The sequence below is a fragment of the Paracidovorax wautersii genome, assembly GCF_900113035.1.
Lineage (GTDB): Bacteria > Pseudomonadota > Gammaproteobacteria > Burkholderiales > Burkholderiaceae_C > Paracidovorax > Paracidovorax wautersii.
Genome location: NZ_FONX01000001.1, coordinates 539,068 through 595,545, shown reverse-complemented (window position 1 = coordinate 595,545; position 56,478 = coordinate 539,068). Strand labels below are relative to the sequence as shown.

General features: G+C 68.5%; 50 protein-coding genes and 1 tRNA gene (2 of these 51 cut by a window edge). 24 read left to right on the top strand and 27 right to left on the bottom strand.

The features are described from left to right. From BM070_RS02540 to BM070_RS02525, 4 genes are all read right to left on the bottom strand, one after another. A protein-coding gene (locus BM070_RS02540) for a sulfurtransferase (protein ID WP_092937230.1) crosses the window boundary here: on the bottom strand, positions 1-75 show its 5' portion. The gene continues 831 nt to the left of window position 1, outside the view; 75 of the gene's 906 nt are visible here — the first part of the coding sequence; its start codon is at positions 73-75; its stop codon lies off the left edge, out of view. 122 nt (positions 76-197) lie between these two features. Beyond that, complete coding sequence (locus BM070_RS02535; RefSeq protein WP_092937229.1) at positions 198-2,432, bottom strand: TonB-dependent siderophore receptor; 2,235 nt, start codon at positions 2,430-2,432, stop codon at positions 198-200. A 440-nt stretch (positions 2,433-2,872) separates the two neighbouring features. Continuing rightward, a complete protein-coding gene (locus tag BM070_RS02530; protein WP_092937228.1) occupies positions 2,873-3,784 on the bottom strand; it encodes a DMT family transporter in 912 nt (303 codons plus the stop codon). Positions 3,785-3,900: 116 nt separating this feature from the next. Continuing rightward, positions 3,901-5,040: an aromatic ring-hydroxylating oxygenase subunit alpha gene (locus BM070_RS02525; protein ID WP_092937227.1), complete on the bottom strand. Its 1,140-nt coding sequence runs from the start codon at positions 5,038-5,040 to the stop codon at positions 3,901-3,903. 279 nt (positions 5,041-5,319) lie between these two features. Between BM070_RS02525 and xseB the strand changes: the two genes are divergently transcribed. The 4 genes from xseB (at position 5,320) to BM070_RS02505 (ending at position 9,892) form a co-directional block, all read left to right on the top strand. After that, on the top strand, positions 5,320-5,565 hold the full coding sequence (gene xseB, locus BM070_RS02520) for an exodeoxyribonuclease VII small subunit (protein ID WP_092937226.1): 246 nt from the start codon (positions 5,320-5,322) through the stop codon (positions 5,563-5,565). Between the two features lie 2 nt (positions 5,566-5,567). Beyond that, complete coding sequence (locus tag BM070_RS02515; protein ID WP_245785072.1) at positions 5,568-6,467, top strand: polyprenyl synthetase family protein; 900 nt, start codon at positions 5,568-5,570, stop codon at positions 6,465-6,467. Positions 6,468-6,580: 113 nt separating this feature from the next. Continuing rightward, on the top strand, positions 6,581-8,458 hold the full coding sequence (gene dxs / locus BM070_RS02510) for a 1-deoxy-D-xylulose-5-phosphate synthase (protein WP_092937224.1): 1,878 nt from the start codon (positions 6,581-6,583) through the stop codon (positions 8,456-8,458). A gap of 354 nt (positions 8,459-8,812) precedes the next feature. Then, entirely contained in the window at positions 8,813-9,892 is a 1,080-nt protein-coding gene (locus BM070_RS02505) for a TRAP transporter substrate-binding protein (RefSeq protein WP_092937223.1), read from the top strand. Positions 9,893-10,001: 109 nt separating this feature from the next. Here the strand turns inward: BM070_RS02505 and BM070_RS02500 are convergent, their stop codons facing one another. The 4 genes from BM070_RS02500 to BM070_RS02485 all read right to left on the bottom strand — a co-directional run bounded on the left by BM070_RS02500 (position 10,002) and on the right by BM070_RS02485 (position 14,034). Beyond that, positions 10,002-10,520 carry a hypothetical protein gene (locus BM070_RS02500; RefSeq protein ID WP_092937222.1) on the bottom strand — a complete coding sequence of 173 codons (519 nt, stop codon included), beginning with the start codon at positions 10,518-10,520 and terminating at the stop codon, positions 10,002-10,004. 8 nt (positions 10,521-10,528) lie between these two features. Beyond that, positions 10,529-12,070 carry a TRAP transporter large permease gene (locus BM070_RS02495; protein ID WP_092937221.1) on the bottom strand — a complete coding sequence of 514 codons (1,542 nt, stop codon included), beginning with the start codon at positions 12,068-12,070 and terminating at the stop codon, positions 10,529-10,531. Positions 12,071-12,124: 54 nt separating this feature from the next. Further along, positions 12,125-12,664 (bottom strand): TRAP transporter small permease subunit, encoded by a 540-nt coding sequence (locus BM070_RS02490; RefSeq protein ID WP_092937220.1) that lies wholly within the window; start codon positions 12,662-12,664, stop codon positions 12,125-12,127. A gap of 215 nt (positions 12,665-12,879) precedes the next feature. Further along, positions 12,880-14,034 (bottom strand): substrate-binding domain-containing protein, encoded by a 1,155-nt coding sequence (locus tag BM070_RS02485; protein ID WP_092937219.1) that lies wholly within the window; start codon positions 14,032-14,034, stop codon positions 12,880-12,882. Between the two features lie 52 nt (positions 14,035-14,086). Between BM070_RS02485 and BM070_RS02480 the strand changes: the two genes are divergently transcribed. The 3 genes from BM070_RS02480 to BM070_RS02470 are packed head-to-tail and all read left to right on the top strand — an operon-like array spanning position 14,087 to position 16,400. Beyond that, positions 14,087-14,824: an ABC transporter permease gene (locus BM070_RS02480; RefSeq protein WP_092937218.1), complete on the top strand. Its 738-nt coding sequence runs from the start codon at positions 14,087-14,089 to the stop codon at positions 14,822-14,824. After that, the gene (locus tag BM070_RS02475; RefSeq protein WP_092937217.1) at positions 14,821-15,564 is read left to right on the top strand and encodes an ABC transporter ATP-binding protein; all 744 of its coding nucleotides are present in this window, start codon (positions 14,821-14,823) and stop codon (positions 15,562-15,564) included. Before BM070_RS02480 ends, BM070_RS02475 begins: the two co-directional genes overlap by 4 nt. Next, a complete protein-coding gene (locus BM070_RS02470; protein ID WP_092937216.1) occupies positions 15,561-16,400 on the top strand; it encodes an ABC transporter substrate-binding protein in 840 nt (279 codons plus the stop codon). The genes BM070_RS02475 and BM070_RS02470 overlap by 4 nt, the downstream gene beginning before the upstream one ends. Here the strand turns inward: BM070_RS02470 and BM070_RS02465 are convergent. The 7 genes from BM070_RS02465 to modA form a co-directional block, all read right to left on the bottom strand. After that, positions 16,323-18,059 carry an EAL domain-containing protein gene (locus BM070_RS02465; RefSeq protein ID WP_092937215.1) on the bottom strand — a complete coding sequence of 579 codons (1,737 nt, stop codon included), beginning with the start codon at positions 18,057-18,059 and terminating at the stop codon, positions 16,323-16,325. The genes BM070_RS02470 and BM070_RS02465 overlap by 78 nt on opposite strands. Before the next feature lie 122 nt (positions 18,060-18,181). Next, positions 18,182-19,960 carry a methyl-accepting chemotaxis protein gene (locus BM070_RS02460; protein ID WP_092937214.1) on the bottom strand — a complete coding sequence of 593 codons (1,779 nt, stop codon included), beginning with the start codon at positions 19,958-19,960 and terminating at the stop codon, positions 18,182-18,184. Between the two features lie 523 nt (positions 19,961-20,483). Continuing rightward, the gene (gene nirD, locus BM070_RS02455) at positions 20,484-20,840 is read right to left on the bottom strand and encodes a nitrite reductase small subunit NirD (protein WP_092937213.1); all 357 of its coding nucleotides are present in this window, start codon (positions 20,838-20,840) and stop codon (positions 20,484-20,486) included. A 47-nt stretch (positions 20,841-20,887) separates the two neighbouring features. Next, positions 20,888-23,419 carry a nitrite reductase large subunit NirB gene (gene nirB / locus BM070_RS02450; RefSeq protein WP_092937212.1) on the bottom strand — a complete coding sequence of 844 codons (2,532 nt, stop codon included), beginning with the start codon at positions 23,417-23,419 and terminating at the stop codon, positions 20,888-20,890. Positions 23,420-23,814: 395 nt separating this feature from the next. Further along, positions 23,815-24,930 (bottom strand): molybdenum ABC transporter ATP-binding protein, encoded by a 1,116-nt coding sequence (gene modC / locus BM070_RS02445; RefSeq protein WP_092937323.1) that lies wholly within the window; start codon positions 24,928-24,930, stop codon positions 23,815-23,817. Next, positions 24,927-25,604: a molybdate ABC transporter permease subunit gene (gene modB / locus BM070_RS02440; RefSeq protein WP_092937211.1), complete on the bottom strand. Its 678-nt coding sequence runs from the start codon at positions 25,602-25,604 to the stop codon at positions 24,927-24,929. Before modB ends, modC begins: the two co-directional genes overlap by 4 nt. Positions 25,605-25,901: 297 nt before the next feature. After that, positions 25,902-26,702: a molybdate ABC transporter substrate-binding protein gene (gene modA, locus BM070_RS02430; RefSeq protein WP_092937208.1), complete on the bottom strand. Its 801-nt coding sequence runs from the start codon at positions 26,700-26,702 to the stop codon at positions 25,902-25,904. An 80-nt stretch (positions 26,703-26,782) separates the two neighbouring features. On the opposite strand from modA, the gene BM070_RS02425 reads away from it, so the two are divergent. The 7 genes from BM070_RS02425 (at position 26,783) to BM070_RS02395 (ending at position 33,889) form a co-directional block, all read left to right on the top strand. After that, positions 26,783-27,604, top strand: a complete 822-nt coding sequence (locus tag BM070_RS02425; RefSeq protein ID WP_245785071.1) for a TOBE domain-containing protein — start codon at positions 26,783-26,785, stop codon at positions 27,602-27,604. A gap of 138 nt (positions 27,605-27,742) precedes the next feature. Then, the gene (locus tag BM070_RS02420; protein WP_092937204.1) at positions 27,743-28,513 is read left to right on the top strand and encodes an ABC transporter ATP-binding protein; all 771 of its coding nucleotides are present in this window, start codon (positions 27,743-27,745) and stop codon (positions 28,511-28,513) included. Continuing rightward, complete coding sequence (locus BM070_RS02415) at positions 28,513-29,226, top strand: ABC transporter ATP-binding protein (RefSeq protein ID WP_092937202.1); 714 nt, start codon at positions 28,513-28,515, stop codon at positions 29,224-29,226. The genes BM070_RS02420 and BM070_RS02415 overlap by 1 nt, the downstream gene beginning before the upstream one ends. A 68-nt stretch (positions 29,227-29,294) precedes the next feature. Next, on the top strand, positions 29,295-30,506 hold the full coding sequence (locus tag BM070_RS02410; protein WP_092937200.1) for an ABC transporter substrate-binding protein: 1,212 nt from the start codon (positions 29,295-29,297) through the stop codon (positions 30,504-30,506). Positions 30,507-30,679: 173 nt separating this feature from the next. Continuing rightward, complete coding sequence (locus tag BM070_RS02405; RefSeq protein ID WP_245785084.1) at positions 30,680-31,849, top strand: ABC transporter substrate-binding protein; 1,170 nt, start codon at positions 30,680-30,682, stop codon at positions 31,847-31,849. 89 nt (positions 31,850-31,938) lie between these two features. Further along, positions 31,939-32,823: a branched-chain amino acid ABC transporter permease gene (locus BM070_RS02400; RefSeq protein ID WP_092937196.1), complete on the top strand. Its 885-nt coding sequence runs from the start codon at positions 31,939-31,941 to the stop codon at positions 32,821-32,823. 55 nt (positions 32,824-32,878) lie between these two features. Further along, positions 32,879-33,889, top strand: a complete 1,011-nt coding sequence (locus BM070_RS02395; RefSeq protein ID WP_092937194.1) for a branched-chain amino acid ABC transporter permease — start codon at positions 32,879-32,881, stop codon at positions 33,887-33,889. A gap of 154 nt (positions 33,890-34,043) precedes the next feature. Here BM070_RS02395 and BM070_RS02390 read toward each other — a convergent pair whose 3' ends face one another. The 11 genes from BM070_RS02390 to BM070_RS02350 all read right to left on the bottom strand — a co-directional run bounded on the left by BM070_RS02390 (position 34,044) and on the right by BM070_RS02350 (position 47,529). Beyond that, on the bottom strand, positions 34,044-35,216 hold the full coding sequence (locus tag BM070_RS02390) for a lipocalin-like domain-containing protein (protein ID WP_092937192.1): 1,173 nt from the start codon (positions 35,214-35,216) through the stop codon (positions 34,044-34,046). Positions 35,217-35,246: 30 nt separating this feature from the next. After that, on the bottom strand, positions 35,247-36,314 hold the full coding sequence (locus tag BM070_RS02385) for a PLP-dependent cysteine synthase family protein (protein WP_092937190.1): 1,068 nt from the start codon (positions 36,312-36,314) through the stop codon (positions 35,247-35,249). A gap of 177 nt (positions 36,315-36,491) precedes the next feature. Beyond that, positions 36,492-37,325: a DUF3825 domain-containing protein gene (locus BM070_RS02380; protein ID WP_092937188.1), complete on the bottom strand. Its 834-nt coding sequence runs from the start codon at positions 37,323-37,325 to the stop codon at positions 36,492-36,494. 228 nt (positions 37,326-37,553) lie between these two features. Further along, positions 37,554-38,393, bottom strand: coding sequence for a hypothetical protein (locus BM070_RS24010; RefSeq protein ID WP_139222756.1), 840 nt, complete (start codon positions 38,391-38,393; stop codon positions 37,554-37,556). Positions 38,394-38,486: 93 nt separating this feature from the next. Continuing rightward, positions 38,487-39,203 (bottom strand): hypothetical protein, encoded by a 717-nt coding sequence (locus BM070_RS24005; RefSeq protein ID WP_139222755.1) that lies wholly within the window; start codon positions 39,201-39,203, stop codon positions 38,487-38,489. Between the two features lie 500 nt (positions 39,204-39,703). Further along, a complete protein-coding gene (locus tag BM070_RS02375) occupies positions 39,704-42,514 on the bottom strand; it encodes an ABC transporter permease (RefSeq protein WP_092937186.1) in 2,811 nt (936 codons plus the stop codon). Positions 42,515-42,576: 62 nt separating this feature from the next. Then, positions 42,577-43,548, bottom strand: a complete 972-nt coding sequence (locus tag BM070_RS02370; protein ID WP_092937184.1) for a helix-turn-helix transcriptional regulator — start codon at positions 43,546-43,548, stop codon at positions 42,577-42,579. Between the two features lie 81 nt (positions 43,549-43,629). After that, positions 43,630-44,334, bottom strand: a complete 705-nt coding sequence (locus BM070_RS02365) for an ABC transporter ATP-binding protein (protein ID WP_092937182.1) — start codon at positions 44,332-44,334, stop codon at positions 43,630-43,632. Next, positions 44,331-45,323 (bottom strand): tRNA (adenosine(37)-N6)-dimethylallyltransferase MiaA, encoded by a 993-nt coding sequence (gene miaA, locus BM070_RS02360; RefSeq protein WP_092937180.1) that lies wholly within the window; start codon positions 45,321-45,323, stop codon positions 44,331-44,333. Before miaA ends, BM070_RS02365 begins: the two co-directional genes overlap by 4 nt. Then, on the bottom strand, positions 45,310-46,563 hold the full coding sequence (locus tag BM070_RS02355; RefSeq protein WP_092937178.1) for an MFS transporter: 1,254 nt from the start codon (positions 46,561-46,563) through the stop codon (positions 45,310-45,312). The genes miaA and BM070_RS02355 overlap by 14 nt, the downstream gene beginning before the upstream one ends. Before the next feature lie 57 nt (positions 46,564-46,620). Further along, positions 46,621-47,529, bottom strand: coding sequence for an alpha/beta hydrolase (locus tag BM070_RS02350; protein ID WP_092937176.1), 909 nt, complete (start codon positions 47,527-47,529; stop codon positions 46,621-46,623). A gap of 298 nt (positions 47,530-47,827) precedes the next feature. On the opposite strand from BM070_RS02350, the gene BM070_RS02345 reads away from it, so the two are divergent. Next, a complete protein-coding gene (locus BM070_RS02345) occupies positions 47,828-48,772 on the top strand; it encodes a 2-hydroxyacid dehydrogenase (RefSeq protein WP_175518393.1) in 945 nt (314 codons plus the stop codon). Between the two features lie 45 nt (positions 48,773-48,817). Here the strand turns inward: BM070_RS02345 and BM070_RS02340 are convergent, their stop codons facing one another. Then, positions 48,818-49,192 (bottom strand): hypothetical protein, encoded by a 375-nt coding sequence (locus BM070_RS02340; RefSeq protein WP_245785070.1) that lies wholly within the window; start codon positions 49,190-49,192, stop codon positions 48,818-48,820. Positions 49,193-49,290: 98 nt separating this feature from the next. Here BM070_RS02340 and BM070_RS02335 point away from each other — a divergent pair, with 98 nt between their 5' ends. The 9 genes from BM070_RS02335 to BM070_RS02295 form a co-directional block, all read left to right on the top strand. Next, positions 49,291-50,448, top strand: coding sequence for a pyridoxal phosphate-dependent aminotransferase (locus tag BM070_RS02335; protein WP_092937172.1), 1,158 nt, complete (start codon positions 49,291-49,293; stop codon positions 50,446-50,448). A gap of 147 nt (positions 50,449-50,595) precedes the next feature. Further along, positions 50,596-50,862, top strand: a complete 267-nt coding sequence (gene rpsO / locus BM070_RS02330; RefSeq protein WP_092937170.1) for a 30S ribosomal protein S15 — start codon at positions 50,596-50,598, stop codon at positions 50,860-50,862. A gap of 214 nt (positions 50,863-51,076) precedes the next feature. After that, positions 51,077-53,341, top strand: coding sequence for a polyribonucleotide nucleotidyltransferase (gene pnp, locus BM070_RS02325; protein WP_092937168.1), 2,265 nt, complete (start codon positions 51,077-51,079; stop codon positions 53,339-53,341). Positions 53,342-53,431: 90 nt separating this feature from the next. Continuing rightward, entirely contained in the window at positions 53,432-54,424 is a 993-nt protein-coding gene (locus BM070_RS02320; protein WP_245785069.1) for an NAD(P)H-quinone oxidoreductase, read from the top strand. Then, a complete protein-coding gene (tpiA, locus tag BM070_RS02315; RefSeq protein WP_092937319.1) occupies positions 54,421-55,170 on the top strand; it encodes a triose-phosphate isomerase in 750 nt (249 codons plus the stop codon). Before BM070_RS02320 ends, tpiA begins: the two co-directional genes overlap by 4 nt. Positions 55,171-55,215: 45 nt before the next feature. Further along, positions 55,216-55,599 carry a preprotein translocase subunit SecG gene (gene secG, locus BM070_RS02310; RefSeq protein ID WP_092937164.1) on the top strand — a complete coding sequence of 128 codons (384 nt, stop codon included), beginning with the start codon at positions 55,216-55,218 and terminating at the stop codon, positions 55,597-55,599. 113 nt (positions 55,600-55,712) lie between these two features. Then, positions 55,713-55,797 (top strand) — tRNA-Leu (locus BM070_RS02305). A gap of 77 nt (positions 55,798-55,874) precedes the next feature. Next, on the top strand, positions 55,875-56,234 hold the full coding sequence (locus BM070_RS02300; protein WP_092937317.1) for an NADH-quinone oxidoreductase subunit A: 360 nt from the start codon (positions 55,875-55,877) through the stop codon (positions 56,232-56,234). 24 nt (positions 56,235-56,258) lie between these two features. Continuing rightward, positions 56,259-56,478, top strand: the 5' end (the start) of a protein-coding gene (locus BM070_RS02295) for a NuoB/complex I 20 kDa subunit family protein (RefSeq protein ID WP_007849129.1). The gene runs 260 nt beyond the window's last position; the window shows 220 of its 480 coding nt (coding positions 1-220); the start codon lies at positions 56,259-56,261; its stop codon lies beyond the right edge, outside the window.

Below are 56,478 nucleotides of genomic sequence, written 5' to 3'. Positions count from 1 at the left end.
CATGTGCGGCTGGCCGCTGTCGATCAGGGCCTGCAGCTGGGGGACGGAGATCAGCGTGGTGTAGGTGGCGGGCATGGCGATGGCGAACGGAGGTGACGGGATCGGGCCATTGTGGCACCGCCCCCGGCCTGCGTGGCGTCCGCCGGGCGTGTGCCGGGCGCGTTCCGGCCGTGCGCCGGGGCTTGCAGGCCGCTGCGTCAGAAGCGGTAGGTGGAGGTCAGCAGGAAGGTGCGGCGCTGGCCGTAGAAGCAGTCGCCCCGGTCCAGGCACTGCGTGATCTGCACCTTGTCCGTGAGGTTCACGACGTTGAAGGCGAGCCGCCAGTCGCCCGCGTCGTAGGCCAGCAGCGCGTCGGCGATGGTCGAGGCCGGCGTGGAGATGGAGACACCTTTCTGCGTGCCCGTGTAGCGCAGGCCGCCGCCGACCGTCCACTGGCCGCTACCGCCGGTGCTGAAACGGTGCGACAGCCAGGCGGAGGCCGTGTGCCTGGGCACACCGGCCACGGGCTGGCCCTCGTCGCCGGCGTTGCTGCGGGAGATCTTGGCGTCGGTATAGGCGTAGGCGAGGGTGGCGTCCCAGCTGCGCGCGAGGCTGGCCGTGAGCTCGGCTTCGAGGCCGCGGGAGCGGGTCTCGCCGATCTGCAGGTTGTTGCGCGGGTTGGCCGGGTCGGTGGTCTTGCGGTTCTTCTCGCGCAGCTCGTAGATGGCGGCATAGCCCGAGAGGCCCCGGCCTTCGGGCAGCCACTTCACGCCGGCTTCCCACTGCTGGCCGCGCTGGGGTTTGTAGGGCGTTCCGTAGAAGTCCACGCCGCCCAGCGGCTGGAACGACTCCGAATAGCTCAGGTAGGGGGCCCAGCCTCCGTCGGCCTGGTAGGTGGCGCCCAGGCGCTTGGTCCAGGCGGTGTCGTCCACGGCGGCGGCGGGGCGGCCTTCGGTGTTCGTCTTGGCGCGGTCGTGGCGCAGGCCGAGCGTGGCCGTCCAGCGGTTCCAGCGGATCTGGTCCTGCGCGTAGAAGCCGATCTGGCGCTGCCGCACGTCGGGCTGGCGCACCAGCGCCGATGCGGCCGGCGGCGTGAAGTTGCCATAGACGGGCGCGTAGGCGTCGATGCCGGCGATCGTCTGGCTCCAGGTGGCCTGGCTGGTGGTGTTGCGCTGCGCGTCCACGCCCGCCAGCAGCGTGTGTTCTGTGGCGCCGGCGCGCAGCTTGCCTTCGAGCTGGGTGTCCAGCAGCAGCAGGCGGCTGGCGTTGCGCTGCCAGCCGGCGTCGCGGATGAGCGTGCGGCCATCGGCCTCGAACACCGGGCGCGCCGGCCGGCCGGTGGCGCGGTTGGCTGCGAAGCTGGTGTAGATCGTGCGGTAGTCCACGTCGCTCACGGTGCGGCGCAGGTTCTGGCGCACGGTCCAGCCGCTGTTCAGCTGGTGGCTGAAGAGGTAGCCCCAGGAGTTGTTCTCGCTGTTGTAGGCGTCCCAGCCGGGCTCGCTGATGAAGGTGGAGGTCGGGATCTGGCCGTAGGCGCTGGGCAGCAGCGTGCCCTGCCACGGGAAGAATCCGATCAGCGAGCCGCTCTTGTCCTTCTGGTGCGTGAACTGCAGCGTGAGCGAGGTGGCGGCGCTGGGCTTCCAGGTGAGCGATGGCGCGAACACCTGGCGGTCGTCGCGCACGTGATCGACCTGGCTGTCGCTGTCGCGGCCCACGGCCACCAAGCGGTAGAGCCACTGGCCGTCGGCGGTGAGCGGGCCGGTGAGGTCGGCCGCGATCTGCTTGCGGGCATGGCTGCCCAGCTGCACCTGCACTTCGCGCAGCGGCTCCGCCTGCGGGCGCTTGCTGGTCAGGTTGAGCACGCCGCCCACGCTGCCCTGGCCGTAGAGCACGGACGAGGGGCCGTGCAGGAATTCGACGCGTTCCAGCAGATAGGGCTCGGCCTTGATGTTGTTGTAGGTGCCGTAGATGCGCAGCAGCCCGTCCAGGTACTGCGTCACGTCGCCGCCGCGGGCCTTGAAGCTGTCCACGCGGCTGTCGAAGTAGTTGGAGACGATGCCTGCGGTGTAGGCGGTGGTCTGGCGCAGGGTCTGCGCGCCCTGGGCTTCCATGCGGTCGCGCGTGATGACGCTGATGGCCTGGGGCGTCTCGATCAGCGGCGTGTCGGTCTTGGTGGCCGAGAGCGCCCGGCGCGCGACGAAGCCGGTGACGGGGCCAGTGGGGTTCTCCTGTGCGGCACCGGCGTTCACCGTCACGGGCGCGAGCGTGGCTTCCGCCGTGGCGGCAGGGGCGCTGCCCGCAGCCGGCTGGGCCAGCGCGCCGCTGCCGGCACCCAGCGCGCAGAGCGCGGCCACCGCCGTGGCGAGGGCGTGGATCAGCGCCGGAGGGCGAGATGAATAGGCTGCGGCGGCGTAGGCGGGATGGCTGAGGGGTGTCGGAATGGACTGCGGCATGGCGATGGAATGAAGGCGCCATCACTCGGCGGGTACCGGGTGGCTGGCTCAAAGGGGCGGGGAGGGCGAAGGCGTTGGCTGGGGCCTGAAGCGGAGCCGCCCCGGGCGGGCGGGGCGGTCGGCTGTGGGAGGCATCCCTGGCTGCGGACGAAAGCGGCTGCGGCGCAGCGCGTTCCATAGGAAAAATTATAGTCATGAGATGCATTCGCATTATCGATTTTGATGAGGGATTCCACGTACGCGCAGCCAGGCCGTGCGTCGTGCCGCAACCGTGGATGGGCGCGGGTGGATCGTGCGGGGTGAGGGGGCCGAGCCCGCCGGCAGCGGGCGCGGTTTCGTGCCGGAGCGGCCGGGCGCCGCCCCTCAGATCGTGAGCACTTTCTCAGGACCGCGTCATGCGCGGCAGCGAGCTCCGGGGCGCCGCAGCGCGGAACCTTCGATCAGTGCTCTTCGGCCGGCGTGCCGGGCGCGGCCTGCGTGCGCAGCACCGTCGCGGCGATGCCGCTGGCGATGATGAGCGCCATGCCTAGCCAGCCGATCAGCGGGATGGCGTCGCCGAACAGCACCACGCTGTAGATGGCGGCGAAGACGATGCCCGAATACTGCAGGTTGGCCACCACCAGCGTGCCGCGGTGCGAGCCTGCGCGGGAATAGGCGCGCGTCATGCACAGCTGGCCGCCGGCCGCCAGCAGGCCGATGGGCAGCAGCCACAGCGAGTGCCAGCCCGGCCAGTCGGACATGCCCGCGAAGGGAATGGCCAGCGCGCCCGCCACCGCCGAGCCGACGGCGAAATAGAAGACGGTGCGGGTTTCGGGCTCGTTCAGGCGCGAGAGGGCCACCACCTGCATGTAGGCGAAGGCGGCGCTCATGCCCGAGATCAGCCCCACCATGCCGGCGAAGCCCTGGTTGTCGCCGATGCTGGGTCGCAGCATCATGATCACGCCCGCGAAGCCGGCCAGCACGGTCAGCAGCACCGGCGCCTGCAGCGGCGGCCGGGGCTGCGCGCCCGAGGGGCGCCAGGTCAGCAGCGTGCCGCCGATCAGGAAGGCGGCGACCCACACGCTGCTCATGTAGTTGAGCGTCATGGCCGTGGCCAGCGGCAGGTGGGCGATGGCGTAGAACCACGAGCCCAGCGACACCACGCCGATGGTGCTGCGCCAGGCGTGCATGCCCGGGTAGCGCGTGGCGAGCGAGATGCCCTGCGAGCGCGCCAGCGCCCAGAGGATGACCATGCCGATCACGCCCCGGTAGCAGACCAGCTCGGCCGGGTTGAAGTAGGCCGATGCGACCTTGATGCACACGCCCATGCTGGCGAAGAGGAAGGCGGCCAGAACCATCCAGAGGGCTTGCATGCGGGGTGTCCTGAAACGGTGTGTTGTCTGTCTGGAAATGAAAAAGGCTGCCAGCGCCCCGGTGGGAGCGCTGGCAGCCTGGCTTGCCTTACGTGGAGCGGTGGCTCATCGGCGCGTCATCGCTGCTCGACGGCGTCGCCCATCTGGGCCCGGTACCACTCGTGGAAGTGCTGCATGCCATCTTCCATCGGGCTCTGGTAGGGGCCGACCTCGTTGTCGCCGCGCTCGTAGAGGGCGCGCCGGCCGGCGTCCATGCGCTCGCCGATCTCGTCGTCCTCGATGCAGGTTTCCATGTAGGCGGCCTGCTGGGCCTCGACGAACTCGCGCTCGAAGGCGGTGATTTCCTCGGGGTAGTAGAACTCCACCATGTTCAGCGTCTTCGTCGGGCTGACCGGGTGCAGCGTGGAGACGGTGAGCACGTGCGGATACCACTCCACCATGATGTGCGGGTAGTAGGTGAGCCAGATCGCGCCGCGCTCGGGCAGCTTGCCCTCGCGGTAGTTGAGCAGCACGTCGTGCCACTTCTTGTACACGTCGGAGCCGGGCCGCGCGAAGGTCGAGGCCACGCCCACGGTCTGCACCGAATAGTGCTTGCCGAATTCCCAGCGCAGGTCGTCGCAGGTGACGAAGTTGCCCAGGCCCGGGTGGAAGGGGCCGACGTGGTAGTCCTCCAGATAGACCTCGATGAAGGTCTTCCAGTTGTAGTTGCACTCGTGCAGTTCCACGCGGTCGAGCGAGAAGCCCTCGAACGAGAGCTGCGCCAGCGGGCCCATGCCGGCCAGTTCGGCGTGGATGTCGCGGCCGTTGTCCTCGAACAGCAGGCCGTTCCATTCGCGCAGGCCGTAGTTGTTCAGGTTCAGGCACGGGTCGTGCGCGAAGTGCGGCGCGCCCAGCAGCTCGCCGCTGGGGGCATAGGTCCAGCGGTGCAGCGGGCAGACGATGTTGCCGCCGGCATGGCCCTTGCCCTGGCCCTGCAGCGTGCCGCGGCCCTTGAGCATCACGGCCTGGCGGTGCCGGCACACGTTGGAGATCAGTTCGACCCCGCCCTGCGCATTGCGTATCAGGGCGCGGCCTTCCTTTTCGTGCGGCAACGCGTAGTAATCGCCCGCATGGGGCACGGAGAGTTGGTGCCCCACATAGCGGGGCCCGCGCTGGAAGATGGTCTCCAGCTCGCGCTGGAACAGCGCCTCATCGAAATAGCTTGAAACTGGTAGTTGGCTTGCGGCCTGCTGCAGTTGAAGACTTAAATCAGACATGGGTGACCTGACCTAAAGACTCCCCACAGGGAGGGTGCGCTTGACGCACGGGACTTGGAAAAAACGAAACCGGCCGAGCAAAATACCCACAGCCGGTTCGTCGAGAGGAATGGGATTGTAGCCGGTGGGGTTATTTCCGGCCGTCCGGTGCGTGTATTGCAGGCCTGCCGCCCCTCCCGCCAGCAGCGGCGCGCCAGGGGCGGCATGGTTCGGCCGGCGCAGGCTCAAGCCCTAGAATCAGCGGTTTTGACAGCGCGCTCCCTCCGCCGCACCCCACCCATGCCCAAGGCCGCCGCCGCTTCCGCCAAGACCCCCTCCGATCCCGTCAGCTACGAAGCCGCTCTGGAAGAGCTGGAGCAGCTCGTGGGCCGCATCGAATCGGGCCAGCTGCCGCTCGACCAGATGCTGGCGGGCTACCAGCGTGGCGCGGCGCTGCTCGAATTCTGCCGGGGCCGCCTGCAGGCCGTGCAGGACCAGATCAAGGTGCTGGACGAAGGCACGCTGCAGACATGGACGCAGGAATGACGATGGCCCACGCCACAGCTTTCGACCTGAACGGCTGGAGCCGCGAGCAGCTCGCCCGCGTCGAAGAGGCCCTCTCGGGCTGGGTCAGGGCCGACGCGCCCGCCGGGCTGGGCGAAGCCATGCGCTACGCCGTGCTGGACGGCGGCAAGCGCCTGCGCCCGCTGCTGGTGCTGGCCGCGAGCGATGCCGTGGGCGGCCAGCCCCAAGCCGCGCTGCGTGCCGCCTGCGCCATCGAACTCATCCACGCCTATTCGCTGGTGCATGACGACATGCCCTGCATGGACAACGACGTGCTGCGCCGGGGCAAGCCCACGGTGCATGTGCAGTTCGGCCAAGCCCAGGCGCTGCTGGCCGGCGACGCGCTGCAGGCGCTGGCCTTCGAGCTGCTCACGCCCGAGGGCGACGAGGTGCCGCCCGCCGTGCAGGCGCAGCTGTGCCGCCTGCTGGCCCGTGCCGCGGGCTACGAAGGCATGGCCGGCGGCCAGGCCATCGACCTGGCCAGCGTCGGCGTGGATCTGGACGAAACCCGGCTGCGCCGCATGCACCGCCTGAAGACCGGCGCGCTGCTGCAGGCCAGCGTGGCCATGGGCGCCGCCTGCGCGAGCGCTCCCGCCCCCGTGCTGGAGGCGCTGATGCGCTACGGCGCGGCGCTGGGGCTGGCCTTCCAGGTGGTGGACGACATCCTCGACGTGACGGCCGACTCCGCCACGCTGGGCAAGACGGCCGGCAAGGACGCTGCGAGCGACAAGCCCACCTACGTCTCGCTCATGGGCCTGGAGCGCGCCCGCACCCTCGCCGCCGAGCTGCTGGCCGAAGCACGCGGCGCACTGCAAGATAGCGGCCTGCCCGACACCCGCGCGCTGACGGCCCTGGCCGACATGGTGGTCCACCGCTCGCACTGACGGGCCGCGTGCGCCCCGGGCCCCGAGCCTGGGGCGCCGGTCCGGCGAATTTGAATCGAATCGGCTGCCAGCGCAGACAGTCACTGCGCTGATAGCTATAGAAAAAGTAGCATATGTCCACGAACTCCTATCCCCTGCTGCAGACGGTGAACGACCCCGCGGACCTGCGCCGCCTGTCGCGTGCGGAGCTCAAGGACCTGGCGGCCGAGCTGCGCGACTTCGTGCTGCACAGCGTCTCGCAGACCGGCGGGCACCTCAGCTCCAACCTGGGCACGGTGGAGCTGACCATCGCGCTGCACACGGTGTTCGACACGCCGCGCGACCGCCTGGTGTGGGACGTGGGCCACCAGACCTATCCGCACAAGATCCTCACCGGCCGGCGCGACCGCATGGGCACGCTGCGCCAGATGGGCGGCCTCTCGGGCTTTCCGCAGCGCGCCGAAAGCGAATACGACACCTTCGGCACCGCGCATTCCAGCACCAGCATCTCGGCCGCGCTGGGCATGGCGCTGGCCGCCCGCCAGCGCGGCGAGGACCGCCACGCGATCGCCATCATCGGCGACGGCGCCATGACCGCCGGCATGGCCTTCGAGGCGCTCAACAACGCCGGCGTGGCCGACGCCAACCTGCTGGTGGTGCTCAACGACAACGACATGAGCATCAGCCCGCCAGTGGGCGCGCTCAACCGCTACCTGGCCCAGCTCATGAGCGGGCAGTTCTACGCCAAGGCCCGCGACGTGGGCAAGACCGTGCTGAAGAACGCGCCGCCGCTGCTGGAGCTGGCCAAGCGCCTGGAGCAGCAGGCCAAGGGCATGGTCGTGCCGGCCACGCTGTTCGAGAAGTTCGGCTTCAACTACATCGGCCCCATCGACGGGCACGACCTCGACTCGCTCATCCCCACGCTCGAGAACATCAAGGGCCTGAAGGGCCCGCAGTTCCTGCACGTGGTCACCAAGAAGGGCCAGGGCTACAAGCTGGCCGAGGCCGACCCCGTGGCCTACCACGGCCCCGGCAAGTTCGACCCCAGCGTGGGCATCGTCAAGCCCGCCACGCCACCCAAGCAGACCTTCACCCACGTCTTCGGCCAGTGGCTGTGCGACATGGCCGAGCGCGACGAGCGCCTGGTGGGCATCACGCCCGCGATGCGCGAAGGCTCCGGCATGGTGGAGTTCGAGCGCCGCTTTCCCGGCCGCTACTACGACGTGGGCATCGCCGAGCAGCATGCCGTCACCTTCGCCGCCGGCATGGCCTGCGAGGGCGTCAAGCCCGTGGTCGCCATCTATTCCACCTTCCTGCAGCGCGGCTACGACCAGCTCATCCACGACGTGGCGCTGCAGAACCTGCCGGTGGTCTTCGCGCTCGACCGCGCGGGCCTGGTCGGCGCCGACGGCGCCACGCATGCGGGCGCCTACGACATTCCCTTCGTGCGCTGCATCCCCAACATGAGCATGGCCTGCCCGGCCGACGAGCGCGAATGCCGCCAGCTGCTCACCACCGCCTTCGAGCAGGACCACCCCGTCGCCGTGCGCTACCCGCGCGGCAGCGGCGCGGGCGTGGCACCGCTCGCCAGCCTGGAGGGCCTGCCCTTCGGCAAGGGCGAGGTGCGCCGCACGGCGGGCGGCAGCGCGCCGCGCCGCATCGCCATCCTGGCCTTCGGCACGCTGCTCTATCCCGCGCTGCAGGCGGGCGATGCGCTGGACGCCACCGTGGCCAACATGCGCTGGGCCAAGCCGCTGGACACGGCCCTGCTGCAGGAACTGGCCGCCAGCCACGATGCGCTGGTGACGGTGGAAGAGGGCGCCATCATGGGCGGCGCCGGCAGCGCCGTGGGCGAGGCGCTGGCCGCTGCCGGCATCACGCTGCCGCTGCTGCATCTGGGCCTGCCCGACGTGTTCATCGAGCATGGCGACCCGGCCCGCCTGCTGGCCCTGCAGGGGCTGGACGCGGCTGGCATCGAAGCCTCCATCCGCGCGCGCTTCCTGGCCGGCTGAACGCGCGGCCGACGCGGCCATTGCCGGCGCCGGCTTGGGCTTGTTCGCTCGCTGCGCCGCTGCGCCGCTGCGCCGTAGGGCATCTTTTCTCCCGCGCATCCTGAGTGTGTCCTGGATCGCCCCCGCTCCGGCGGCGGGCGCGCGCACGGGCGCGGGCGGCTGTGCGGCCGCAAGGCTTGCAAAAGCCTGAAACCAGGCGCCTGGCGCGCCGCCGTCGCGGGAAAACCCCCAACGGGCCGCGCAAAGGCGCTTCCTACAATCGTTTCCGGCTGAAACAAACAGCCAACGGGCTCGCAGCGCACACCATGCGCCGGCTGCGCCCGCGGTTTCGCACAATCAGATCGGAGATCATCCATGGACCGTCGTTCCATCCTCAAGCACGCGGGCGTTGCCGGCGTGCTCGCCGCCGGGGCTGCCCCCGCCGTGCATGCGCAGGCCACCATCCGCTGGCGCCTGGCATCGAGCTTTCCCAAGTCGCTGGACACCATCTACGGCACGGCCGAAGTGTTCTCCAAGAAGGTCAGCGAAGCCACGGGCGGCAAGTTCCAGATCTCAGTGCATGCCGGCGGCGAGCTGATGCCCGCCTTCGGCGTGGTGGACGGCGTGCAGAGCGCCTCGGTCGAGATGGCGCACACCGCGCCCTACTACTTCTACGGCAAGGACCCGACCTTCTGCCTGGGCTGCGCCGTGCCCTTCGGCCTCAACGCCCGGCAGATGAACGCATGGATGTACGAAGGCAACGGCCTGAAGCTCATGCGCGAGTTCTACGCCAAGTACAACATCATCAACTTCCCCGGTGGCAACACCGGCGCGCAGATGGGCGGCTGGTTCCGCAAGGAGATCAAGTCCGTCGCCGATCTGAAGGGCCTGAAGTTCCGCACCAACCCCTTCGCGGGCAAGGTGCTGGAGCCCTTCGGCGTGATCCCGCAGTCCATCCCCGGCGCCGACCTGTACCCCGCGCTGGAAAAGGGCACCATCGACGCGCTGGAGTGGGTCGGCCCCTACGATGACCAGAAGCTGGGCTTCAACAAGGTCGCGCCGTTCTACTACTACCCCGGCTGGTGGGAAGGCGGCCCGCAGCTGGACTTCTACATCAACACCAAGGCCTGGGAAGGCCTGCCGGCCGAATACAAGGCCGTGGTGGAGGCCTCGGCTTCGCATGCCCACGTGACCATGCTGGCCAAGTACGACGCGCGCAATCCCGTGGCCATCAAGCAGCTCGTGGGCTCCGGCACCAAGCTACGCCCCTTCACGCAGGACGTGATGAACGCCGCGTTCAAGTCGGCCCAGCAGATCTATGCGGACCTGAACAACAGCAACCCGGAGTGGAAGAAGATCTACCCCGACTACGCGAAATTCCTGGCCGACGAGAACGCCTGGTTCCGCTTCACCGAAGGCACCTTCGACCGCTTCATGCAGGCGCAGAAGCTGTAGCAACCGGGCCAGATGCCGAAGGCGCCTTCACGGCGCCCCTCGGCTTCCATCGGCCGAAACAGAAAACCCCGCCAAGGCGGGGTTTTTTCATGGCCGGCGCTGTCTCGCTTCAGTCCGCAGCGGGCGGCGGAACGGGCTGAGCCATGCCCTGGCGGATGACGGCCTGGCCGAAGGCCACCAGCAGCGCCGGATCGGCCGCATGCACCCAGGTGATGCCGCCGCCGCGCCGCCGCACCAGCATGCGCGGCGCCACGATGGCCTGCAGCCAGGGCCAGTGCACGATCTTGAAGGTGGCCACGTCCTGCACGCGCACGCGCTTGTCCCAGAGCCAGGTCTGCACCACCGCGTCGCCGCAGAAGCGCGTGCGGCTGAACACCATCCACCAGCCCACCCAGCCGATAAGCACGGCCGCGAGCGCGAAGGTGGAGAGGGCGGTGAAGTTCCATTCGGCCCCGCGCAGCGCCGGCAGCGACCAGAGCGCGAAGGCCGCGAGGCCCGCGACGATCAGCACCGCCAGGGCGCGCACCAGCGGCGGAAAGGCGGCGCTCTCGATATCGACGGGGGCCGCCTCGCCGCCATCGCTGCGGCCATCGCCTGGCGTGCCCCGGTCGGCAGGCCTGGCTGCCATTGCCGCCGTCATTGCGCGCTGCTGGCTGCCGCGCCCTGCGGCTCGGGGGCCGCGGCGGGGGCTGGCGCGTCAGCGGCGGGCGCGTTGCCGAAGGGGTTCTCCATGTCCACCGGGTTGTCCTGGGGCTGCTGCATGTCGGCGGGCATTTCCAGCTTCACCTTGTCCAGGTCCACCGCCACCTCCTTGTCGAGGAAGACGGTCACCGTCTGCGGGAAGACGATCACGATGGCCACCAGGATCACCTGCATCACCACCCAGGGGATGGAGCCCAGGTAGATGTCGCTGGACTTGACGGGCCGGTCGATGCGTTTTTCCTTGAACAGCGTGTCCGAGATGCCGCGCAGGTAGAAGAGCGCGAAGCCGAAGGGCGGGTGCATGAAGCTGGTCTGCATGTTCACGCACAGCAGCACGCCGAACCACACCAGGTCGATGCCCAGCTTGTGCGCCACCGGGCCCAGCAGCGGCAGGATGATGAAGGCGATCTCGAAGAAGTCGAGGAAGAACGCCAGGAAGAAGATGAACACGTTCACCACGATCAGGAAGCCGATCTGGCCGCCCGGCAGGTCGCTGAGCAGGTGCTCGATCCAGATGGCGCCATCGACGCCCTGGAACACCAGCGAGAAGACGCGCGAGCCGATCAGGATGAACACCACCATGGCCGTCAGGCGCATGGTGCCGTCCATGGCTTCCTTGATGAGCTGCCAGGTCAGCCGCTTGTGGATGGCCGCGAGGATCAGCGAGCCCACGGCGCCCATGGCGCCGGCCTCGGTCGGCGTGGCGATGGCGTGGTCCATGAACGGCAGGCCGCCCATGGAGCCCAGCACCGCGAAGATCAGGATGGCCGAGGGGATGATGCCGCGCAGGCACTTGCCCCAGAGCGCCCAGCCGTGCAGCGTGCGCGCCGTGCGCGGCAGGCCGGGCACGTATTCGGGGCGGAAGCGGCCCAGGATGAAGGTGTAGATCGCGAAGATCAGCACCTGCAGGATGGCCGGGCCCCAGGCGCCCTTGTACATGTCGCCCACCGAGCGGCCGAGCTGGTCGGCCATGACGATCAGCACCAGCGAGGGTGGCACGAGCTGCGTGATGGTGCCCGAGGCGGCCAGCACGCCCGTGGCATAGCGCATGTTGTAGCCGTAGCGCATCATCACCGGCAGCGAGATCATCGCCATGGCGATCACCTGGCCGGCCACGGTGCCGGTGATGGCGCCGAGGATGAAGCCCACGATGATGACCGAGTAGCCCAGGCCGCCGCGCACCGGGCCGAAGAGCTGGCCCATGGAGTCGAGCATGTCTTCGGCGAGGCCGCATTTCTCCAGCACCGCGCCCATCAGCGTGAAGAACGGGATGGCCAGCAGCAGGTCGTTCGACAGGATGCCGAACATGTTGATCGGCAGGTTGGCCATGAAGTTGGCCGGGAACCAGCCCATCTCGATGGCGAAGAAGCCGCTGAACAGGCCCAGCGCCGCGAGCGAGAACGCCACGGGGAAGCCGATCAGCATGATCGCGATGAGGCCCGCGAACATGATCGGGGCGAAGTTTTCCATGTGCATGCTAGGTGTTCCTTGCGCTGAGGAATCGGGTGGGCGTCTTCGTGCGGGCCGCGCTCATTGCAGCGGCTTCTCGTAGTGGGTGTTCATCGTCAGGTGGCCGGTGAGCACCGCCACGCGCTTGATGATCTCCGCCACGCCCTGCAGGAACATGGCGCCGAAGCCCAGCGGCAGCAGCAGCCCGGCGGGCCAGCGGATCAGGCCGCCGATGTTGCCGGACATCTCCTGCGTGACGTACATGTTCCAGAAGAAGGGCACGGTCAGCCAGGTCAGCAGGCCCATCACCGGCAGCAGGAAGAAGAGCAGGCCGAACAGGTCGATGAGCACCTGGCCGCGCGCCTTGAGCCGGCCGTAGATGATGTCCACGCGCACGTGTTCGTTGAGCTTGAGCACCACGGGCGCGCCCAGCATCACGGTGGTGCCGAAGAGGTACCACTGGATCTCCAGCCACGCGTTGGAGCTCATGTCGAGGCCGTAGCGCACCAGCGCATTGCCCGCGGAAATGAGGGCGGCGGCCAGCACCGCCCAACCGGCGACCTTGCTGAGCTTGGTGGAAATCCAGTCCATGCCCATGGCCAGCCTGAGGAGTCCTGACATGGCTTGTCTCCTGTCTTGTAATCAGAGTGAACGCAGAGTGACACGGGCCCGCGCATGGGGCCCGTGAATCGGGGTCGGGCGATTACAGCGCATCCTAGGCCCGCCCGCTGAGAAAAGACTGACGCGCAGGATTGGGGTTTTCCTTGAAGCGGCACCCCGGTCGGGGCTTGCCCAGGGCCTGCGGCGGCGCGGCGCTGCGGCCGGCCGCGCCCGATTCACTCGCCCGTGGCCGGCGGGCTGCGGCGCCGGCGCGCCGCCGGAAAGCTCCACCAGGGCAGCACGCGGCTCATGGCCAGCACCTCGCCGCAGCGCATGGGCGCGTAACCGGGCATGGCCGCCATGCGTTGCTGCCAGGCGGCGGTCTGCAGCAGATCGCGCAGCGCCCGCGTGGCGGGCTGCTCCAGCGAGGACTTGAGGCAGGCCAGGTGGTAGCGCTCTTGCGCCAGGGGCACGAAGTCCAGCCCGCGCGCGCGCGCGGCCAGCTCGATGCCCATGCCCACATCGGCCGCGCCCGAGGCGATGGCCTGCGCCAGCGCGCCGTGCGAGGGCTCCACATGCAGCTCGCCGTCCGGGGCATCCGCACCGATGTCGCCCGGCTGCAGGCCGGCCTGGGCCAGCAGGTCGCCCAGCAGCACGCGGGTGCCCGAGCCCAGCGGCCGGTGGATGAAGCGCGCCCCGGTGCGCGCCACGTCGGCCAGCGACTGCAGGCCCAGCGGGTTGCCGCGCGCCACGATCAGGCCCTGCGTGCGCCGCGCGAAGCCGATGATCTTGTGCAGGCCGGGCTGCAGCAGCGGCTGGTAGGTGCGCGCGGCGAGCGAATCGGGCGAAGGCTGCTCCAGCGTGTGGAAGCCGGCGATGGTGCAGCGGCCCTCGTTGAGCGCGCGGATGGCGTCCACGCTGCCGGTGAAGCGGATGTCCAGGTGCAGTGCGCCGCCGGCCGTGCCGGCCGCGTTCGATGCGGCATGGGCGCGCAGCACCGACAGCGCGTCGTCGTGGCTGGCGTAGAGCGTCAGCACGTGGCTGCGGTCGTCGAAGGCGACGGCGAAGGCGCGTTCCAGGTCGGCGCGCAGCGCCTCGATCTGCGGTGCCAGGCGCGCCTGGGCCTGGCGTTCGGCCCACAGCAGCTTGGTGCCGAATTCGCTCAGCTGCGCGGACTGGCCCTTGCCCCAGACGATGAGTTCGCCGCCCAGCTCGTCTTCCCATCGCTTGAGAGCACCCCAGACATGGCGGTAGGAGAGATCCAGCGCGCGCGCCGCCGCCGAGATGGAACCTTGATGCGCGACGGCCTGCAGGGTGTCGAGCAGGGGATTGCGGATGAGTGCGTCGCCCGCGTCGCGGCTGAGCGTGTAGTGAAGCTGGACCCTATGCACGGAATTTCATATCGCTGGACATTGCTGAGCTTCATACGATAGCCCACAACCCATGTCCACGATGACCCAAAGCGCGGCCACTGCGCTCGACCTGCTCACCTCCCTCGATGCCGCGCTGTGGACCATCGTCGGCCGCTCGCTGTCCGTCAGCGCCACCGCCTGCCTGCTGGCCTGCGGCATGGGCCTGGTGCTGGGCGCCTGGCTGGGCGTGGCGCGCTTCCCCGGGCGCGGCGCGGTGCTCGCGGTGCTCAACACGCTGCTGGCCGTGCCCTCGGTGGTGGTGGGCCTGGGCGTCTATCTGCTGCTCTCGCGCAGCGGCCCGCTGGGTGCCTGGGGCTGGCTCTTTTCCTTCAAGGCCATGGTGCTGGCGCAGACCCTGCTGGTGCTGCCCGTGGTCACCGCGCTGACCCGCCAGGTGGTCGATGACGCCGACCGCGCCCATGGCGAGCAACTGCAGTCGCTGGGCGCCGGGCCGCTGCTGCGCAGCCTGCTGCTGGCCTGGGACGAGCGCTACGCGCTGCTCACCGTGCTCATCGCCGCGTTCGGCCGCGCCATCTCCGAAGTGGGGGCGGTGATGATCGTGGGCGGCAACATCGACGGCTTCACCCGCGTGATGACCACCGCCATCGCGCTGGAGACCAGCAAGGGCGATTTGCCCCTGGCGCTGGCGCTGGGCCTGGTGCTGCTGGCCGTGGTGCTGGCGCTGAACGTGTGCATCGCAGGGCTGCGCCGCTGGCGCGAGCGCACCGATGGCGCCGCCGTCGCCGGCGCTGCGGCGGTGGCGGCATGAGCGCCGTGCCGGCCGCAGCGGGGGCGCCGCTTTTCGATTTGCAGGGCGTGGGCCTGCGCCACGGCCGGGTGCAGGCGCTGGCCGGCATCGACCTGCGCGTGTGGCCGGGCGAGCGCCTGGCCCTGGTTGGCGCCAACGGCAGCGGCAAGAGCAGCCTGCTGCGCGTGCTGCACGGCCTGGTGCGGCCCACCTCCGGGCAGCTGCTGCACGATGCCGGCTGCCGCCAGGCCATGCTGTTCCAGCGCCCCTTCATGCTGCGCACCAGTGCGCTGCACAACGTGGCCCTGGGGCTGTGGCTGGGCGGCGCGCGCTGGGCCGAGGCGCGGAGCCTCGCGCTGCAGGCCCTGGGCCGCGCGGGCCTGGCCGATGCCGCCGCGCAGAGCGCGCGCACGCTCTCGGGCGGGCAGCAGCAGCGCCTGGCGCTGGCCCGCGCCTGGGCCCGCCGGCCCGATCTGCTGCTGCTGGACGAGCCCACCGCCAGCCTGGACCCGCATGCCAAGCGCGAGGTCGAGGCGCTGATGGCCGAGTTCGCCGCCGGCCACGCCGGCACGGGCATTGGTGCCGCGCAGCCGGTCACCATGGTGTTCAGCAGCCACAACCTGGGCCAGGTCAAGCGCCTGGCCAGCCGCGTGGTGTACCTGGAGCACGGCCGCATCATGGCCGACCTGCCGGTGCACGATTTCTTCCACGGGCCGCTGCCTGAAGCGGCCCGCCTGTTCGTCAAAGGAGAGATGGTATGAAGTGTTGGAACGGTTTCAAGGGTTTCGGGCCGCTGGCGCCCTGGGGCAAAGCGCTGGCTGCTACGGTTTTGGTAGCAACCGTGGGCGTGGCGTCGGCGCAGTCGATCACCATGGCATCCACCACGTCCACCGAGCAGTCGGGGCTGTTCAGCCACTTGCTGCCGGCCTTCAAGCAGGCCAGCGGCCTGGACGTGAAGGTGGTGGCCGTGGGCACCGGGCAGGCGCTGGACATGGCGCGCCGCGGCGACGCCGACGTGCTCTTCGTGCACGACCAGGCGGCCGAGGAGAAGTTCGTCGCCGACGGCTGGGCGGTCAAGCGCTACCCGGTCATGTACAACGACTTCGTGCTGATCGGCCCGCCCGCGGACCCCGCCGGCGTGCGCGGCCAGGACATCGTCGCTGCACTGGGCAAGATCGCCGCCGCCAACGCCGAGTTCATCTCGCGCGGCGACAAGAGCGGCACGCATGCGGCCGAGCTGCGCTACTGGAAGCTGGCGGTAGGCGATGGCAGCAAGGGCCGCGGCTACAAGGAATGCGGCTGCGGCATGGGCCCGGCGCTGAACATCGCCGCCTCCAGCGGCGCCTACGTGCTGGCCGACCGGGGCACCTGGCTGAACTTCAAGAACCGCGCCGCGCTGGCGGTGCTGGTGCAGGGCGACCGCCGGCTCTTCAACCAGTACGGCGTGATGGTGGTGAACCCTGCGCGCCATCCGCACGTGAAGGCGGCGGATGCGCAGAAGTTCGTGGACTGGGTGATCTCACCCGCCGGCCAGGCTTCGATTGCCGATTACAAGGTGGGGAACGAGCAGCTGTTCTTCCCGAACGCCCAGCCTTGAGGGCGAGGCGGCGCTGGCCGCCGGCGTGCCCGCGGCCAGCAGGGCGTTCATTTCCTGCAGCCGCAGCGGCGCCTGCTCGCGCAGCCAGGCCGGCACATCGCAGGCCGGCACCGGCCGCGCGAACAGGTAGCCCTGGATGTTGTCGATGCCGCTGCCCACGACGAGGCACAGCTCCTCGGCCGTTTCCACCCCTTCCACGATCACCGGCACGCCCAGCTCGCGGGCCATGGCTGCCACATGGCGCAGCAGCGCCTGGCGGCGCAGGTCCTGCGCGATCCTGCGCAGGAAGAGCCGGTCGCACTTGATGCCCGCGATGGGCAAGTCGGCCAGCGTGCCCAGCGACGAATAGCCGACGCCGAAATCGTCCATCACCACGTGCACGCCGACGGACTGCAGCTGGTCCATGGCCTGCGTCATGCCCGGGCCGCTGGCGATGATGGCGTGCTCCGTGAGCTCCAGCTTCAGCGCCTGGTCGGGCAGGCCGCGCCGGGCCAGCTCCGCCGCGAGCCAGCCGGAAAAATCCGGGTCTAGCAAGGTGATCGGGGCCACGTTCACGCTGATGGCGACCTGCTGCCCGCAGGCCTGCTGCCAGTGGCGTACGTGGTCCATCGCATTGCGCAGGATGAGCCGGTCCACCCGCCGCGTGATGCCGTGCAGGTCGCACACCAGAAAGAACAGCTCGGGGTTCACCGGGCCCAGCCGCGGGTGGTGCAGGCGCAGCAGCGCTTCGAGGTGCAGCGTGCCTTCGCGCAGATTGGCGATGGGCTGGAAGTGCAGCGCCAGCCGTTGCGGCTGCAGCAGTTCGTGCAGGTGGTCGGCGATCAGGGCGAGCTGCGCGTCGCGCTCGGGCGTCAGCGGCGCGTTCGAGGCCCGCAGCATCTGCAGGCCCTGGCGCAGCAGCTGCTGGCGGCCCTTGTCGTGCCGCATGGCCAGCAGCTGGTCCAGCGCCAGCATCGCCGCGAACAGCAGCACGCTGACGAGCAGGACGGGATCGTTGCCGGCCTGGGCTTCCGGCGGCAGCGGCTTCATCGGGAACATGTTGCACAGCATCCAGTGCCACCCGACGAGCCCGGCCCCGCAGGGCACGAGATCGATGAACCAGCCCAGCACGCCCGAGGCCGGATGGCCCTTGAGCTTGGCGGAGCGCAGCCGCAGCGCCGCGAAGAACACGATGGTCAACGACAGTGCGCTCGCCACGGCGGCGGCCGTGAGGTCGATCTGCGTGAAGTCCTGCACGTACGAGGAGATCAGGGCGGCATGGGCCAGCATCACGCCCAGGGCCATGCCCCCGCAGGCCCAGGCCAGCTGCCACTTGCGCACGCTGAGGCTCAGGGTGGGAATGGTCAGCCGGCAGCTGGCGACCATGAGCAGGAGGGCGGCGAGCGCATTGCCCAGTTCGAGCGCGTGGGGCTGCAGATCGCCATACATGAAGAAGCCCGCCACATCCAGCGACCAGGCGATGGCGCCGATGACCATGCCGGCGCGTGCGCCGCTCATGCGCCGGCTGGGCGAGTCCACCGCCGTGGCCGCATGCTCTGCGAGGCGGCGGCAGAGCATCACCACCAGCATGGAGACGATCCAGAAGGTGAGGGCCGCCGGCCAGGGCGGAAAGTCCACGCTCAAGGGTGCGCTGGTGGCGATCGGCGGTGAGGTCGGCATGCGGGGCCCTCTCTCTCAGTGCAGTTTTTTGAATTGCGTTTCATCATAGAGGCGCAATCCACTGCCTGGCGAGGTCCGCTCGCCCCGGGCATACCGTCAGGGCATCGGGCTGCCGCGCCGTTTCAGAAGGTTTCCCAGTCGGCGTCGGCGCCTGCAGCGGCCAATGCGGGGGCGGGCTTGGCCGGTGCGGGCGGCCGGGGCGCTGGCGCGCTGGCTTTTCCGCTCGGCGGAAAGGCTGCAGGTCGGTGCGTCGGCGCCCTGTTGCCGGCCAGGGAGGGCAGGGCGGCAGGGGGCCGCTCTTGCGCCAGTTGCGGCGCAACCTGTGTGGCGGCGGCGCGGCCCGCGGCGGCCAGGCGGAAGGTCGCGACGGAGGCCAGCAGCTGGTCTGCCTGGGTCTTGAGGCTGCTGGCGGCGGCCGCGCTTTCTTCGACGAGCGCGGCGTTCTGCTGCGTGACCTGGTCCATCTGCGCGATGGCTTCGCCCACCTGGGCCACGCCCTGGCTCTGCTCGGTGCTGGCGGCGCTGACTTCGCCGATGAGGTCCGCCACCCGGCGGATGGAGCTCACCACCTCCGACATGGTGGTGCCCGCCTGCGTGACCTGGGTCGTGCCCTGTTCGACCTGCGAGACGCTGGCGTCGATCAGGCGCTTGATCTCCTTGGCCGCCTCGGCGCTGCGCCCGGCGAGGCTGCGCACTTCGCTCGCCACCACGGCGAAGCCCCGGCCCTGCTCGCCGGCACGGGCCGCTTCCACGGCCGCGTTGAGCGCCAGGATATTGGTCTGGAAGGCGATGCCGTCGATCACGCTGATGATCTCGGCGATCTTCTTGGAGCTGTCGTTGATGCCCTGCATGGTCTCGACGACCTGCTGCACCACCTCGCCGCCCTGGGTCGCCACGTTAGAAGCATTGATCGCCAACTGGTTGGCCTGCCGGGCGCTGTCCGCGTTCTGCTTGACCGTGCTGGAGAGCTGCTCCATCGACGCGGCCGTCTCTTCGAGGGCGCTGGCCTGCTGCTCCGTGCGGCCGCTCAGGTCGTGGTTGCCCTGCGCGATCTCGGTGCTGGCGGTCGCCACCCCGTCGGCATTGCTGCGCACCGACGACACGGTGCGCACCAGGCTCTTCTGCATCTCGTCCATCTTGGCCATCAGGCTGTCGGCATCGCCCGGGCGCAGGTGGATGGGCACGCTCAGGTCGCCTTCTGCCGTGGAGCGCACGATGGCGGCGGCGATGCTGGGCTCGGCCCCCAGCTGGCGGAACAGGCTGCGTGCCAGCAGCATGCCCAGGCCCATGGTCAGCACGCACAGCGCGATGCCGCCGAAGATCAGCGTGTTGCTGGTCACCACGCTGGTCTGGTCCAGCTCCGCCGAACGCTTTTCGAGCAGGGTGGATTCCTCGCGCATGAAGGTCGCCACGTCCGCGCGGAAGGCGTCCATCACCACCTTGTCCTTGCCGGCCCGGAACTCCTGCAGCAGGGCTTCCAGCGACAGCCGGCCTGCGGTGGTGTCGCGCCGCAGCTGGATGAGCTGGTTGGCGACCTGCAGGAATCCCTGATGGTCGGCCTGCATCTTGTCGAGCCGGGCCTGCTGGGCCGGGTTGTCGCTGGTTGCGCGCTTGGCGCTATCGAACGCGGCCTTGAAGGCTTGCTGGCCCTGTTGCAGCGGCTCCAGGAATTTCTCGTCGCCGCTCGCGACGAAACCGCGCAGGCCGGTTTCGATGTTGACCATGTTCAGCAGCATGCCCTGCCCGTAGCTCAGGACCTCCTGGGTATGCGTGTTCCAGAGCGTGGCGTCACGCATCCTCGAGAAGTTGAAGACGGCGACCGCCAGCAGGCTCGCGGCGAGCAGCAGGATCGCCGAGAAGGTGAGGGTGAGCTTGCGCTTGAGTGTCCATGTATCAGCCATGTGGCGTCTCCGATCTGCCGTTCTGCAAGAACTGGGGTTATGCGACGGGCGTGCGAAAGCCATCCACTTCTCCAGGGGGGAGTTCAGGGCCTGTCTCTTCGAGGCATTCCGCGCGTCCGTGCGGGATCGCCCTGTCAAGGGGATCTGGCGGCATGCCGCCGGGTCGGCGGGTTCTTGCCGTCGATCAACTCAGTCCGGCCTGCCGGGCCTCGTGGGTCGGCAGGTGGTTCGTGGATCGCGGCGAGGGCCCGCGGATGATCGCCCTTGGCAATCCCGTGGGCCTTTATACATTACGAAATGATAAATATGATTTTTATGAAACCTATCGGGTAAGATTCCGCAGGGTGGACTATTCGGTTCTGCAGAATTGGGCGGGCACTCGACAGGGCGTGCGTCCGCCGGCGCATGGCGGACGGCTGGTGGCCGGCTGAGGGTGGAGCCCGCGGCTTGCCACCGACTGGCCGGGCTGCGCGAGCAAGGCCGGTCCTTGGCGGCACGGCCCATGGGACATCTTCAGCGGGCCCTAGCCGGAAAGCGCCACGCAGACCCGGCCTTGCTGCACGCGCACCGCATGGGCGCGCACGGAGTTCTGCGGCGCCTCCAGGCATTCGCCGGTACGCAGGTCGAAGTGGTTCTTGTAGAGCGGCGAGGCCACCACCACGCGCTCGCCCAGGCTGCCGATGAGCCCGCGCGAGAGCACGCTGGCGCCGGACTGCGGATCGACGTTGTCGATGGCGTGGAACTGGTCGGGGCCGACGCGGAAGATGGCGACGTGGCGGCCTTGCACCAGCGCGCAGACGCCGGTGCCGGGCACGATGTCGTCGGCGGCGCAGACGTCGATGGCGCTGGCGTCGGTGGGTTGCTGGGTCTCGGTGTTCATGGGGCGTTGTTTCCTGAGGTCGGGGTCCAGGGGCCGGGGCTGCGCCGTCAGGCGGGGGCGCCTTCGGTGGCCGGTGCCAGCGCGCGTTCGTCGCTGCGGGCCGGCCGGATCTGGCCGCGCTCGTTCACGAAGACGATGCGCTCGTCGGGCTGGTCGCTGTTGACGAAGGTGCGGAAGCGCTGGCGCACGGCCGGGTCGCTCACGGCGGTCTTCCATTCGCACTGGTAGGTGTCCACCACGTGCTGCATCTGCGCTTCCAGCTCGGCGTTCAGGCCCAGCGTGTCGTTCAGCAGCACGCCCTTGAGGTAGTCCAGCCCGCCTTCGAGGTTGTCGCGCCAGGTGCTGGTGCGCTGCAGGCGGTCGGCGGTGCGCACGTAGAACATCAGGAAGCGGTCCACCAGCCGCACCAGCTCTTCCTTCGAAAGATCGGAGGCCAGCAGCTCCGCATGGCGCGGCTTCATGCCGCCGTTGCCGCAGACGTAGAGGTTCCAGCCCTTCTCGGTGGCGATGATGCCCACGTCCTTGCCCTGCGCCTCGGCGCATTCGCGGGTGCAGCCCGAGACGCCGAACTTGATCTTGTGCGGCGCGCGCAGGCCCTTGTAGCGGTTCTCCAGCTCCACGGCCAGGCCCACGCTGTCGCCCACGCCGTAGCGGCACCAGGTCGATCCCACGCAGCTCTTCACCGTGCGCAGCGACTTGCCGTAGGCGTGGCCCGACTCGAAGCCGGCGGCGATCAGCTCTTCCCAGATCAGCGGCAACTGCTCCACGCGCGCGCCGAACAGGTCGATGCGCTGGCCGCCCGTGACCTTGGTGTAGAGGCCGTATTTCTTGGCCACCTGGCCCACGGCGATCAGCCCGTCGGGCGTGACCTCGCCGCCGGCCATGCGCGGCACGACGGAGTAGGTGCCGTCCTTCTGGATGTTGCCGAGGAAGTAGTCGTTGCTGTCCTGCAGGCTCGCCAGCTGCGGCTTGAGCACGAACTCGTTCCAGCACGAGGCGAAGATGCTGGCCGCCACCGGCTTGCACACGTCGCAGCCCAGGCCCTTGCCGTGCCGGGCGAGCAGGTCTTCGAAGGTCTTGATCTCGCCCACGCGGATCAGGTGGAAGAGTTCCTGGCGCGAATACGGGAAGTGCTCGCAGAGGTGGTTGTTCACCGCCATGCCGCGCTTGGCCATTTCGGCCTTCATCACCTGGGTGACCAGCGGCACGCAGCCGCCGCAGGTGGCGCCGGCCTTCGTGCAGGCCTTCATTTCGGCGACGGTGCAGGCGCCTTCGCCCACGGCGGCGCAGATCCGGCCCTTGCTCACGTTGTTGCACGAGCAGATCTGGGCGGTGTCGGGCAATGCCTCCACGCCCAGGCCGGGCTTGGCCTTGCCGTCGCTTGAGGGCAGGATCAGGAATTCGGGCTCCTCGGGCAGGGCGATGCCGTTGAGAGCCATCTGCAGCAGCGTGCCGTATTCGTCGGCATTGCCCACCAGCACGGCGCCCAGCAGCGTCTTGCCGTCATCGCTCACCACGATCTTCTTGTAGATCTGCTTGCGCTCGTCGATGTACTGGTAGCTGCGGCAATTCGGCGTCCGGCCCTGCGCGTCGCCGATGCTGGCCACGTCCACGCCCATCAGCTTGAGCTTGGTGCTCATGTCGGCGCCCGCGAACGCCGCGTCGGCCTGGCCGGCGATGTGGCGCGCCGCCACGCGGGCCATGTCGTAGCCGGGCGCGACCAGGCCGAAGAGCTGCTCGTTCCACGAGGCGCATTCGCCGATGGCATAGACGCTGCGGTCGCTGGCGCGGCAGTGCTCGTCCACCGCCACGCCGCCGCGCGGGCCCAGGGCCAGCGCGCACTGGCGCGCCAGCTCGTCGCGCGGGCGGATGCCGGCGGAGAACACGATCATGTCGGTCTCCAGATGGGTGCCGTCGGCGAAGACCATGCGGTGGCGCGCCGTGGCGCCGTCGGTGATCTCCACCGTGTTGCGGCTGGTGTGCACTTGCACGCCCAGCGCCTCGATCTTGCTGCGCAGCACGCGGCCGCCGCCATCATCGACCTGCACCGTCATCAGGCGCGGGGCGAATTCGACCACGTGCGTCTCCAGGCCCAGGTCGCGCAGCGCCTTGGCGCATTCCAGGCCCAGCAGGCCGCCGCCCACGACCACGCCGGTCTTCGAATGCGCGCCGCTGGCCTTCATGCCTTCCAGATCCTCGATGGTGCGGTAGACGAAGCAGTGGGGCCGGTCGCGGCCCGGCACCTGGGGCACGAAGGGCACGGAGCCGGTCGCCAGCACCAGCTTGTCGTAGTGCAGCACCTCGCCGTCCAGGGTGGTCACGGTGTGGTTGCGCCGCTCGATGGAGGCGGCGCGCGCCGCCAGCCGCAGCGTGAAGCCGCTGCGCTCGAAGAAGCCCGGCTCCACCACCGACAGCTCCTCGGCCGTCTTGCCCGCGAAGAATTCCGAGAGGTGGACCCGGTCGTAGGCCGGGCGCGGTTCCTCGCACAGCACGGTCACCTCGGCGGCGACCTGCAGTTGCTCCAGCTCTTCCAGAAACTTGTGGCCGACCATGCCGTGGCCTACAACGATGATTTTCATGGGGTCTTTCCTGCGTTTCCAGGCCGGGCCGGGGCTCTGGCAGGCGGCGGGCGGTCTTGGCTCAAGCAAGACGCGTCGCACGGCAGGGGCCCCCGCTCAAGCGCGGATGAAGTCGGTTGGGAACGGCCGACGCAGGCCGCCGCCCATCGGAAAAAGGGGCCGCGCTGGCATGCATCGGGTTCCGCCTTCGTTGGCGGAGGCTGTGAAAGACCGCAGCGGCACTGCCACGGGCTTCAGGCCTGCTCGCAGCAGGATTCGTGCCCGGCCTTTGTATGCCTGGGGGCGCTGCCAGCGGGGGCGGGCGGGGCGTTCTGCACCAGTCTGGGGTGCAGCGCCGGCCCGATTCGGGGCGGGGGCACCGCCGTGCTGTGTTGCCTCAGAACGTGTTCACGTTCTCAGTCCAGCACGGCCACGCCCTTGACCTGTGCCAGCAGCGCCTGCCCCACCGCCAGCCCCAGGTGGTGGGCCGAGCGCTGCGTGATGCGCGCCAGCAGCGGCGTGCCGGCGGCATCCAGCGCGACCATGACCTGGCCCGGGCCGTCGGGCTGCAGCGCGGTGATGCGCACGGCCACCGCGTTCAGGATGCTGCTGCCGCGTGGTGCCGAGAGCGCCAGGCTCACGTCGCGCGCCTGCACGCGCAGCCGGATCGGCTGGCCCGGCGCCCGGGCGCGGGCCGAGGCGAAATGCAGCCGCCCGCCCGCGAAGGCCATCGTGGTGAGGTGGTCGTGCGCGTCGTGCGACTCCACGCTGCCGGCCACCACCGTGGCGGCGCCGTCGCCGTGGGCGAGCGGCAGGTCCAGCCGCGAGAGCAGCTCGGCAGTGGGGCCGGCAGCCTCGACCCGGCCGTCGCGCAGCAGCACCAGGTGCGCGGCCAGGCGGGCGACCTCGTCCTGCGCATGGCTCACATAGACGACGGGAATGTCCAGCCCGCGCTGCAGGCCCTCCAGATAGGGCATGACCTCGGCCTTGCGCGCCGCATCCAGCGCGGCGAGCGGCTCGTCCATGAACAGCACGGCGGGGCTGGCTGCCAGGGCGCGGGCGATGGCCACGCGCTGGCGCTCGCCGCCCGAGAGCGTGGCGGGGTTGCGCTCCATCAGGCCGGCCAGGCCCAGCAGCTCCACCGCCTGCTCCAGCGCCACGCGCCGCCGCGCGGCGGGCACGCGGCGCAGGCCGTATTCGATGTTGCCGCGCACGCTCAGGTGCGCGAACAGGCTGGATTCCTGGAACACGTAGCCCAGGCCGCGCCGGTGCGTGGGCAGCCACAGGCGGCGGGCATCGTCCTGCCAGGGCTGGCCGTTCACCACGACGCAGCCCTGGGCCCGCTCCAGCCCGGCCATGGCGCGCAGGCAGCTGGTCTTGCCGCAGCCCGAGGGGCCGAACAGCGCCGTGATGCCGCGCCCGGGCAGCGACAAGGCCACATCCAGCGTGAAGCCGGCACGCTCCAGCCGCAGCTGCGCCTCGATGGCGTCGGCAGGCGGTTGCTGCTGCGGCGGCTGCGGCTTTTCCGTCATGGCGCGCGGCGCTCCGGCTGCCACCACTGCAGCGCCAGCAGCACGATGAACGAGAACGCCACCATGCCGCCCGCGAGCCAGTGGGCCTGCGTGTACTGCAGCGCTTCGACATGGTCGTAGATCTGCACCGACACCACCCGCGTCACGCCCGGAATGTTCCCGCCCAGCATCAGCACCACGCCGAACTCGCCCACGGTGTGGGCGAAGCTCAGGATGCCGGCGGTGATGAAGCCCGGCCGCGCCAGCGGCAGCACCACGCTGAAGAAGCGGTCGATGGGCCCCGCGCCCAGCGTGGCCGCCACCTCCAGCGGGCGCGCGCCCAGCGATTCGAAGGCGCGCTGCAGCGGCTGCACGGCAAACGGCAGCGAATAGGCCACCGAACCCACCAGCAGCCCCCAGAAGGTGAAGGGCAGGGTGCCCAGGCCCAGCCACTGGGTGAAGGCGCCCACCGCACCCTGCGGGCCCATCAGCATCAGCAGGTAGAAGCCCAGCACGGTGGGCGGCAGGACCAGCGGCAGCGCCACCACGGCGGCCACCGGGCGGCGCCAGCGCGAGCGCGTGTGCGCCAGCCACCAGGCCAGCGGCGTGCAGAGCACCAGCAGGATGGCCGTGGCCAGTCCCGCCAGCCGCAGCGTGAGGCCGATGGCCGCGAAGTCTTCCGCTGTCAGGGGCATGCCGTTAGAACGATGCGTTCAAGGTCTTAGAACGTGTTTACGATCTCGCAGGGGATCGCGTTGGAGCGCAATCGGGATGAGTGGACGCTTCGGGTGCGCCGCATGGGCTCATGCCCATGCAAGCAGCCGGGGCGTCCAATCGCCCGATTTCGCTCCAACCCGAAGGGCAGCTGTGTGGGCGGGCGGTCTGCGGCGTTGCGGCGCTTGTGAATAGCCGTGCTATTCACTGCGCACCGCGCCTTGCATCCCATCCCGCCCACACCGCTGCGCGACCCCTGGGAGATCGTAAACACGTTCTTAGATCCCGTAGCCGTAGGAGCGGATCACCGCGCGCGCCGCATCCGAGCGAAGGTACTGCAGCAGCGCCCGGGCGGCGGCGCTGTCCTTGCCGGCGGCCAGCAGCACGGCGTCCTGGCGGATGGGTTCGTGCAGGCTGGCCGGCACGCGCCAGGCCGAGCCGCGCGCGATGCGCCCGTCTTCCATGACCTGCGAGAGCGCCACGAAGCCCAGCTGCGCATTGCCGCTGGCGACGAACTGGTAGGTCTGCGCGATGTTCTCGCCCATCACCAGCCGGGGCTGCACGCGCGCCGCCACGCCCAGCTTGTCCAGCGTCTGCTGCGCGGCCAGGCCGTAGGGCGCGAGCTTGGGGTTGGCGATGGCGATGTGGGCGAAGTCGCCCGTGCGCAGCACCTGGCCTTCGGCGTCCACATAGCCGGGCTGGGCGCTCCAGAGCACCAGCTGGCCCACCGCGTAGGTGAAGCGCGATCCGGCCACGGTCCGGCCCTCGCTTTCCAGCCGGACAGGCGTGGCATCGTCGGCGGCCAGCAGCACCTGGAAGGGCGCGCCGTTGATGATCTGCGCGTAGAACTTGCCTGTGGCGCCCGACGACAGCACCGCCTTGTGGCCGGTGGCCTGCTCAAAGGCGGTGGCGATCTTCTGCATGGGCGCGATGAAGTTGGCCGCCACGGCGACGGAGACTTCGTCCGCCTGCGCCGCCGCCATGCCGCCCAGAGCGAGGGCGAGGCCGGCCAGCAGGTGGCGCAGGCTGCGGGGCTGGCGGGCGGGTTGCGGGCGGAAGGTCGTGCAGCTGGAAGACATGGCGGGCGGCTTTCGCTATTCCTTGGATGAATAGCGAAAGTATAGCCAGCGGGCCTCTTGCCCCCCGCCGTGGCGGCATGATGGCGCCCATGCAAGAACGCGCACCACAGCTGGCCTATTCCGAAGCGCTGGGCCATGGCCTGGCCGACCGGCGCATCGCCATCCTGCGCCACATCGGCGAAGGCGGCTCCATTTCGCAGGCCGCGCGCGCCGTGGGCGTGAGCTACAAGGCCGCATGGCAGGCGCTGGACACGCTCACCAACCTGGCCGGCGTGCCCCTGGTGGAGCGGCTGGTGGGTGGCGCGGGCGGCGGCGGCGCGCGGCTGACCGATGCGGGCCGCCAGCTGCTGGCCGCGGCGCGCACGTTGGACGCGGCCCGTAGCGCGGCCCTGGCCCGCATCGACCCGGCCGCCGGCGCGCAGGCGCTGGGTGGCCTGGCGGTGCGCACCAGCATGCGCAACCAGTGGCCCTGCGTGGTGCAGGCGCTGCAGGCGCACGGCCCGCTGGTGCTGGTGCAACTGCAGGGCGATGCGGCGGCGGCGCAGGCCCTGTCCGTGCGCGCGCGCATCACCCGCGAAAGCGCCGAGCTGCTGGGCCTGGCGCCGGGCCTGCCGGTGCAGGCGCTGTGCAAGGCCACGGCGGTGCGGGCGGTGGCGCTGGGGCGGGGCGAAGCGCTGCCGGCCGCCAATGCCTGGGCGGGGCGCGTCACCCGCGTGTCGCGCGGCACGGCGGGCGACGAGGTCTCGGCGCAGCTCGATGCCGGGGTGCAGATGGTGGGCTTCGCGGCGGCGGCGAGCGGCCTGCGCAGCCGGGCGCGGGTGCTGCTCTCGGTGGACGAGTCGGCCGTGGTGCTGGCCGTGGCCCCCGGCGGCAGGGTTGGCGAGCATAGCGTTTCTACATAGGCATTAGCACATAGGCATTAGCCCCAGGTGCCCGGCCTGCGGGCGCGACTTAGGATGCGCTGCAACATTCCTGCAGTGCCGCTCGCCCGCCCTGGGCCGGCGCGGCTTGCAGCCCACCACGGAGCGGCCATCAGCGCAATGAGCGACGTCATCCTCGAAACCCACAGCCTGACCAAGCAGTTCAAGGGCTTCACTGCGGTCAGCGATGTCAACCTCGCCGTGCGGCGCGGTTCCATCCACGCGCTCATCGGCCCCAACGGTGCCGGCAAGACCACCTGCTTCAACCTGCTGACCAAGTTTCTGGAGCCCAGCTCGGGCACCATCCGGTTCAACGGGCACGACATCACCCGCGAGGCGCCCGCGCAGATCGCGCGGCGCGGCGTCATCCGCTCGTTCCAGATCTCGGCCGTGTTCCCGCACCTCACGCTGCTGGAGAACGTGCGCCTGGGCCTGCAGCGCCGGCTGGGCACCTCGTTCCACTTCTGGCGTAGCGCGGCCAGCCTGCGCCAGCTCGACGGCCGCGCGATGGAGCTGCTGGCCGAAGTCGGCCTGGAAGACCTGGCCCACGAGATGACAGTGAACCTGCCCTACGGCCGCAAGCGCGCGCTGGAGATCGCCACCACCCTGGCCATGGAGCCCGAGCTGATGCTGCTGGACGAACCCACCCAGGGCATGGGCCACGAAGACGTGGACCGCGTCACCCAGCTCATCAAGAAGGTATCGGCCGGCCGCACCATCCTCATGGTGGAGCACAACATGAAGGTGATCTCCACCATCGCCGACCGCATCACCGTGCTGCAGCGCGGCGCCGTGCTCGCCGAAGGCCCCTACGAAGAGGTCTCGAACAACCCGCAGGTGATGGAGGCCTACATGGGCACCACCGACGGCCAACTGCAGGGAGCGCATTGATGGCTGGCGTTCCCGCACTCGAAATCAGCGGCCTGCAGGCCTGGTACGGCGAATCGCATGTGCTGCATGGCGTGGACATGGTCGTGCAGCCGGGCGAGGTGGTCACGCTGCTGGGCCGCAACGGCGCGGGCCGCACCTCCACCATGCGCGCCGTGATGGGCCTGACGGGCGCGCGCAAGGGCTCGGTGAAGATCAACGGCACCGAGACCATCGCCATGGCCACGCACCGCATCGCCCACCTGGGCGTGGGCTACTGCCCGGAAGAGCGGGGCATCTTCTCCAGCCTCTCGTGCGAAGAGAACCTGCTGCTCCCCCCGGTGCTCAAGACCGGCACGCCGGGCATGCCGCTCGACGAGATCTACGCCATGTTCCCCAACCTGGCCGAGCGCCGCCACAGCCAGGGCACGCGGCTGTCGGGCGGCGAGCAGCAGATGCTGGCGGTGGCGCGCATCCTGCGCACGGGCGCCAAGCTGCTGCTGCTCGACGAGATCTCCGAGGGCCTCGCACCCGTGATCGTGCAGGCCCTGGCCCGCATGATCGTCATGCTGCGCCAGAAGGGCTACACGGTGGTGATGGTGGAGCAGAACTTCCGCTTCGCCGCGCCCCTGGCCGACCGCTTCTACGTCATGGAGCACGGGCGCATCGCGCTGCAGTTCGGCGCGGCCGAGCTGCAGGAGCGCATGCCGGTGCTGGGCGAGCTGCTCGGCGTCTGAGGCCCCCTGCCGTCCATCGCTTTGCCCCCGGACACAACGCATTTCCATCACATCAAGGAGACGACCCCATGCAAAAGAACCGACTCACCCGGCTGGCGACGGTGCTGGGCGCCCTGGGCCTGGCCGCAGCGGCCACGGCGCCCGCCCACGCGCAGGACAACAAGGTCAAGATCGGCTTCATCACCGACATGTCCAGCCTCTACGCCGACGTGGAGGGCAAGAACGGCGCGACCGCCATCCAGATGGCCATCGATGATTTCGGCGGCAAGGTGCTGGGCATGCCGATCGAGCTGATCTCGGCCGACCACCAGAACAAGGCCGACATCGCCGCCAGCAAGGCGCGCGAATGGATCGACACGCAGAACCTGACCATGCTCTTCGGCGGCACCAATTCGGGCACGGCTCTCGCCATGGCCAAGGTGGCGCAGGAGAAGAAGCGCGTCTTCATGGTCAACGGCGCCGGCACCTCGGCCCTGACCAACGAGCAGTGCAGCCCCTACACCGTGCACTACGCCTACGACACCGTGGCCCTGGCCAAGGGCACGGGCGGCGCGGTGGTGCAGCAGGGCGGCAAGGACTGGTTCTTCCTCACGGCCGACTACGCCTTCGGCGCGGCGCTGGAGGCCGACACGGCCAAGGTGGTCAAGGAAAAGGGCGGCCGCGTGCTGGGCAACGTGAAGCACCCGATCAACGCGTCGGACTTCTCCTCGTTCCTGCTGCAGGCGCAGAACTCCAAGGCGCAGATCCTGGGCCTGGCGAATGCGGGCGGCGACACCATCAATGCGATCAAGGCCGCCAAGGAATTCGGCATCAACAAGAGCATGAAGATCGCCGGCCTGCTGGTGTTCCTCACCGACATCCACAGCCTGGGCCTGAAGAACACCGAAGGCCTGCTGCTGACCACCAGCTGGGACTGGAACCTGGACGACAAGACGCGCGACTTCGGCCGCAAGTTCTTCGCCAAGACCAAGCGCATGCCCACCGACATCCAGGCGGCCGACTACTCGGCCACCATGAACTACCTGAAGGCCGTGCAGGCGGCCAACAGCACCGATGCCGACAAGGTGATGGAAAAGCTCAAGTCCACGCCCATCGACGACTTCTATGCCAAGGGCGTGATCCGCCCCGACGGCCGCTTCGCGCACGACATGTACCTCATGCAGGTCAAGTCGCCCGCCGAATCCAAGGCGCCGTGGGACTACTACAAGGTCATGGCCAAGCTGCCCGCCGACCAGGTCTGGACCACCAAGGCCGACAGCAAGTGCCCGCTCTGGAAGTGATGCCACTCCATCGCTGACCGATCGACGGAGGGGCGGGGGCGAGCCGGGCGCGCAAGACCCGGCCGGCCCCCGCAGACGCCAGGACCAACCCACAGGAGACGACGGACATGAAGCACGACACGATCGACACCACCCGCCCCGCGGCCTTCCCCCGCGCCCGGCTCGCCCTGGCGATGGCCCTGGGCCTGGCCGCATCCGCCGGCGCGCAGGCGCAGGCGCCGGACAAGGTCAAGATCGGCTTCATCACCGACATGTCCAGCCTCTACGCCGACGTGGAAGGCAAGAACGGCGCGGTCGCCATCCAGATGGCCATCGACGACTTCGGCGGCAAGGTGCTGGGCATGCCCATCGAACTGATGACGGCCGACCACCAGAACAAGGCCGACATCGCCGCCAGCAAGGCGCGCGAATGGATCGACACGCAGGGCCTGAGCATGGTCTTCGGCGGCACCAACTCGGGCACGGCGCTGGCCATGGCCAAGGTGGCGCAGGAGAAGAAGCGCGTCTTCATCAACAACGGCGCCGCCACCTCGGCGCTGACCAACGAGCAGTGCAGCCCCTACACCGTGCACTACGCCTACGACACCGTGGCCCTGGCCAAGGGCACGGGCGCGGCGGTGGTGGATGCGGGCGGCAAGAGCTGGTTCTTCCTCACGGCCGACTACGCCTTCGGCCACGCGCTGGAGTCGGACACCTCCCGGGTCGTCAAGGAAAAGGGCGGCACGGTGCTGGGCGCGGTGCGCCATCCGCTCAACGCTTCGGACTTCTCCTCTTTCCTCTTGCAGGCGCAGAACTCCAAGGCCCAGGTGCTGGGCCTGGCGAACGCCGGCGGCGACACCATCAACTCCATCAAGGCGGCCAAGGAATTCGGCATCGGCAAGACGATGAAGCTCGCCGGCCTGCTGATCTTCTTCAGCGACATCCACAGCCTGGGCCTGAAGACCACCGAGGGCCTGCAGTTCACCACCAGCTGGTACTGGGACCTGAACGACGAGACGCGCAAGTTCGCCGACCGGTTCATGGAAAAGACCAAGCGCCGCCCCACCGAGATCCAGGCGGCCGACTATTCCGCCACCATGAACTACCTCAAGGCCGTCGAAGCCGCCAAGACGCTCGATGCCGACAAGGTCATGGAAACCTGGCGCGGCATGAAGATGAATGACTTCTTCGGCTCCGGCACGCTGCGCGCCGACGGCCGCTACGTGCACGACATGTATCTCATGCAGGTCAAGTCGCCCGCCGAATCCAAGGGCACCTGGGACTACTACAAGCTCGTGAAGAAGCTGCCCGGCGACCAGGTGTTCGCGACCAAGGCCGAGAGCAAGTGCGCGCTCTGGCAGTGATGCACGCGCCGCAGCACCGCAGCCGCTGACCCGGCCGGACGTCCCACGCCACCCACACCACCCCTCATCCACCCTTCGCGCCCCCATCCATGGAACTCTTCGGTGTCTCACTGCCGGCCCTGCTGAGCCAGCTCCTGCTGGGGCTGGTCAACGGCTCGTTCTACGCCATCCTCAGCCTGGGGCTGGCGGTGATCTTCGGCCTGCTCAACGTGATCAACTTCGCGCACGGCGCGCTGTTCATGCTGGGCGCGCTGCTCACCTGGATGGGGCTGACCTACCTGGGCCTGAACTACTGGGTGATGCTGGTGGTGGCGCCCCTGGTGGTGGGGCTGGTGGGGGTGCTGATCGAGCGGCTGCTGCTGCGCTGGATCTACAAGCTCGACCACCTCTACGGCCTGCTGCTCACGCTCGGGCTCACGCTGCTGATCGAGGGCGTGTTCCGTTCCATCTACGGCGTCTCCGGGCTGGGCTACGACACGCCCGAGCTGCTGGAAGGCGCCACCAACCTCGGCTTCATGATCCTGCCCAACTACCGCGCCTGGGTGGTGGTGGCCTCGGTCGTCGTGTGCCTGGGCACCTGGTTCGTCATCGAGAAGACCAAGCTCGGCGCCTACCTGCGCGCCGGCACCGAGAACCCGCGCCTGGTCGAGGCCTTCGGCATCAACGTGCCGGTGATGATCACGCTCACCTACGCCTTCGGCGCGGCGCTCGCCGCCTTCGCGGGCGTGCTGGCCGCACCCGTTTACCAGGTCACGCCGCTCATGGGGCAGAACCTCATCATCGTGGTGTTCGCGGTGGTGGTGATCGGCGGCATGGGCTCCATCATGGGCTCCATCCTCACAGGCCTGGGCCTGGGCGTGATCGAGGGCTTCACCAAGGTGTTCTACCCCGAGGCTTCTTCCACCGTGGTCTTCGTCATCATGGTCATCGTGCTGCTCATCCGACCCGCGGGCCTCTTCGGCAAAGAGAAATGAACGACGACAACAAGAACAAAGCAGGGCAGACGACGAAGACACCCGAGGCCACCGCATGAACCAAAAGAACCTCACCGCCATCGGCTACGGCCTGCTGCTCGCAGGGCTCGTCGCCGCGCCGTTCCTGGGCGCCTATCCGGTCTTCGTGATGAAGCTGATGTGCTTCGCGCTCTTCGCCTCGGCCTTCAACCTGCTGCTGGGCTACACGGGCATGCTCTCGTTCGGGCATGCGGCCTTCCTGGGCGGCGCGGCCTACGTCACCGGCCACGTGGTCAAGGCCTGGGGCGCCACGCCGGAGCTGGGCCTGCTGGCCGGCACGCTGGCCGGCGCGCTGCTGGGGCTGGTCATGGGCTTCTTCGCCATCCGCCGCCAGGGCATCTACTCCACCATGATCACGCTGGCCCTGGCGCAGATGCTGTTCTTCGCCTGCCTGCAGGCGCCGTTCACGGGCGGCGAAGACGGCCTGCAGGGCGTGCCGCGCGGCAAGCTGTTCGGCGTGATCGACCTCTCCAGCGACCTGGCCATGTACTACGTGGCGCTGGTGGTGGTCGTGGCGGCCTTCCTGGTCATCGTGCGCACCATCCATTCGCCCTTCGGCCAGGTGCTCAAGGGCATCAAGGAAAACGAGCCGCGCGCCATCTCGCTGGGCTACGACACCAACCGCTTCAAGCTGCTGGCCTTCGTCATCTCGGCCGCCATCGCCGGGCTGGCCGGCGCGCTCAAGACGCTGGTGCTGGGCTTCGCCACGCTGTCCGACGTGCACTGGTCGTCGTCGGGCCACGTCGTGCTGATGACGCTGGTGGGGGGCCTGGGCACGCTCAGTGGCCCGCTGGTGGGCTCGGCCGTGGTCGTGCTGCTGGAAAACAAGATCGGCGAGCTGGGCAGCCTGCTGGCTTCCATCACCGGCGTGGACTGGTTTAACACCCTGGGCGAATCGGTCACCATCGTCACCGGACTGATCTTCGTGGTCTGCGTGCTGGCTTTCCGGCGCGGCATCATGGGCGAGATCCTGGCCTGGCTGGAGCGGCGCCGTGCGGGCCGCAAGGGTACGGCCGGGCCGCATTGAAGCCGCGGGAGGGGCTGGCCGGCGGTGATTGCAGGTCAAATCGCCCCGCAGCCCTTGCCCATCAAGCGCGGTGAGCTATCAAAAGAATAGCGCTGGGCAGGCTTGAAGATCGCTTCATCGATTGAAGGGCAGGGCCGGCAATGGCCGCCCTCCATCACCCCAGCCGCAGCCGCTGCGCGTAGCCCGTCATCTCCAGATAGCCCCGGCCCACCGCGCTGCCGGCGGCGTCGCGCAGCTCGCTCAGGCCCTCCCAATAGACGGCGCCCGTGGAACTGCTGCTGTCCAGCTCCTGGTCGTCCAGCAGCGCCCGCACCGTGAAGCGGCCGGCGGGCGTTTCCACTTGCCATTCGACCGGGTAGCGTGCCCCGGTGGCGCCACTTTGCCAGACCCGCTGCGGGGCGAAGCGCACTTCATCGGCGCCGAAGATGCGCGGCGCTGCATCAGCCCCCGCACGCCAGGAGCCACCCGCCCACAGCGCGCTGCCATCGGCGCGCCGCAGCCGGAAGGCCGTGAGCGCCGCGCCGCTGTCCAGGTTCATGCCGATCCAGTCCCAGCCCACGGCCTCGGGGTGCATCAGCGCCTCGCTCCATTCATGGTCCAGCCAGGCGCGGTGGCTCTGCGGCGGGCCGTCGGTGGCGACGGGCAGGCGCTGGCCCTCCAGCGTGATGTGCCCGCTCACCGCCAGCTGCGGCTGGCTGTAGTAGTAGCTCGCCTGCGCCGCATCGGGGCCCTTGCGCGAGAGGCCCGCGCTGCCCTGTAGCAGCACGGGCTGCGTGGTGTCGAAGCGCAGGTCCAGCGCGAAGCGGGCGGCCTGCACGCGCGCCGTGTAGCGGCTGCTGCCGGGCGTGGGGCCGTCCTCGCGCAACAGCTGCCAGTCGCGCAGGCGCACGTCGGTGTCGGCCTCGGCCGCCTCGGCGATGCCGAAGCCCGCACGGGCGATGCGCTGGTCGTGGTGCAGCTTGCGGCCCTGCAGATCGGTCAGCGCCGCATGGGCGAACACCAGCTGCCGCGCCGCGAAGGCCGACTGCAGCCGCTGCGTGGCCTCCACCCGCGAGCGGAAGAAAGTCACCTGGAAGCCCAAGGGCCGCCCGCCCGCCAGCGCGTGGCCGGTGATGTACCACCACTCGGTGCGCAGATCGGGGTGGCTGCCGTGGTCGCGCGGAAAGCGCAGCGTGCGCGGTGCCAGCGCCTGGGCCGCGCCGGCCGGCCACAGCGCCAGCAGGGCCGAACCCAGCGTGGCGCCTGCGCCCTGCAGCAGCCACCGGCGGCGGCTGGCGAGGGGCGGCGCGTCGCCGCCAGCGGGTGGGGGCGGGGTGTCGTGGTGCATCGCGGCCTTCGGGGTGCGTGCAGCAGGCCGTCAGGCCCGGCAGGACTGCAGCAGCGCGTCGATGCGCGCCCGCGCCGGGCCGCAGTCGCCCATGCGCGTCTGCACCCAGTCCGCGTCATAGTAGGTGGGCAGGTAGCGTTCGCCCGCATCGCACAGCAGCGAGAGGATCGCGCCCTGCTCGCCGGCCGCGCGCATCTCCGCCGCCAGCCGCAGCATGGCCACGAAGTTGGTGCCCGTCGAAGGCCCCACGCGCCGCCCCAGCAACTGCGACAGCGCCTGCATGGCGGCGATGGATTCGTCGTCGGCCACTTCCTCCATGCGGTCCACCAGCGTGCGGATGAAGCTCGGCTCCACGCGCGGACGGCCAATGCCCTCGATGCGCGAGCCCGGCGCCGTCAGCGTCGCCACGCCCGTGCGGTGGTAGAGGCTGAACACCGAACCCGCCGGGTCGGCCACGCACACCTGCGTGGCGTGGCGCTGGTAACGCACATAACGCCCGATGGTCGCGCTGGTGCCGCCCGTGCCCGCGCCCACCACGATCCAGCGCGGCACCGGGTGCCGCTCGCGCGCCATCTGCGTGAACATGCTCTCGGCGATGTTGTTGTTGCCCCGCCAGTCGGTGGCCCGCTCGGCATAGGTGAACTGGTCCATGTAATGCCCGCCCGTCTCCGCCGCGATGGAGCGCGCCGCGTCATAGACCTCGCCCGCGCTTTCCACGAAATGGCAGCGCCCGCCGTAGAACTCGATCAGCGCGATCTTCTCGGCCGAGGTGCTGCGCGGCATCACCGCCACGAAGGGCAAGCCCAGCAGGCGGGCGAAGTAAGCCTCGCTCACCGCCGTGGAGCCGCTGGACGATTCCACGATGGTCGAACCCTCATGCACCCAGCCGTTGCAGAGGGCGTAGAGAAACAGCGACCGCGCCAGCCGGTGCTTGAGGCTGCCGGTGGGGTGAGTGGATTCGTCTTTCAGATACAGGTCGATGCCGGCGGCGGCCAGGCCGGGTAGCTGCAGGGCGATCAGGTGGGTGTCGGCGCTGCGGTGGTAGTCGGCTTCGATGCGGGAGATGGCGGAGGGGAGCCAGGGGGAGGGGGACGTCATCCGGGGATTGTCGTGCAAGCAACTCTTGCGTCATCGTTACGGCTACGGCGGCTTTCGGCCACTAGCAGTCGGTGGTGGCAGGTGAAAGCGGGCGCTTAACGCCCGAGGTAAGCTGCGCCGGAGCGAAGCGAAGGGTACCAACAGGCAGAGTCTGTTGACGTCAGCTTGACCAACCAGTTAGGCGCTTTCGCCCCGCTCTGGGTTGTCAATTTGCTGAGGTGTAACGGTGGCAGAAGAGGCGTTCCACGCAGCAAGGAGCCAGTGGGGGAGTTGGTCGTGCCGCTTGACTGAAACCCGCGCATTCGCGTAAGGCATGTGAGGAAGAAGTACTGTGCGGACCAGCAATGTCTCTGGATTGACTTGGATGGGCGCAATGAGATCTGGGGCTTGTGTGATGTTCTCTCGACTTTGCAAATACAAGGGAACCAAATAGCTCATACGACCAAAGTACCAATAGGGAAGTTGAAGCCCCCGGTTGATTGACCATTGGATAGCGCCCGCTATCGCGCACATTTGAGCCACGGGGGGCGTTTTACCTAAAAATGGAACACGATCCTCGTTGTCTGTGAGGATGTGATCGTGCAACATCACGATTTCAAGCCCACGACGAAGTTCAGGTGCTGCGGGAATATCCGGCGGGGTTGGTAACTCGGGGGCAGATACGTCAGAGCCTGCGTGCACGCAATACAGCGGTTGACGGCCGGTATTGGTGTTTCGCTCAAAAACGAGATAAATTGGTGTTCCGTATCTGGTTTGGAGATGGCCGGCGGCAATGAATAGCTGATTACTGCTGGTTGTGTATCTCTGCTGCTCGATGCTCCATGCAAGATGGACGGCCAAATATTTTTCTAAGGCATAGTTGTCTGCACCCCAGTTCTCAGACAGCGCGTCGCGACTGAGTGTGGTGAAGATGCCTTGTGGAATATAGGCGAAACGTCTGATTCTCGCTACGACTTCGTTCGTGTACGGATCACCCAGTGCTGCCAATAGTTCGTCGTGCTGAAATGCCACAAATCCTCCGTTGTGATGATTGCTCTACGATTGCCGTAAGTGCCTAACGCCCAGGTTAACCGGCGCCGGAGCGCGAAGCACGTAGGGCACCAACACTGGTCGTGAAAATGGCGAAGCCATGGCTAGTGTTGGCGTCCGCGTTGAACCGCCAGTTAGGCTGTGGTGCGGAGTGGAAGGTATTCATGTTGGCAGTGTCGAATTTTTGGATTTTGTAAATCGCCTATCAATTCACGCACTTGTGAATTCTAGAAATTCCTTTCGAGTCATAACTTTGGTGTTAACGCCCAACCATTTATATGTGGCCTTAACCTTGTGGGCAAAATTCCTATCGTTTGTTATAAATATGTCTGCGTAAGCGGCATAAATTGCGTGGGTAGTGTCATGGAGGCTTGCTAAAAAATCTTCTGGCTTATCTGGAAAATACCTCTGGGTCTCAAGATGCTCCATTAGCTTTTCGATAACCATTTCAGTTATTGGGAAGTATGAGCGAATGTAGCCAAAACGAAGCATTGATGCAGCTATACGTTGTTTTGGTACAAATTTTCTAAAATCAGCATCCCTCTTCATTAACACATGATTGGCGCGAACAATTTTATTCAGACCAATCCTGAATTCCTCTAAGGTCTTTTGAATGTCTGAGTTATTGGCTTCTATTTTTTTGATGCAGCCAGATTGCTCCACTTCCTCACCTTTTGTTAGTTTGTGTTTTTGATGGTTTTCTGCAATTTTATTTCTATCATGCATTAGCATGACCCGCTCAAAGGTATCCTTCGGGTCTTCCTTGTATGTGTTTATACCATTGTGTCGGACGGAAGCTAGGTGGCTCATTGGGTAGGGCAGGAGGCAATATGAGTCAGTTAATTCCTTTAGGAAAGAAACCTTTTCATTGGCGCTCTCAATGCTTTGATTGTGGTGCTTTACCGTATTGGCAACTTCCTCTAAATGCGCTGGGCTAAAGATGATTCTGTTACCCTCTCTTTTTAGCTGATCTACTGCATCAATAACCTCTTGATTCCTTTTGTTCTTCAGGTCGATGATAATATTGTTGTCAAGATATACGTACTTCATAATTTCTCGGCCTTGGTTGAGGCCTAACGCTCAGGTTAACCGGCAAGAATGCGGAGCATTTTTGTCCGCGTTGAACCGACAGTTAGGCCTTGCTCAATGCGCATATCGTTCCAGTACGAGCGAGTTCTTAACAATGCAACTATCAATTTTTAGCGCGAAGTTTTTAAGGAAATAGCTGGCGTCCACAGCTTTGCGAAGATCGTGGCTTAGGTTCTTTCCATGCGCAATTTTGTTGCGGTCATCGCGGATAGAGTGAAAGCGATCACGCTCTTGATCAGTGACGTCTACCCCAAAGATCTCAACGGCGAGCTTTGGGATATCAACTGCCTTCCAGCGAGGACGTTGCGCTACTGCCTGCTTTAGGCCGTAGAGCATAAAGCGCTGCGACGGCCATGCTAGCGAGATGTTAGCGAGAGCAGCCGTGTGCTTTCGATATCTATCCGCGCGCTGCGGCTTATAGGGAGAGCGGAGACCATTCAATGACGCGACAACTTGAGGGTCATGGTTGCGTTCCCTAAGCTGCCGCTTGATCGCAGCTTCGATTCCTTTTTCGCCACCATGAAAAGAAATCACTTCGTCAAACGCGGCAAAGAAATATGTCTCGAAGTATGAGAAAACGGAGAGAAGTAGGTTGGCGCCTAGTACGGTTGTATAGCCGTTCAATGAACGCTTCTCTGTTGAGTATGGAACCTCAGAAGCCGGGAAACTAGCATTTGTTGCTAGAAAAGCTGCAGGGTCAACTTCATGTGCGGCCAGTGCGTGTTTAAGCTGTGGCGCCGCTGTACAAACAAGCACAGCGAAGTCGAGCATTTGCTGTGAGTGCCGTCGAAGGATTACGTAAGAGTCTGTGTTGCGGATCATGTCTTGTGAGGCCTAACGTAATTTAGACCGCACCAAACCGCAGGCCATATCTGACGCTTGCAGTCTAAATTGGTGCGAAAAAACGCGGAAAGGGGCTTGTAGCCCTAGCTTGCCGGCGCGTTTGCTGCACAAAAATACAGTACTAAATTCAGCCATGAAACCGGCCTCCCCTCCTGTATTGCGCGTCGCACGGTTGCTGGACTAGGTCCGTGAGCGGATTCGTTAAAACACTATAGCCTGCGCGCCGAGCAGTGCCCACGTGCAATAGGTGCGCATGGTCGTGAAATGGCACAGCTTGCAGCATCCACGAGACATGGGGCAGCAGGAAATCGAAGGTTTTCTGGCCATCATGGCTGAATGACGGCTTTAGAGGTTGTTCTCGCTGGATGGCGGCTCAGGGCCCATAACTGTCATCGCATGGACTGGGATAGTCCGGGCTCGTAGTCCTACTACCAATCCTCCTTCACCGCCATCACCGCATCCCTCCCCGCAGCAGCCCGTCCCGCCACCCACGCAGTGACGGTACCCGCAGCCACCACCGCCCCTGCCAGCGCCACCAGCCGCTCCACCGGCACCCGCATCTCCATCGTCCAATGAAAGCTCTGCGGGTTCACCACATGCACCAGAACGGCGGCGACGGCCAGGCCCAGCAGGGTGCCGGCCAGGGCGCCGATGGCCGTCCAGGCGGCGCCTTCGCCGGCGACCACGGCCAGCACCTGCCGGCGGGTGAGGCCCAGGTGGGCCAGCAGGCCGAATTCCTTGCGGCGCGCCAGCACCTGGGCGCTGAAGCTGGCGGCCACGCCGAAGAGGCCGATGGCGATGGCCACGGCCTGCAGCCAGTAGGTGACGGCGAAGCTGCGGTCGAAGATGCCGAGCGAGCGTTCGCGGATGGCGGCGGAGGCGGCGAATTCCAGTGCGCTGCTCGCGTCCTTGCCCGCACCGCCGGCGGTCTGGCCCGGGGCTTCGGGAGCGCCCTCCGCCGCGCCGGATGGGCCGGCCGTGCGCTGCGTGGTCAGCGCGATTGCCAGCGCGGTGATCTCCTGGCGCAGCGCGGCTTCGTCCGTGCCGGGGCGGGGCCAGAGGGCCAGGTCGCTCACGCGGGCGTCGCCCGTCAGGCGCACGAAGTCGGCGCTGTCGATGGCGATGGCGCCGAACTGGCGCACGTAGTCGCGCCACACGCCTGCTACGAAAAACGTAGCTGGCTGTGCTTGTGTAGCCTGGGCTATTGGCTGGAATGATGTGGAAAGCAGGGGCCAGTCGGCGCCCACGCGCACGCCGTAGAGCTGCACCACGGCCTCGCTCACATACACGCCCACGCGGCCGGCGGGCACGGGCAGGGCGGGGCCGACCAGGGGCAGGGTCTGGGCAGCGCCGCCGCTGCCGCCGCCGCTGCTGCCGCCGGCGTTGCCTGCCGCCAGCGGCCGGGCGATGAGGGCCACGGCGGGGCGGGCCGGGTCCAGCAGCAGGCTGGTGGTGCGCAGGGCCTGCACGCGCTCGATCTGGGGCAGCCGGGCCACGGCCTGGGGCAGGCCGGCGGGCAGGGTGGCGGCGTCGTCGCCGGTGCTGCCGCCGCCGCTGCTGCTGGCCACGCGCACGTAGAGCGGCGCGGGCAGCACCGCGTCCAGCCAGGCGATGACTGAGCCGCGAAAGCTCGACACCATCACCGTGAGCGCCACGGCGAGGCTCAGCGACGCGACCACGCCCCCTACGGCCACGGCGGCGGTGCCGCGCATGCGCCGGGCGCGTTCCAGCGCCAGCAGGGGCAAGAGGCGCCGCGCCGCCAGCGGCTGCAGCGCCCGCAGCAGCCCTTGCACGGCCCAGGGCAGCAGGGCGATGCCGCCCACCAGCAGCAGGCCCACGGCCAGATAGGCGGCCAGCGGCATGCCGAAGACGGGCGGGGCGAAGGCCAGCGCCGCGCCGGCGCCCATCAGCGCCAGCCCTGGCAGGCTGCGGTGGGCCCCGCCACCTGCGGCGCCCAGGCCCTTGAGGGTCTGCGCGGGCGGCAGGCGCTGGGCCTGGCGGGCCGGCCACCAGCCGCCTGCCAGCGCGGCGGCCACGCCCAGCGCGCCGTAGAGCGCGGCGGCGGGCGCGCTCCACTGCAGCGCGGGTTGCACGCCCGAGAAATAGCCGCCGCCCAGGTCGCCGCCCAGCACGCGCAGCGCAAGCGCCGCCAGCCCGGTGCCCAGGGCGATGCCGGCCGCGCTGCCCAGCAGGCCCAGCAGGGCCGATTCGCCCAGCACCAGGGCCAGCCGCTGGCGCGGCGTGGCGCCCAGCACGGCCAGCAGCGCGAACTGCGGCGCGCGCTGCGCCACGCTGAGCGCCAGCACCGAAAAGACGAGGAACGCGCCGGTGAAGAGCGCCACCAGTGCCAGCACCGTCAGGTTGACGCGGTAGGCGTGCGAGAGGTTGCTCACGCGCTGGGCGGCATCGCCGGGCTCGGCCACGCGCACGCCGCGCGCGGCGCCGGGCAGGGCCAGCAGGGCGCGTTCGGCAGCGGCGCGGTCGGCGCCGGGGCGCAGTTGCAGGTCGATGCGGCTGAGCTGGCCGCCGCGCCCGAAGAGGTCTTGCGCGGCGCCGATGTCCATCACTGCCAGCGGCGGCCCGCCCGCTGCTACGCGCCCGGCCACGCGCACGGTGCGGCTCTGCAGGCCGGTGCGCAGGGTGAGCGTGGCGCCCTCCGCACTGTGCTGCGCGCCCGCCAGCCGCAGCGCATCGGCCGCCGCGGCATTGAGGAACACGGTGGCGGGCGAGAACAGCGCCAGCCGGTCGCCGCTGCCGCTGTCGCTGTCGCTGCCCGCGAAGGCCTGGGGCATGAGGGCCGGGGCCATGGTGGCCAGCAGCAGCGCATCGACGCCGACCACGCGCAGGGCGATGGGCGGGGCGGCGGGCGTGGCGCCTGCGGCATCGCCGGGTGCGGGTGGGCTCTGGTTCGGCGGCTGCGCCTGCGCCGACAGCTCCAGCCAGGGGCTGGCCAGCGCCACCTGCGGCAGCGCGGCGACCTGGCCGTAGAGCGCCTCGGGCAGCGCGCCCTGGGCGGGGCGCAGTTCCAGATCGGGCTGGCCGTTCACCGAGCGCACGGCCTGCGAGAACTCGTCCAGCGCCGAGGCATTGATCACATGCACCGCAAAGCCCAGCGCCACGCCCAGCATGACGGCCACGACGGCGGCGGCGCTGCGCCAGGGGTGTTGGCGCAACTCGCGCCCCGACACGGCGGCCAGCAGGCGGAGGAAGGCGGGCAGGGCAGTGGTCGGCAGGGGCATGCGGTCAGTGATGGGCTGGAGGGCGGGCGCGGCGCCGTCGCATCGGCGCCTGCCCCGGCCCATCAGTCTGCCTGACGCAAGGCCTCGATCAGCTGCGCGACGTTGGACACGCCCAGCTTTTCATAGGCGGCCCGCATCTGGTTGCGCACGGTGGCCGGCGAGCGCTGCAGCAGCGCGGCGACCTGCTTGTGGCTGTGGCCCTTGGCGGTGAGCTGGGCCACGCGGAGTTCGCCGGGCGTGAGCTCGTCGGCCGGGCAGCGTCTGCGGCTCTTGAGGAACAAAAGCCGGTGCTGGGCATGGTGGCGCAGCACCAGCGAGCGGCCCCGGTGGCAGGCCTGGCCGCGCACGAAGTCGCCCAGCGGCGCGGCAGGCAGCGCATGGCCGGTCCAGCCCGGCCATTCGGCGCGCAGCATGTCCCTGAAGGCCGGATCGGCGTGATAGATGACGCCGCGCAGGTCGGCAATGGCGGTGCCGCTGGTGGGCGGGGTCGCCGGGTGGATCTGCTGCAGGTGGATGCGGCGGTTGATGGCCAGGCCCTGCATCAGGTGCGGCGCCAACTGGTGGACGCGCTCCAGTTCATGCGGTTGGCAATGCGCTTGCGGATCGGCGCGGAACAAGGAGATCCAGTGCACGAAGTTCCGCTCCATGTCGTTGTCGGCCGTGAGGATGTTGTTGTTCTGCTTCCACCGTTCCATGAAGTGGTGGAGGTCCCGCTCTTCGCGCCGGGCGTGCGAGGCCGAGGTGTGGACCGGCACGGTGCCTCGTCGCTGGGTCATGAGGCCGGCGGCGGCGGAGTCCTGATGCTTCACGGACTCGTATTCCTCCATCATCTCGGGCGACTTGCGGAACAGGTACAGCGTGTGGACGTCGATGCCGACCGGAGTGGTGCCCGCCGTACCCCACATCGCTGCGTCGAAGGGCACGGCCGCCTGCAGCAGCTGGAGCGCTGCATCCTGGAACTCGCCGATGGAATGCTCGTGGGCGAAGTGATAGAGATGCAGCAGCAGTTCGCCAGGGTCTTGCGGTGCGGTCATGGCGTGGGCTCCAGGCTCGGTGAAAGCAGGCCCGCCCAGTATAGAAAAGCCCCGCGCATGCCGGGGGCATCGCTTTTTTTTTCAGCCGATGGCCGCGATGCCTTCGCTGCTGAGGCGCAGCACCCGATCCGCCCGCGCCGCCGCCGCTTCCGAATGCGTGACCAGCACCAGCGCCGCGCCGTGTTCGCGGGTCTGGGCGATGAGTAGGTCCATCACCCGGGCGGCGGTGCCGGGGTCGAGGTTGCCGGTGGGCTCGTCGGCCAGCAGCAGGGCGGGGCGGTGGACCAGGGCGCGGGCGATGGCCACGCGCTGCAGCTGGCCGCCGCTCAGCTGCTGCGGCAGGCGCGCGCCCAGGCCGGCCAGGCCCACGGCGTCCAGCATGTGCTCGACCCGTGCGGGGTCGTTCTCGTCCAGCAGCATCAGCGGCAGGGCCACGTTCTGGGCCACGTCCAGGTGCGGCAGCACGTGGAAGGCCTGGAAGACGAAGCCGACGTGGCGGCGGCGCCAGAGCGCGCGCTGGGTGTCGTCCAGCGTGCCCAGGTCGGTGGCGCCGGGCAGGGTGGTGATGCGGCCCGTGTCCCAGCTGTCCAGCCCGGCCAGGCAGTTGAGCAGGGTGGATTTGCCCACGCCCGAATCGCCCACGATGGCGACGAATTCGCCGCGCTGCACCTGCAGATCGACGTGGCTGAAGATGGCCGCGTCGCCGTAGCGCTTGCCCAGGCCGGTGGCGGCCAGCACGGGGCCGGGGTCTGCCGCCGCTGCCGCCATGGGCGTTGGCGTCGTCATGCGCGGTCTTCCTGCAGCAGCGCCTGCACGCGGCCCACCAGGGTGGCCGTGGCGCCCGGCGCATCGCAGGCGATGGCCTGGCGCTGGGGCATGCTGCGCAGCCAGGTGATCTGCCGCTTGGCGAGCTGGCGCGTGGCGGCGATGCCGCGTTCGCGCAGGTCGGCGGCGGGCAGGCGGCCGGTGGCGGCTTCGATGTCCAGCGCCTCCCAGGCCTGGCGGTAGCCCACGCAGCGCATGGAGGGCAGGTCGATGTGCAGGTCGCCCCGGGTGCGCAGGGCGCGCACTTCGTCGAGGAAGCCGTCCTGCAGCATGGCGTCGAAGCGCTGGGCGATGCGCTGGTGCAGCCAGGCGCGGTCGGTGGGTTCCAAGGAGAAAAGCGCTCCTGCGCCCATCCTGTCTGCGCTGTCAGCTATCTTTTTGATAGTGTGGAAGTGTGACAGGGGCTGGCCGGAGACATGCCACACCTCCAGCGCGCGCTGGATGCGCTGGCTGTCGGCGGGCGCCAGCCGGGCGGCGGTGGCGGGGTCGATGCGGGCCAGCTCGGCATGCATGGCGGGCCAGCCGATGGCGGCGGCCTGCGCTTCGAGCCGGGCGCGCACGGCGGGGTCGGCGGGCGGCATGTCGTCGATGCCGTCGATGAGCGCCTTGAAGTACAGCATGGTGCCGCCCACCAGCAGCGGCAGCGCGCCGCGTGCGCGGATCTCGCCGATGAGGCGCTGCGCGTCGGCCACGAATTCGGCGGCGCTGTAGGCCTGCAGCGGGTCGCGGATGTCGATCAGGTGGTGCGGCACGCTGGCCTGCTCGGCGGCGCTGGGCTTGGCGGTGCCGATGTCCATGCCGCGATAGACCAGGGCCGAATCGACGCTGATGATTTCCACCGGCAACGTGGGAGCGAGCGCCTGGGCGATGGCCAGCGCGCCGGCCGTCTTGCCCGAAGCGGTAGGCCCGGCCAGGGCGATGTAGGTGGGCAGGGTGTCAGCGCGGGGCATGCAGTGCTCCTGCGAAGCGCGGCACCAGCACCCACGCGATGGCGGCCAGCACCGCCGACCAGAAGGCGATGCCCTGCACCAGCGGCAGCACGGTGCCCCCCGGCTGCCTGCCCAGCCAGGCGCCGACGCCGAAGGCCGCCAGCATCATCATGAAACCGTTCAGCGCCGAGGCCACGCCGGCAGACTGCGGGAAGGGCCCGACCGCACCGCTTTGCCCGCAGGGCTGGTGGATGCCATGGCCCAGCATGAACAGGTAGAACGGCAGCAGCAGCGCCCAGGGCGATTGCCAGCCGGCCACCACGTGCAGCAGCGCCAGGCCGCAGCCGCCCGCGGCACTGAGGCCGCCCGCCAGCACCACGGTGCGCACCAGGCCCAGGCGCGCCAGCAATCGCCGGCACAGCAGCGTGCCCAGCAGATAGGCCAGCGAGGTGGACAGCAGCACCAGCCCGTAGGCCGTGCGCGACAGGCCCAGCACGTCGATGAAGGCGAAGGACGAGCTCGCCAGGAAGGTGAAGAGCCCGGCGTAGCTGGCGGTGGTCAGCAGCGAGAACGCCCAGAACGCCGGCGTGCCCAGCACGTGGCCCCAGGTGCGTGCCAGCGTGGCCGGATGCAGGGCGCGCGGGTTGCGTTGCGCCAGCGTTTCCGGCATGCGCCACGCCACCAGGGCGAGCGTGCCGGCGGCATAGGCCGTCAGCACCAGCAACGCGGCGCGGCAGCCCAGCCGTTCGGCCAGCAGTCCGCCCAGCGGCGCGCAGGCGCAGGCGACCAGGCCCAGGCCGGTCAGCGCCTTCGACATGGCGCGCGCACCGGCCAGGGGCGCATACAGGTCGCGCACGATGGCGCGGGCGCACATCACCACGGCGCCCATGGCTGCTCCCTGCGCCGTGCGCCAGAGCACCAGCTGTTCCATGGACGGTGCCATCGCGCTGCACACCGAGGCCGCGGTATAGGCGGCCAGCCCCGTCAGCAGGATGGGCCGGCGCCCGAAGCGGTCGGACAGCGGCCCCCACACCAGTTGCGACAGGCCGAAGGCCAGCAGCAGGGCGCTCAGGGTCAGGTGGGCGGAGGCGACGTTGGCGCCCAGCGCGCGGGTGAGCGCGGGCAGGGCGGGCAGGTAGAGATCGGTGGTGACCGGCTGGATGCTCAGCAGCAGGGCCAGTACGACGACGGCAAGGCCGGGTGGCAGGGCCGCTGTGCTCGGCAGCGGCTCCAGCCCAGCGGCGGCGGAAGGGGCAGGCATAGTGCGGGCGAGGGTACCAGACGGGTCGGCCCGCCCTGGCGACCTGGCCTCGCGCCGTCAGCTGCGGGTGGGCGCGGGCGTGGCGGCCACCGCCGCCGGTGGCGCCGGGGCCAGGTGCGGCGTGCCGCCGGGCAGGGGCAGCTTGAAGAAGTCGGCCAGCGCCTCGCGGTACTGCTCCTGCCCCAGGTCGTTGGTGTTGTGGTGGGTGCCGCCTTCGACCATCACGAAGCGCTTGGGCTCCTGCGCGGCCTCGTAGAGCTTGCGGCCCAGCGAGGGCAGGATGAGCCGGTCGTCGCTGCCGTGCACCACCAGCAGCGGCGAGCCGATGTGCGCCACCTTGCGGATCGATTCGAAGCGCTGCGTGATCAGCCCGGAGATGGGCAGCCAGCCCCACTTGAAGGTGCTGACCACTTCGGCGATGTTGGTGAAGGTGCCTTCGACGATGGTGCCTTTCTCGTCGGGCACCTGCGCGGCCAGGTCGATGGCGATGGCGCCGCCCAGCGAGTGGCCGAAGATGTAGCGGTCGCTCTGCGGCGCCTTCCGGGCCAGCCAGCGCCAGGCGGCGTGGGCGTCTTCGAGCGCGGTGGATTCCGACGGCAGCCCCGCGCTGCTGCGCCCGAAGCCCCGGTAATCCACGGCCAGCACCGAAAAGCCCATGTCGTGCATGCGGCGGATGCGCGGTGCCGAGCCGGTGACGTTCCAGCGTGCGCCGTGCAGGTAGAGCATCACCGGCGCGCCGGGCTGGGCGGCGGGCATCCAGAGGCCGTGGAGCTGCTCTGCCTGGGCGGTGACGGTGGAGTCGAAATCGATCCACACGTCCTGCATGCCCTCGGACAGATGCGCGCCGTTCCAGGCCCGGTCGCTGGGCTGGAAGATCCACTCGCGCTGCTTGGCGTCGAGCGCGGCGCAGCCGGCGGTGATGGCCAAGGCTGCAGCGATGGAAGAGATGAGGGGCCAGCGCTTCATGTGTAGGGCAGAGTGGCGGTGCGGCGGAAAGTTCTGGGTTAACGATTTGTTGCCGGGCGACGATGACACGGCACAGCTTGGTGCGGGCTCAGTGCAATCCCCAGCCCGCAGGCACCAGGCCATGCAAGTTCCATGCGTGGTTACCATCGGCCTTTCTCCGGCAGGGGCCGGGCTGGCGCGCTTCCTGCGCCGCCGGCTCTGTCCGCCCGTTCTTCATCATCCAATGGCTCCGCAGCCTAGGCTGGATCAGCGCTGCATGCTATGAATACTGAAGCGTCCGCGCTTCTGGAGTGCCCCCGTGACCACCACCCCCAAGATTGCCCTGCTGTCGCTGCACACGCTCACGCCCGGGCACCAGGCGCAGATCGCCGAGCGCTATGACCTCCACTACGCCCCCACGCCGGCCGAACGCACGGCCGCCATCGCCACCCAGGGCCATCGCTTCCGCGCCGTGCTGACGGTGGGCGCCACGGGCCTGTCGGCGCAGGAGATCGAGGCCATGCCCGCGCTGGAGCTGATCTGCGCCCTGGGCGCGGGCTACGAGAACATCGCGGTGGACGCGGCCCGCGCGCGCGGCATCGCCCTGGGCACGGGCGCCGGCACCAACGACGACTGCGTGGCCGACCATGCCTTCGGCCTGCTGATCGGCATCGTGCGCGGCCTGCGGCCCATGGACCGCCTGTGCCGCGAAGGCGTCTGGCGCGACGCCATCGGCCTGCCGCCCAACGTGTCGGGCAAGCGCCTGGGCATCTTCGGCCTGGGGGCCATCGGCCAGAAGATCGCCCGCCGCGCCGCCGCCTTCGATATGCCCATCGGCTACCACAACCGCCAGCCGCGCGCGGGCGTGGAGCACCGCTATTTCGACAGCCTGCAGGCGCTCGCCGAATGGTGCGACGTGCTGGTGTGCGCCACGCCTGGCGGCCCGGCCACCCGCCACAAGGTGGATGCCGCCGTGCTCGACGCGCTGGGCCCGCAGGGCTATCTGGTGAACATCTCGCGCGGCAGCGTGGTGGACACGGCCGCGCTGGCGCAGGCCCTGCGCGAACAGCGCATCGCCGGCGCCGGGCTGGACGTGTATGAAAGCGAACCTGCGCCGCCCGAGGCGCTGATCGCGCTGGACAACGTGCTGCTCACCCCGCACCTGGGCGGCTGGTCGCCCGAGGCCGTGCAGCGCAGCGTGGACCAGTTCCTGGCCAATGCCGAGGGGCACTTCGCCGGGCGCGGCGTGGTGTCGCCGATCTGATCTGATGCCGCAGGCCCGGCGGGCCTGATTGGTGCCCTGCGCCCGTCAGGGCTTGGCGTAGCCCAGGCAGGCGCCCGCGTTGGGCAGGCCCTTGCATTCGCGCTTCAGGCGCCGGTCGCGCTGCGCGGGCGTCTCCTGCGAACCGCCGGTGGCCGAAGGCTTGATGCGCAGGCGCTCCTGGTTGACGGCCCTTCTCTGCTTCTTGTCGTGGTTGGGCCGCACCGACTCGCCCGCGGCTTCGTCCTGCGATGCGGACGAACTCCGGGCATGGGCCTGCGGCATCGCGGCCAGCCAGATCGCCAGGGCCGCGGCCGCCAGAGGCAGGGCGGCCCACAGACGGATTCGAGAGGCTTTCAGGCCGGCGGGCATGGACTGCGCTGCCGGGTACGCTGCGTGCTTCGGGTGTCGGGTCGTTGGCATGGGGGTGTCCCTCCTGTGCCGCAATATAGTGCGGGCGCCGCCTTCTGTTCCATCGCGCCCGTCTTTTCTTTCTCCCCTTCCTCCCATCACCTCCATCCATGCGCCACACGCTCGCCACCCTGCAGGAATCCCGTATCCGTGAAGTCGCCAACGCCGGCATGGGCCGCAGCGACGTGCTGCCGTTCTGGTTCGGCGAAAGCGACGAGGTCACGCCGCAGGTGATCCGCGACGCGGCCATCGCATCGCTTCAGCGCGGCGAGACCTTCTATTCGCACAACCTGGGCCTGCTGGAACTGCGCGAGCAGATCGCCGCCTACGCCAGCCGGCTGCACGGCCCGGTGGGCGTGGAGCGCATCGCCGTCACCTCCGGCGGCGTGAACGCGCTGATGCTGGCCATGCAGGCGCTCCTGGATGCGGGCGACGAGGCCGTCGCCGTGACCCCGGTCTGGCCCAACCTCACGGCCCAGCCGCTGGTGATGGGCGCGCGCCTGCGCTGCGTGCCGCTGCGCCCGCAGGCGGACGGCCTCTGGGCGCTCGACCTGCCCGCGCTGCTGGCGGCCATCACGCCGGCCACGCGCCTGCTGATCCTGAATGCGCCCAACAATCCCACGGGCTGGACGCTGTCGGCCGAGGAGCAGCGCGCCATCCTGGCCCACTGCCGCAGCACCGGCACCTGGGTGCTGGCCGACGAGGTCTATGAACGCCTCTACTACGAGCCCACGGCCAACGGCTGCGCGCCGAGCTTTCTCGACATCGCCGAGCCCGAGGACCGGCTGGTGGTGGTGCAGAGCTTTTCCAAGGGCTTTCTCATGACCGGCTGGCGCCTGGGCTGGCTGGTGATGCCGCCCTCGCTCACGCACCACATGGGCAAGCTGGTGGAGTTCAACACCTCCTGCATCAGCGTGTTCACCCAGCGCGCCGGCCTGGCCGCGCTGGCGCACGAGGCCGACATCACGCCCCGCGTGGTCGCCCACCTGCGCGCCTGCCGCGACACCCTGGTGCCCCTGCTGCAGGCGCTGCCCGGCGTGACCGTCGCGCCGGCCCGCGGCGGCATGTATGCCTTCTTCCGCATCGAGGGGCACAGCGACTCGCTGGCGCTCGCCAAGCGCCTGGTGGCCGAGGCCGGCCTGGGTCTCGCGCCCGGCGTGGCCTTCGGCGACGAGGCCGAGGGCTGGCTGCGCTGGTGCTTCGCCTCCCAGGACGCCAGCCGGCTGGTGCAGGGGGTGGAGCGGCTCAAAAAGTGGCTCGGGGTATAATCGACCGGTTTTGCATGGTGCAAGACGCACGCCGGTGGCCGTTCCAGCTGCCAGCGCAAGTAAACCGGGGGCGCCACGGCGCTGTCTGCGGCTCTTGATCAATCGAGAGCCCCAGCCGCACCGCCGCTTCCATACAAAGGAAATCCAATGATCGCATCCTCCATCAAGGCCGAAGTCGTCAAGGCCAACGCCCGCGCCGCCAATGACACCGGTAGCCCCGAAGTCCAAGTGGCCCTGCTGACGGCCCGTATCAACGAGCTGACCCCCCACTTCAAGCAACACGCCAAGGACCACCACGGTCGCCGCGGCCTGCTGCGCATGGTGAGCCGCCGCCGCAAGCTGCTGGACTACCTGAAGGCCAAGGACGCAGACCGCTACACGGCGCTGATCGCCAAGCTGGGTCTGCGCAAGTAAGCGCATTCGCATGACGAAACGCCTGGGTTAGCACGCTAGCTCAGGCGTTTTTTACTTCGGAGACGCAAAAGCAGAGCGAAGCTGTGTCATTCCAATGGCCCTGGGGCACCCGCCCGGGCCGCAGGTCCACTGGAATGGCATCGTGTTCTGATTTGCCTCCGGCCCTTGCTGGCTGCGCGCAGCCAGCTATCAAAAAAGAAGCATAGGAAACCGCATGACCATCTTCAACAAAGTCACCAAGTCCTTCCAGTGGGGCGACAAGACCGTCGTCATGGAAACCGGCGAAATCGCCCGCCAGGCCAATGGCGCCGTGCTGGTCGAGATCGACGGCACCGTCATCCTCGCCACCGTGGCGGCCTCCAAGTCGGCCAAGCCCGGCCAGGACTTCTTCCCGCTGACCGTGGACTACATCGAGAAGACCTACGCCGCCGGCAAGATCCCCGGCAGCTTCTTCAAGCGCGAAGCCAAGCCCAGCGAACACGAAACGCTGACCAGCCGCCTGATCGACCGCCCGATCCGTCCGCTGTTCCCCGAAGGCTTCCTGAACGAAGTCCACGTGGTCGTCCACACCGTCTCGCTCAACCCCGAAGTCGATGCCGACATCGCCGCCATGATCGGCGTGAGCGCTGCGCTGGCCATCTCCGGCATCCCGTTCAGCGGCCCCATCGGCGCTGCACGCGTGGGCTACATCAACGGCCAGTACGTGCTGAACCCCGGCCAGACGGCCCGCAAGAACTCGCAGATGGACCTGGTCGTCGCCGGCACCGAAGCCGCCGTGCTGATGGTCGAATCCGAAGCCCAGCAACTCAGCGAAGAAATCATGCTGGGCGGCGTGGTGTTCGGCCACGAACAGGCCAGCATCGCCATCAACGCCATCCATGAACTGGTGCGCGAAGCCGGCAAGCCCGTGTGGGACTGGCAGCCGCCCGCCGAAGACGAAGCCTTCGTCGCCAAGGTCAAGGAACTGGCCGAAGACAAGCTGCGCGCCGTCTATCAGATCCGCAGCAAGCAAGCCCGCACGCAAGCCCTGCGCGAAGCCAACGCCAGCGTGATGGAAGCCCTCAAGGCCAGCGGCGAGCCCTTCGACGCCGGCAAGGTCGGCGACCTGCTGTTCGCCATCGAATCGAAGATCGTGCGCAGCCAGATCCTGGCCGGCGAGCCCCGTATCGACGGCCGCGACACCCGCACCGTGCGCCCCATCGAGATCCGCAACTCCGTGCTGCCCCGCACGCACGGCTCGGCCCTGTTCACGCGCGGCGAAACGCAGGCGCTGGTGATCTCCACGCTGGGCACCGAACGCGACGCGCAGCGCATCGACGCGCTGGCCGGCGAGTTCGAAGACCGCTTCATGTTCCACTACAACATGCCTCCCTTCGCCACCGGCGAAGTGGGCCGCATGGGCTCCACCAAGCGCCGCGAGATCGGCCACGGCCGTCTGGCCAAGCGCGCCCTGGTAGCCGTGCTGCCGACCAAGGAAGAATTCCCCTACACCATCCGCGTGGTGTCGGAGATCACCGAATCGAACGGTTCCTCGTCGATGGCTTCCGTCTGCGGCGGCTGCCTGTCGATGATGGACGCCGGCGTGCCGATGAAGGCCCACGTGGCCGGCATCGCCATGGGCCTGATCAAGGAAGACAACCGCTTCGCCGTGCTGACCGACATCCTGGGCGATGAAGATCACCTGGGCGACATGGACTTCAAGGTGGCCGGCACGACCGACGGCATCACCGCCCTGCAGATGGACATCAAGATCCAGGGCATCACCAAGGAAATCATGCAGGTCGCCCTGGCCCAGGCCAAGGAAGCGCGCATGCACATCCTGGGCAAGATGCAGGAAGCCATGGGCGAAGCCAAGGCCGAAGTCTCGAACTTCGCGCCCAAGCTCTACACGATGAAGATCAACCCCGAGAAGATCCGTGACGTGATCGGCAAGGGCGGCGCCGTGATCCGCGCGCTGACCGAAGAGACCGGCTGCCAGATCAACATCGAGGAAGACGGCACCATCACCATCGCCGCCACCGACAACGCCAAGGCCGACGAGGCCAAGAAGCGCATCGAGCAGATCACGGCCGAAGTCGAGATCGGCAAGATCTACGAAGGCCCGATCGTCAAGATCCTGGACTTCGGCGCGCTGATCAACCTGCTGCCCGGCAAGGACGGTCTGCTGCACATCAGCCAGATCGCCCACGAGCGCGTGGAAAAGGTCACCGACTACCTGACCGAAGGCCAGATCGTCAAGGTCAAGGTGCTCGAGACGGACGAAAAGGGCCGCGTCAAGCTGTCCATGAAGGCCCTGACCGAGCGTCCGGCCGGCGATTTCGGCGGCCGTCCTGAGCGCGCCGAACGCGGCGAGCGCAGCGACCGTGGTGATCGCGGCGACCGTGGCGACCGTGCAGAGCGCGGCGAACGCCGTGACGGCGGCCGCGCCGAGCAGGCTGCCCCCGCAGCCGGCTCCGACGCCGGTTCACACAACGCCTGATTGCTACAGGAATGAGAGCTTCCAGCGCCCGCTAGACGGGCGCCGGAGGCCTTTTTCGTTTTCATCAAGGTCATCGTCATGAACCGTGTCATGCGTGTTGTCGAAATCGCGGCCTTCGGACCTCCCGAAGGCCTGCGGCTGGCCGAGCGCCCGGTGCCCGTGCCGGGTGCGGGCGAGTTGCTGATCCGCGTGGCGGCCAGCGGCATCAACCGCCCCGACGTGCTGCAGCGCAAGGGCCATTACGCACCGCCGCCCGGCGCCTCCGATCTGCCGGGGCTGGAAGTGGCGGGCGTGATCGAGTCCGGCGACGCCGAGGCCATGGCCCAGGCGGGCCTCGCCGTCGGCGACCGCGTCTGCGCGCTGCTGGCCGGTGGCGGCTGTGCCGAATGGTGCGTGGCGCCCGTGGCCCAGTGCCTGCCCGTGCCGCAAGGCCTGGGCGACGTCGAGGCGGCTTCGCTGCCCGAGACGTTCTTCACGGTGTGGAGCAACGTGTTCGACCGCGGCCGCCTGCAGTCCGGCGAGGTGCTGCTGGTGCAGGGCGGCAGCAGCGGCATCGGCGTCACGGCGATCCAGCTGGCCCGCGCACGCGGCGCCACGGTGATCGTGACGGCCGGCAGCGACGAGAAGTGCGCCGCCTGCCTGTCGCTGGGTGCGCATCACGCCATAAACTACAAGACGCACGATTTCGTCGCCGAGGTCCGGCGCATCACCGAAGGCCGCGGGGCCGACGTGATCCTGGACATGGTGGCGGGCTCGTACGTCGCACGCGAGGTGGAATGCCTGGCGGAAGATGGCCGCCTGGTCATCATCGCTGTGCAGGGTGGGGTGAAGGCCGAGTTCGACGCCAGCCTGGTGCTGCGCCGCCGGCTCGTCATCACCGGCTCCACGCTGCGCCCGCGCCCGGTGGCGTTCAAGGGCGCCATCGCGCGCGCCCTGCGCGAAGAGGTCTGGCCGCTGGTGGCTTCGGGCGCGGTGCGTCCGGTGATCCACAGCACGCTCGATGCCTCGCAGGCCGCCGAGGCGCACGCCTTGATGGAATCCAACCAACACATTGGCAAGATCGTCTTGACGTGGACCGCATGAAAAAGAAACTGATTGCCGGCAACTGGAAGATGAACGGCGGCCTGGCCGCCAACCAGGCGCTGCTGACGGCGCTGCTCGATGGCCTGAAGGCGCAGCCGCCGGTCTGCGGCGTGGCCGTCGCCGTGCCTGCCGCCTATCTGGCGCAGGTGCAGTCGCTGGTGGCGGGCTCCGCCATCGCGCTGGCTGCGCAGGATGTCTCCAGCCAGGAATCCGGCGCCTTCACCGGCGAGATCTCGGCGGGCATGCTGCGCGACTTCGGCACGCGCTATGCGCTGGTCGGCCATTCGGAGCGCCGCCAATACCACGGCGAAACCGACGAGCTCGTCGCGGCCAAGGCCCAGCGCGCGCTGGCGGCGGGCATCACTCCCATCGTCTGCGTGGGCGAGACGCTGGCCGAGCGCGAAGCGGGGCAGACCGAGGCGGTCGTCAAGCGCCAGCTGGCGGCGGTGATCCACCTCAACGGCCACTGCATCAGCGAGATCGTGGTGGCTTACGAGCCCGTCTGGGCCATCGGCACCGGCCGCACGGCCACGCCGGCGCAGGCGCAGGAGGTCCATGCGGTGCTGCGTGCCCAGCTGGCTGCGGCCACGGAACACGCGCAGCGCATTCCGCTGCTCTACGGCGGCAGCATGAACGCGGCCAACGCCGCGCAGCTGCTGGCGGAAAACGATATCGATGGCGGTCTGGTGGGCGGCGCTTCGCTCAAGGCGGCTGACTTTTTGCAAATCATCGCTGCGGCGGGCTGACAGCCCGGCATCCGCAGACATTCATCCATTCGGGAGTATTGAAGAATGAACATCTTGGTGAACGTGATCCTTGCCGTGCAGATGCTGACGGCCCTGGGCATGATCGGTCTGATCCTCATCCAGCACGGCAAGGGTGCCGACATGGGCGCGGCCTTCGGCAGCGGCGGCTCCGGCAGCCTGTTCGGTGCCAGCGGCAGCGCGAACTTCCTCTCGCGCACGACGGCCGTGCTCGCCGGCGTCTTCTTCGTGGCGACGCTGGCGCTGGCCTATTTCGGCCACGCCCGCCCCACCAGCACCGGTAGCGTGCTGGAAGGCACGCCGGCGGCTGCAGTGCCTGCCGCCGCGAGCTCGGCTGCATCGGTTCCTGCGTCCGTTCCCGCCGCTCCTGCTGCCCCGGCTTCCGGCGCTGGCCAGATTCCGACCAAATAAACGCATCAACCGCCCCAAATTGCCTGGGGCGGTCGCAATTCCGGAGTAGAATTGCGGACTGTCTGGACAAGCCAAACCGCAAGGTTCCTCATGCCATCCAGATACATAAATCAGCCGTCGTGGTGAAATTGGTAGACACGCTATCTTGAGGGGGTAGTGGCGAAAGCTGTGCGAGTTCGAGTCTCGCCGACGGCACCAATACAAAAAAGGCCGCCCTCACACGCTCTGCAATGGAGCATGTGCAGGCCGGCCTCAGCGGTGAGCAAATCCTCCAGATGAACCTCGATCAGTACCTCCCCGTTCTTCTGTTCATTTTGGTCGGCATGGGTGTCGGCGTGGTTCCTCTGGTATTGGGCTACGTGCTCGGCCCCAATCGCCCTGATGCGGCGAAAAACTCCCCCTATGAATGCGGCTTCGAAGCCTTCGAAGATGCCCGCATGAAGTTCGACGTTCGGTACTACCTCGTCGCCATCCTCTTCATTCTTTTCGATCTGGAAATCGCCTTTCTCTTCCCCTGGGCCATCGCCCTGCAGGATGTGGGTCTGGCGGGATTCATTGCCGTGGTGATCTTTCTGGCCATCCTCGTCGTGGGCTTTGCCTACGAGTGGAAAAAAGGTGCGCTGGATTGGGAATGAACGGCCAGAAAAGAGGAAGACACGATGATTGAAGGCGTGATGAAGGAAGGCTTCATCACCACGAGTTACGACTCCGTGGTGAATTGGGCCAAGACTGGCTCGCTCTGGCCCATGACCTTCGGTCTGGCCTGCTGCGCGGTCGAGATGATGCATGCGGCTGCCGCGCGCTACGACATCGGCCGCTTCGGCGCCGAAGTGTTCCGCGCCAGTCCGCGCCAGTCCGACCTGATGATCGTGGCAGGCA

Excerpts from the sequence above, each read along its gene's own strand:
- BM070_RS02535 (WP_092937229.1), bottom strand. The coding sequence starts at position 2,432 with ATGCCGCAGTCCATTCCGACACCCCTCAGCCATCCCGCCTACGCCGCC.
- BM070_RS02530 (WP_092937228.1), bottom strand. The coding sequence starts at position 3,784 with ATGCAAGCCCTCTGGATGGTTCTGGCCGCCTTCCTCTTCGCCAGCATG.
- BM070_RS02525 (WP_092937227.1), bottom strand. The coding sequence starts at position 5,040 with ATGTCTGATTTAAGTCTTCAACTGCAGCAGGCCGCAAGCCAACTACCA.
- xseB (WP_092937226.1), top strand. The coding sequence starts at position 5,320 with ATGCCCAAGGCCGCCGCCGCTTCCGCCAAGACCCCCTCCGATCCCGTC.
- BM070_RS02515 (WP_245785072.1), top strand. The coding sequence starts at position 5,568 with ATGGCCCACGCCACAGCTTTCGACCTGAACGGCTGGAGCCGCGAGCAG.
- dxs (WP_092937224.1), top strand. The coding sequence starts at position 6,581 with ATGTCCACGAACTCCTATCCCCTGCTGCAGACGGTGAACGACCCCGCG.
- BM070_RS02505 (WP_092937223.1), top strand. The coding sequence starts at position 8,813 with ATGGACCGTCGTTCCATCCTCAAGCACGCGGGCGTTGCCGGCGTGCTC.
- BM070_RS02500 (WP_092937222.1), bottom strand. The coding sequence starts at position 10,520 with ATGGCAGCCAGGCCTGCCGACCGGGGCACGCCAGGCGATGGCCGCAGC.
- BM070_RS02495 (WP_092937221.1), bottom strand. The coding sequence starts at position 12,070 with ATGCACATGGAAAACTTCGCCCCGATCATGTTCGCGGGCCTCATCGCG.
- BM070_RS02490 (WP_092937220.1), bottom strand. The coding sequence starts at position 12,664 with ATGTCAGGACTCCTCAGGCTGGCCATGGGCATGGACTGGATTTCCACC.
- BM070_RS02480 (WP_092937218.1), top strand. The coding sequence starts at position 14,087 with ATGTCCACGATGACCCAAAGCGCGGCCACTGCGCTCGACCTGCTCACC.
- BM070_RS02475 (WP_092937217.1), top strand. The coding sequence starts at position 14,821 with ATGAGCGCCGTGCCGGCCGCAGCGGGGGCGCCGCTTTTCGATTTGCAG.
- BM070_RS02470 (WP_092937216.1), top strand. The coding sequence starts at position 15,561 with ATGAAGTGTTGGAACGGTTTCAAGGGTTTCGGGCCGCTGGCGCCCTGG.
- BM070_RS02465 (WP_092937215.1), bottom strand. The coding sequence starts at position 18,059 with ATGCCGACCTCACCGCCGATCGCCACCAGCGCACCCTTGAGCGTGGAC.
- BM070_RS02460 (WP_092937214.1), bottom strand. The coding sequence starts at position 19,960 with ATGGCTGATACATGGACACTCAAGCGCAAGCTCACCCTCACCTTCTCG.
- nirD (WP_092937213.1), bottom strand. The coding sequence starts at position 20,840 with ATGAACACCGAGACCCAGCAACCCACCGACGCCAGCGCCATCGACGTC.
- nirB (WP_092937212.1), bottom strand. The coding sequence starts at position 23,419 with ATGAAAATCATCGTTGTAGGCCACGGCATGGTCGGCCACAAGTTTCTG.
- modC (WP_092937323.1), bottom strand. The coding sequence starts at position 24,930 with ATGACGGAAAAGCCGCAGCCGCCGCAGCAGCAACCGCCTGCCGACGCC.
- modB (WP_092937211.1), bottom strand. The coding sequence starts at position 25,604 with ATGCCCCTGACAGCGGAAGACTTCGCGGCCATCGGCCTCACGCTGCGG.
- modA (WP_092937208.1), bottom strand. The coding sequence starts at position 26,702 with ATGTCTTCCAGCTGCACGACCTTCCGCCCGCAACCCGCCCGCCAGCCC.
- BM070_RS02425 (WP_245785071.1), top strand. The coding sequence starts at position 26,783 with ATGGCGCCCATGCAAGAACGCGCACCACAGCTGGCCTATTCCGAAGCG.
- BM070_RS02420 (WP_092937204.1), top strand. The coding sequence starts at position 27,743 with ATGAGCGACGTCATCCTCGAAACCCACAGCCTGACCAAGCAGTTCAAG.
- BM070_RS02415 (WP_092937202.1), top strand. The coding sequence starts at position 28,513 with ATGGCTGGCGTTCCCGCACTCGAAATCAGCGGCCTGCAGGCCTGGTAC.
- BM070_RS02410 (WP_092937200.1), top strand. The coding sequence starts at position 29,295 with ATGCAAAAGAACCGACTCACCCGGCTGGCGACGGTGCTGGGCGCCCTG.
- BM070_RS02405 (WP_245785084.1), top strand. The coding sequence starts at position 30,680 with ATGGCCCTGGGCCTGGCCGCATCCGCCGGCGCGCAGGCGCAGGCGCCG.
- BM070_RS02400 (WP_092937196.1), top strand. The coding sequence starts at position 31,939 with ATGGAACTCTTCGGTGTCTCACTGCCGGCCCTGCTGAGCCAGCTCCTG.
- BM070_RS02395 (WP_092937194.1), top strand. The coding sequence starts at position 32,879 with ATGAACCAAAAGAACCTCACCGCCATCGGCTACGGCCTGCTGCTCGCA.
- BM070_RS02390 (WP_092937192.1), bottom strand. The coding sequence starts at position 35,216 with ATGCACCACGACACCCCGCCCCCACCCGCTGGCGGCGACGCGCCGCCC.
- BM070_RS02385 (WP_092937190.1), bottom strand. The coding sequence starts at position 36,314 with ATGACGTCCCCCTCCCCCTGGCTCCCCTCCGCCATCTCCCGCATCGAA.
- BM070_RS24010 (WP_139222756.1), bottom strand. The coding sequence starts at position 38,393 with ATGAAGTACGTATATCTTGACAACAATATTATCATCGACCTGAAGAAC.
- BM070_RS24005 (WP_139222755.1), bottom strand. The coding sequence starts at position 39,203 with ATGCTCGACTTCGCTGTGCTTGTTTGTACAGCGGCGCCACAGCTTAAA.
- BM070_RS02375 (WP_092937186.1), bottom strand. The coding sequence starts at position 42,514 with ATGCCCCTGCCGACCACTGCCCTGCCCGCCTTCCTCCGCCTGCTGGCC.
- BM070_RS02370 (WP_092937184.1), bottom strand. The coding sequence starts at position 43,548 with ATGACCGCACCGCAAGACCCTGGCGAACTGCTGCTGCATCTCTATCAC.
- BM070_RS02365 (WP_092937182.1), bottom strand. The coding sequence starts at position 44,334 with ATGACGACGCCAACGCCCATGGCGGCAGCGGCGGCAGACCCCGGCCCC.
- miaA (WP_092937180.1), bottom strand. The coding sequence starts at position 45,323 with ATGCCCCGCGCTGACACCCTGCCCACCTACATCGCCCTGGCCGGGCCT.
- BM070_RS02355 (WP_092937178.1), bottom strand. The coding sequence starts at position 46,563 with ATGCCTGCCCCTTCCGCCGCCGCTGGGCTGGAGCCGCTGCCGAGCACA.
- BM070_RS02350 (WP_092937176.1), bottom strand. The coding sequence starts at position 47,529 with ATGAAGCGCTGGCCCCTCATCTCTTCCATCGCTGCAGCCTTGGCCATC.
- BM070_RS02340 (WP_245785070.1), bottom strand. The coding sequence starts at position 49,192 with ATGCCAACGACCCGACACCCGAAGCACGCAGCGTACCCGGCAGCGCAG.
- BM070_RS02335 (WP_092937172.1), top strand. The coding sequence starts at position 49,291 with ATGCGCCACACGCTCGCCACCCTGCAGGAATCCCGTATCCGTGAAGTC.
- rpsO (WP_092937170.1), top strand. The coding sequence starts at position 50,596 with ATGATCGCATCCTCCATCAAGGCCGAAGTCGTCAAGGCCAACGCCCGC.
- pnp (WP_092937168.1), top strand. The coding sequence starts at position 51,077 with ATGACCATCTTCAACAAAGTCACCAAGTCCTTCCAGTGGGGCGACAAG.
- BM070_RS02320 (WP_245785069.1), top strand. The coding sequence starts at position 53,432 with ATGCGTGTTGTCGAAATCGCGGCCTTCGGACCTCCCGAAGGCCTGCGG.
- tpiA (WP_092937319.1), top strand. The coding sequence starts at position 54,421 with ATGAAAAAGAAACTGATTGCCGGCAACTGGAAGATGAACGGCGGCCTG.
- secG (WP_092937164.1), top strand. The coding sequence starts at position 55,216 with ATGAACATCTTGGTGAACGTGATCCTTGCCGTGCAGATGCTGACGGCC.
- BM070_RS02300 (WP_092937317.1), top strand. The coding sequence starts at position 55,875 with ATGAACCTCGATCAGTACCTCCCCGTTCTTCTGTTCATTTTGGTCGGC.